58 protein-coding genes and 2 pseudogenes (2 of these 60 only partly in view) are annotated in these 54,037 nt (G+C 68.0%); 34 read left to right on the plus strand and 26 right to left on the minus strand.

The features are described 5' to 3' along the window. The 11 genes and pseudogenes from CD928_RS17620 to CD928_RS17665 form a co-directional block, all read left to right on the plus strand. Nucleotides 1-594: the end of a hypothetical protein gene (locus CD928_RS17620; RefSeq protein WP_095388402.1), read on the plus strand. It extends 1,983 nt beyond the left edge of the window; the window shows 594 of its 2,577 coding nt (coding positions 1,984-2,577); the start codon falls outside the window, past its left edge; its stop codon occupies nt 592-594. Next, nucleotides 594-1,292: a hypothetical protein gene (locus tag CD928_RS17625; RefSeq protein ID WP_095388403.1), complete on the plus strand. Its 699-nt coding sequence runs from the start codon at nt 594-596 to the stop codon at nt 1,290-1,292. The genes CD928_RS17620 and CD928_RS17625 overlap by 1 nt, the downstream gene beginning before the upstream one ends. Continuing rightward, nucleotides 1,276-1,872: a hypothetical protein gene (locus tag CD928_RS17630; protein WP_095388404.1), complete on the plus strand. Its 597-nt coding sequence runs from the start codon at nt 1,276-1,278 to the stop codon at nt 1,870-1,872. Before CD928_RS17625 ends, CD928_RS17630 begins: the two co-directional genes overlap by 17 nt. Beyond that, on the plus strand, nt 1,857-2,369 hold the full coding sequence (locus tag CD928_RS17635; RefSeq protein WP_141237195.1) for a hypothetical protein: 513 nt from the start codon (nt 1,857-1,859) through the stop codon (nt 2,367-2,369). The genes CD928_RS17630 and CD928_RS17635 overlap by 16 nt, the downstream gene beginning before the upstream one ends. Continuing rightward, nucleotides 2,354-2,962 carry a hypothetical protein gene (locus CD928_RS17640; protein WP_095388406.1) on the plus strand — a complete coding sequence of 203 codons (609 nt, stop codon included), beginning with the start codon at nt 2,354-2,356 and terminating at the stop codon, nt 2,960-2,962. Before CD928_RS17635 ends, CD928_RS17640 begins: the two co-directional genes overlap by 16 nt. Continuing rightward, the gene (locus CD928_RS17645; protein WP_095388407.1) at nt 2,962-4,422 is read left to right on the plus strand and encodes a hypothetical protein; all 1,461 of its coding nucleotides are present in this window, start codon (nt 2,962-2,964) and stop codon (nt 4,420-4,422) included. Before CD928_RS17640 ends, CD928_RS17645 begins: the two co-directional genes overlap by 1 nt. Before the next feature lie 14 nt (nt 4,423-4,436). Continuing rightward, nucleotides 4,437-7,019: a hypothetical protein gene (locus tag CD928_RS23470; RefSeq protein WP_176473625.1), complete on the plus strand. Its 2,583-nt coding sequence runs from the start codon at nt 4,437-4,439 to the stop codon at nt 7,017-7,019. 156 nt (nt 7,020-7,175) lie between these two features. Continuing rightward, the gene (locus CD928_RS24055) at nt 7,176-7,343 is read left to right on the plus strand and encodes a Com family DNA-binding transcriptional regulator (RefSeq protein ID WP_095388408.1); all 168 of its coding nucleotides are present in this window, start codon (nt 7,176-7,178) and stop codon (nt 7,341-7,343) included. Nucleotides 7,344-7,347: 4 nt separating this feature from the next. Then, nucleotides 7,348-7,815, plus strand: a pseudogene (locus tag CD928_RS24060) (DNA cytosine methyltransferase); the annotation flags it as partial. A 79-nt stretch (nt 7,816-7,894) separates the two neighbouring features. Next, nucleotides 7,895-8,302: a hypothetical protein gene (locus CD928_RS23890; protein ID WP_255247231.1), complete on the plus strand. Its 408-nt coding sequence runs from the start codon at nt 7,895-7,897 to the stop codon at nt 8,300-8,302. Further along, on the plus strand, nt 8,256-9,470 hold the full coding sequence (locus CD928_RS17665; RefSeq protein ID WP_255247232.1) for a DNA recombination protein RmuC: 1,215 nt from the start codon (nt 8,256-8,258) through the stop codon (nt 9,468-9,470). Before CD928_RS23890 ends, CD928_RS17665 begins: the two co-directional genes overlap by 47 nt. A gap of 33 nt (nt 9,471-9,503) precedes the next feature. Here the strand turns inward: CD928_RS17665 and CD928_RS17670 are convergent, their stop codons facing one another. The 8 genes from CD928_RS17670 to CD928_RS17705 form a co-directional block, all read right to left on the minus strand. Continuing rightward, nucleotides 9,504-10,205 carry an META domain-containing protein gene (locus tag CD928_RS17670; RefSeq protein WP_095388410.1) on the minus strand — a complete coding sequence of 234 codons (702 nt, stop codon included), beginning with the start codon at nt 10,203-10,205 and terminating at the stop codon, nt 9,504-9,506. Nucleotides 10,206-10,384: 179 nt separating this feature from the next. Then, nucleotides 10,385-11,203 (minus strand): RNA methyltransferase, encoded by an 819-nt coding sequence (locus CD928_RS17675; RefSeq protein WP_095388411.1) that lies wholly within the window; start codon nt 11,201-11,203, stop codon nt 10,385-10,387. A 4-nt stretch (nt 11,204-11,207) separates the two neighbouring features. Next, nucleotides 11,208-11,486 (minus strand): HPr family phosphocarrier protein, encoded by a 279-nt coding sequence (locus tag CD928_RS17680; protein ID WP_095388412.1) that lies wholly within the window; start codon nt 11,484-11,486, stop codon nt 11,208-11,210. Further along, the gene (locus tag CD928_RS17685) at nt 11,483-11,911 is read right to left on the minus strand and encodes a PTS sugar transporter subunit IIA (RefSeq protein ID WP_095388413.1); all 429 of its coding nucleotides are present in this window, start codon (nt 11,909-11,911) and stop codon (nt 11,483-11,485) included. The genes CD928_RS17680 and CD928_RS17685 overlap by 4 nt, the downstream gene beginning before the upstream one ends. A gap of 14 nt (nt 11,912-11,925) precedes the next feature. Next, nucleotides 11,926-12,867 (minus strand): RNase adapter RapZ, encoded by a 942-nt coding sequence (gene rapZ / locus CD928_RS17690; protein WP_095388414.1) that lies wholly within the window; start codon nt 12,865-12,867, stop codon nt 11,926-11,928. After that, a complete protein-coding gene (locus CD928_RS17695; RefSeq protein ID WP_095388415.1) occupies nt 12,864-13,310 on the minus strand; it encodes an HPr kinase/phosphorylase in 447 nt (148 codons plus the stop codon). The genes rapZ and CD928_RS17695 overlap by 4 nt, the downstream gene beginning before the upstream one ends. A 46-nt stretch (nt 13,311-13,356) precedes the next feature. Next, on the minus strand, nt 13,357-14,973 hold the full coding sequence (locus tag CD928_RS17700; protein ID WP_095388416.1) for an ATP-binding protein: 1,617 nt from the start codon (nt 14,971-14,973) through the stop codon (nt 13,357-13,359). Continuing rightward, a complete protein-coding gene (locus CD928_RS17705; protein WP_095388417.1) occupies nt 14,939-15,649 on the minus strand; it encodes a response regulator transcription factor in 711 nt (236 codons plus the stop codon). The genes CD928_RS17700 and CD928_RS17705 overlap by 35 nt, the downstream gene beginning before the upstream one ends. 282 nt (nt 15,650-15,931) lie before the next feature. Here CD928_RS17705 and CD928_RS17710 point away from each other — a divergent pair, with 282 nt between their 5' ends. Genes CD928_RS17710 through CD928_RS17720 form a run of 3 tightly spaced genes read left to right on the plus strand, consistent with a single transcriptional unit; the run spans nt 15,932 to nt 18,490 of the window. Beyond that, nucleotides 15,932-17,533 (plus strand): phosphoenolpyruvate carboxykinase, encoded by a 1,602-nt coding sequence (locus tag CD928_RS17710; protein ID WP_095388418.1) that lies wholly within the window; start codon nt 15,932-15,934, stop codon nt 17,531-17,533. A 48-nt stretch (nt 17,534-17,581) separates the two neighbouring features. After that, nucleotides 17,582-18,031 carry a hypothetical protein gene (locus CD928_RS17715; protein WP_095388419.1) on the plus strand — a complete coding sequence of 150 codons (450 nt, stop codon included), beginning with the start codon at nt 17,582-17,584 and terminating at the stop codon, nt 18,029-18,031. A gap of 30 nt (nt 18,032-18,061) precedes the next feature. Then, on the plus strand, nt 18,062-18,490 hold the full coding sequence (locus CD928_RS17720) for a GIY-YIG nuclease family protein (protein ID WP_369679313.1): 429 nt from the start codon (nt 18,062-18,064) through the stop codon (nt 18,488-18,490). A gap of 6 nt (nt 18,491-18,496) precedes the next feature. Here the strand turns inward: CD928_RS17720 and CD928_RS17725 are convergent, their stop codons facing one another. Together CD928_RS17725 and CD928_RS17730 are read right to left on the minus strand one after the other, a co-directional pair. Beyond that, complete coding sequence (locus CD928_RS17725; RefSeq protein WP_095388421.1) at nt 18,497-20,350, minus strand: DUF885 family protein; 1,854 nt, start codon at nt 20,348-20,350, stop codon at nt 18,497-18,499. A 247-nt stretch (nt 20,351-20,597) separates the two neighbouring features. Further along, nucleotides 20,598-20,990 carry a DUF3597 domain-containing protein gene (locus CD928_RS17730; protein ID WP_095388422.1) on the minus strand — a complete coding sequence of 131 codons (393 nt, stop codon included), beginning with the start codon at nt 20,988-20,990 and terminating at the stop codon, nt 20,598-20,600. 171 nt (nt 20,991-21,161) lie between these two features. Here CD928_RS17730 and CD928_RS17735 point away from each other — a divergent pair, with 171 nt between their 5' ends. Continuing rightward, nucleotides 21,162-21,758 (plus strand): DUF937 domain-containing protein, encoded by a 597-nt coding sequence (locus CD928_RS17735; RefSeq protein ID WP_095388423.1) that lies wholly within the window; start codon nt 21,162-21,164, stop codon nt 21,756-21,758. Between the two features lie 147 nt (nt 21,759-21,905). Here the strand turns inward: CD928_RS17735 and CD928_RS17740 are convergent, their stop codons facing one another. The 3 genes from CD928_RS17740 to rplU all read right to left on the minus strand — a co-directional run bounded on the left by CD928_RS17740 (nt 21,906) and on the right by rplU (nt 23,569). After that, nucleotides 21,906-22,520 carry a GNAT family N-acetyltransferase gene (locus CD928_RS17740; RefSeq protein ID WP_095388424.1) on the minus strand — a complete coding sequence of 205 codons (615 nt, stop codon included), beginning with the start codon at nt 22,518-22,520 and terminating at the stop codon, nt 21,906-21,908. A gap of 240 nt (nt 22,521-22,760) precedes the next feature. Further along, nucleotides 22,761-23,030, minus strand: coding sequence for a 50S ribosomal protein L27 (gene rpmA / locus CD928_RS17745; RefSeq protein ID WP_095388425.1), 270 nt, complete (start codon nt 23,028-23,030; stop codon nt 22,761-22,763). Nucleotides 23,031-23,074: 44 nt separating this feature from the next. After that, on the minus strand, nt 23,075-23,569 hold the full coding sequence (gene rplU / locus CD928_RS17750) for a 50S ribosomal protein L21 (RefSeq protein ID WP_095388426.1): 495 nt from the start codon (nt 23,567-23,569) through the stop codon (nt 23,075-23,077). 228 nt (nt 23,570-23,797) lie between these two features. On the opposite strand from rplU, the gene CD928_RS17755 reads away from it, so the two are divergent. Continuing rightward, the gene (locus tag CD928_RS17755) at nt 23,798-24,316 is read left to right on the plus strand and encodes a hypothetical protein (protein ID WP_095388427.1); all 519 of its coding nucleotides are present in this window, start codon (nt 23,798-23,800) and stop codon (nt 24,314-24,316) included. A gap of 138 nt (nt 24,317-24,454) precedes the next feature. Here the strand turns inward: CD928_RS17755 and pspF are convergent, their stop codons facing one another. Continuing rightward, nucleotides 24,455-25,480, minus strand: a complete 1,026-nt coding sequence (gene pspF / locus CD928_RS17760) for a phage shock protein operon transcriptional activator (RefSeq protein WP_095388428.1) — start codon at nt 25,478-25,480, stop codon at nt 24,455-24,457. 177 nt (nt 25,481-25,657) lie between these two features. Here pspF and CD928_RS23475 point away from each other — a divergent pair, with 177 nt between their 5' ends. From CD928_RS23475 to CD928_RS17805, 10 genes are all read left to right on the plus strand, one after another. Next, complete coding sequence (locus tag CD928_RS23475; protein WP_176473626.1) at nt 25,658-25,831, plus strand: hypothetical protein; 174 nt, start codon at nt 25,658-25,660, stop codon at nt 25,829-25,831. Nucleotides 25,832-25,923: 92 nt separating this feature from the next. Continuing rightward, nucleotides 25,924-26,586, plus strand: coding sequence for a phage shock protein PspA (pspA, locus tag CD928_RS17765; RefSeq protein ID WP_095388429.1), 663 nt, complete (start codon nt 25,924-25,926; stop codon nt 26,584-26,586). Nucleotides 26,587-26,598: 12 nt separating this feature from the next. Then, nucleotides 26,599-26,883: an envelope stress response membrane protein PspB gene (pspB, locus tag CD928_RS17770; RefSeq protein ID WP_095388430.1), complete on the plus strand. Its 285-nt coding sequence runs from the start codon at nt 26,599-26,601 to the stop codon at nt 26,881-26,883. 2 nt (nt 26,884-26,885) lie between these two features. Further along, nucleotides 26,886-27,263 (plus strand): envelope stress response membrane protein PspC, encoded by a 378-nt coding sequence (gene pspC / locus CD928_RS17775; RefSeq protein WP_095388431.1) that lies wholly within the window; start codon nt 26,886-26,888, stop codon nt 27,261-27,263. 29 nt (nt 27,264-27,292) lie between these two features. Further along, nucleotides 27,293-27,592 (plus strand): hypothetical protein, encoded by a 300-nt coding sequence (locus CD928_RS17780; RefSeq protein WP_095388432.1) that lies wholly within the window; start codon nt 27,293-27,295, stop codon nt 27,590-27,592. Nucleotides 27,593-27,608: 16 nt separating this feature from the next. Beyond that, entirely contained in the window at nt 27,609-27,926 is a 318-nt protein-coding gene (locus tag CD928_RS17785; RefSeq protein ID WP_095388433.1) for a hypothetical protein, read from the plus strand. A 17-nt stretch (nt 27,927-27,943) separates the two neighbouring features. After that, nucleotides 27,944-28,210, plus strand: a complete 267-nt coding sequence (locus CD928_RS17790) for a hypothetical protein (RefSeq protein WP_095388434.1) — start codon at nt 27,944-27,946, stop codon at nt 28,208-28,210. A gap of 34 nt (nt 28,211-28,244) precedes the next feature. Further along, the gene (locus CD928_RS17795; protein ID WP_095388435.1) at nt 28,245-28,508 is read left to right on the plus strand and encodes a hypothetical protein; all 264 of its coding nucleotides are present in this window, start codon (nt 28,245-28,247) and stop codon (nt 28,506-28,508) included. Between the two features lie 23 nt (nt 28,509-28,531). Beyond that, complete coding sequence (locus CD928_RS17800; protein WP_095388436.1) at nt 28,532-28,786, plus strand: hypothetical protein; 255 nt, start codon at nt 28,532-28,534, stop codon at nt 28,784-28,786. Between the two features lie 154 nt (nt 28,787-28,940). Beyond that, nucleotides 28,941-29,351, plus strand: a complete 411-nt coding sequence (locus CD928_RS17805; protein WP_095388437.1) for a SufE family protein — start codon at nt 28,941-28,943, stop codon at nt 29,349-29,351. Nucleotides 29,352-29,533: 182 nt separating this feature from the next. Here CD928_RS17805 and CD928_RS17810 read toward each other — a convergent pair whose 3' ends face one another. The 6 genes from CD928_RS17810 to CD928_RS17835 all read right to left on the minus strand — a co-directional run bounded on the left by CD928_RS17810 (nt 29,534) and on the right by CD928_RS17835 (nt 38,785). Beyond that, on the minus strand, nt 29,534-32,077 hold the full coding sequence (locus tag CD928_RS17810; RefSeq protein ID WP_095388438.1) for a TonB-dependent receptor: 2,544 nt from the start codon (nt 32,075-32,077) through the stop codon (nt 29,534-29,536). A 328-nt stretch (nt 32,078-32,405) separates the two neighbouring features. Then, nucleotides 32,406-33,674, minus strand: coding sequence for an ATP-dependent Clp protease ATP-binding subunit ClpX (gene clpX / locus CD928_RS17815; RefSeq protein ID WP_095388439.1), 1,269 nt, complete (start codon nt 33,672-33,674; stop codon nt 32,406-32,408). A gap of 170 nt (nt 33,675-33,844) precedes the next feature. Beyond that, complete coding sequence (gene clpP, locus CD928_RS17820; RefSeq protein WP_095388440.1) at nt 33,845-34,495, minus strand: ATP-dependent Clp endopeptidase proteolytic subunit ClpP; 651 nt, start codon at nt 34,493-34,495, stop codon at nt 33,845-33,847. Between the two features lie 695 nt (nt 34,496-35,190). Then, on the minus strand, nt 35,191-35,529 hold the full coding sequence (gene fdxA / locus CD928_RS17825; protein ID WP_095388441.1) for a ferredoxin FdxA: 339 nt from the start codon (nt 35,527-35,529) through the stop codon (nt 35,191-35,193). A gap of 113 nt (nt 35,530-35,642) precedes the next feature. Next, the gene (locus tag CD928_RS17830; protein WP_095388442.1) at nt 35,643-36,002 is read right to left on the minus strand and encodes an RNA-binding S4 domain-containing protein; all 360 of its coding nucleotides are present in this window, start codon (nt 36,000-36,002) and stop codon (nt 35,643-35,645) included. Further along, nucleotides 36,002-38,785, minus strand: coding sequence for a helicase-related protein (locus CD928_RS17835; RefSeq protein ID WP_255247233.1), 2,784 nt, complete (start codon nt 38,783-38,785; stop codon nt 36,002-36,004). The genes CD928_RS17830 and CD928_RS17835 overlap by 1 nt, the downstream gene beginning before the upstream one ends. A gap of 256 nt (nt 38,786-39,041) precedes the next feature. On the opposite strand from CD928_RS17835, the gene CD928_RS17840 reads away from it, so the two are divergent. The 5 genes from CD928_RS17840 (at nt 39,042) to CD928_RS17860 (ending at nt 45,131) form a co-directional block, all read left to right on the plus strand. Continuing rightward, a complete protein-coding gene (locus CD928_RS17840; protein WP_095388671.1) occupies nt 39,042-40,583 on the plus strand; it encodes a M23 family metallopeptidase in 1,542 nt (513 codons plus the stop codon). Nucleotides 40,584-40,796: 213 nt separating this feature from the next. Further along, complete coding sequence (gene hemB, locus CD928_RS17845; RefSeq protein ID WP_095388443.1) at nt 40,797-41,795, plus strand: porphobilinogen synthase; 999 nt, start codon at nt 40,797-40,799, stop codon at nt 41,793-41,795. A 20-nt stretch (nt 41,796-41,815) separates the two neighbouring features. Beyond that, complete coding sequence (locus CD928_RS17850) at nt 41,816-42,334, plus strand: GNAT family N-acetyltransferase (RefSeq protein ID WP_255247234.1); 519 nt, start codon at nt 41,816-41,818, stop codon at nt 42,332-42,334. Beyond that, complete coding sequence (locus tag CD928_RS17855; RefSeq protein WP_095388445.1) at nt 42,331-44,577, plus strand: fused MFS/spermidine synthase; 2,247 nt, start codon at nt 42,331-42,333, stop codon at nt 44,575-44,577. Before CD928_RS17850 ends, CD928_RS17855 begins: the two co-directional genes overlap by 4 nt. Further along, nucleotides 44,574-45,131, plus strand: coding sequence for a gamma carbonic anhydrase family protein (locus CD928_RS17860; RefSeq protein WP_095388446.1), 558 nt, complete (start codon nt 44,574-44,576; stop codon nt 45,129-45,131). The genes CD928_RS17855 and CD928_RS17860 overlap by 4 nt, the downstream gene beginning before the upstream one ends. A gap of 20 nt (nt 45,132-45,151) precedes the next feature. On the opposite strand, the gene CD928_RS17865 is transcribed toward CD928_RS17860, so the two are convergent. The 6 genes from CD928_RS17865 to CD928_RS17890 all read right to left on the minus strand — a co-directional run bounded on the left by CD928_RS17865 (nt 45,152) and on the right by CD928_RS17890 (nt 50,923). Continuing rightward, nucleotides 45,152-45,814, minus strand: coding sequence for an inner membrane-spanning protein YciB (locus tag CD928_RS17865; RefSeq protein ID WP_095388447.1), 663 nt, complete (start codon nt 45,812-45,814; stop codon nt 45,152-45,154). Continuing rightward, nucleotides 45,811-46,737 carry a signal recognition particle-docking protein FtsY gene (gene ftsY, locus CD928_RS17870; RefSeq protein ID WP_095388448.1) on the minus strand — a complete coding sequence of 309 codons (927 nt, stop codon included), beginning with the start codon at nt 46,735-46,737 and terminating at the stop codon, nt 45,811-45,813. Before ftsY ends, CD928_RS17865 begins: the two co-directional genes overlap by 4 nt. After that, nucleotides 46,734-47,966 (minus strand): MiaB/RimO family radical SAM methylthiotransferase, encoded by a 1,233-nt coding sequence (locus tag CD928_RS17875; protein WP_095388449.1) that lies wholly within the window; start codon nt 47,964-47,966, stop codon nt 46,734-46,736. Before CD928_RS17875 ends, ftsY begins: the two co-directional genes overlap by 4 nt. Further along, the gene (gene dapF, locus CD928_RS17880) at nt 47,963-48,769 is read right to left on the minus strand and encodes a diaminopimelate epimerase (protein WP_095388450.1); all 807 of its coding nucleotides are present in this window, start codon (nt 48,767-48,769) and stop codon (nt 47,963-47,965) included. The genes CD928_RS17875 and dapF overlap by 4 nt, the downstream gene beginning before the upstream one ends. 33 nt (nt 48,770-48,802) lie before the next feature. Next, a complete protein-coding gene (locus tag CD928_RS17885; protein ID WP_255247235.1) occupies nt 48,803-49,192 on the minus strand; it encodes an endonuclease domain-containing protein in 390 nt (129 codons plus the stop codon). Between the two features lie 93 nt (nt 49,193-49,285). After that, complete coding sequence (locus CD928_RS17890) at nt 49,286-50,923, minus strand: bifunctional diguanylate cyclase/phosphodiesterase (protein ID WP_095388452.1); 1,638 nt, start codon at nt 50,921-50,923, stop codon at nt 49,286-49,288. A gap of 557 nt (nt 50,924-51,480) precedes the next feature. Between CD928_RS17890 and ffh the strand changes: the two genes are divergently transcribed. The 3 genes and pseudogenes from ffh to rimM all read left to right on the plus strand — a co-directional run. Beyond that, complete coding sequence (gene ffh, locus CD928_RS17895) at nt 51,481-52,938, plus strand: signal recognition particle protein (protein ID WP_095388453.1); 1,458 nt, start codon at nt 51,481-51,483, stop codon at nt 52,936-52,938. Nucleotides 52,939-52,978: 40 nt separating this feature from the next. Further along, nucleotides 52,979-53,494, plus strand: a pseudogene (rpsP, locus tag CD928_RS17900) (30S ribosomal protein S16); the annotation flags it as partial. Between the two features lie 153 nt (nt 53,495-53,647). Then, nucleotides 53,648-54,037, plus strand: partial view of a ribosome maturation factor RimM gene (gene rimM / locus CD928_RS17905; protein WP_095388455.1) — the 5' portion only. Its footprint extends 120 nt past the window's final position; 390 of the gene's 510 nt are visible here — the first part of the coding sequence; it begins with the start codon at nt 53,648-53,650; its stop codon lies off the right edge, out of view.

Genomic DNA, 54,037 nt, shown 5'->3' on the forward strand with positions numbered 1-54,037 from the left:
TATCGCCGCGAGGTGGCCGGCGTCGGCAACAACATCAACGACGAACTGGAAAGCGTCGCCGTCAACGGACTCGACCGGCTGAGCGACGGTCTCACCGATGTCATCATGGGCGCAAAGTCGCTCGGGGACATGTTCAAGCAAGTCGCGAAGCAGATCATCGCCGAGCTGCTGCGCATCGCGATCCAGCAGATGGTGATCATGCCGCTGCTCAATGCACTCGGCGGCGGCGGTGGCGGCGGCTTCGGCGGTGGAGGCGGCGGCGGTGGCGGTCTGCTGTCTTCGGTCTTCGCCGGCATGTTCGCCGATGGCGGACTGATCCCCAACGGCAGCTTTGGCATCGTCGGCGAGGCTGGACCCGAGCCGGTGTTCGCGACGCCGGGCGGGGTGGGCGTCATGCCCAATTCGGCGTTGCGCAAGATGGGCGGCGGGGGCGAGGCCGGGCCGATGTATTTCGACCTGCGCGGCGCGGTGATGACCGCAGATTTGCTGCGCCAGATGAACGCCATGTCGCAGGCGAACGTGCGCAGCGGCCTTGCCGAATATGACCGCGGGGTCGGCGCGCGCGTCCAGGACAATATGGCGAGGCGCGGCTGATGGTCGGGCAGCCCGAAATCTTCGACTGGCCGGCGACCTTGTCGCCGACCGACATTTCGATCCGCGCGCCGAGCAAGACGGTAGGGCTAACGACGAGCGTCAACGAGTCGGTGCAGGCGGTGCCGTCGATCCGCCCGCCGTTCCGCATGACGCTGGAGTTCGAGACGTTGTTCGGTCCCGAGGTCCTCGCGTGGCGGGCGATGATCGCGTCGCTCGAAGGGCGCGCGAACCGGCTGCGCATCCCGCTGTTCGACATGTGGTTCGCGGCGAGGGACCGGCAGATCGCGGCGGGCCTTGCCCCGCATTCGGACGGGACCGGCTTTTCGGACGGCGCGCTCTATGCGACCAGCGATGTCGAGGGAGTGACGGTGACGGGCGTCCAGGGGCAGCGGACCATCACGGCCGACTTTTCCGGCTATGCCGGCGCCGATCTCGACGCGCTGCTCCAGGCGGGCCTCTATTTCGGGCTGCACGATCAACCCTATATCGCGACGGCGGTCGCCTGGGCGGACAGCGTCGCGACGATCCGCTGCTCGCCGACGCTGCGGATCGACTATGTCGACCAGCCCCTGCGGCTGCGCCCGGTGATGATCGCGGGGCTGACCGACGACGAGGGCGGCGAGCTGACCCTGAAGCGCGGGCGCTGGGGCGGGCCGACGCTGGAGCTTGTGGAGAGGTTCGATGGACCTCTTCCCTGAGACGATCGCGACCGCGCTGGGCGGCGGCAAGGTCGAATGCGCGAACCTTGTCCATTTCGATTTCACCACCCAGCCGATGGGGGTGTGGAACGGCGAAGGCGAGCTGCGCACCAACGACGATCGGCGCTGGTCGGGGCTGGGCGGCTGGGGCGGGATGAGCGGCGTCGAGCAAGCGGTCAACGGCGAGGCGCCCGAGGCGGCGTTCACCCTGTCGGGGGTCGATGCCGACGTGCTGCGGCTGTCGCGCGAGGAGTTCGAGCCCGAATGCAAGGGCCGGCTGGTGCGGGTGCTAATCCAGTTCTTCGGCGTCGACGATCCCGCCGATCCGGGAAACCAGCGCCCGCTCGACCTGCCCTATCCGATCTGGGCGGGGCGCATCCTGGCGCCGACTTTCACGATCGACGCCGAGAATGGCGAGCGGTCGGTGACGCTGTCGGCCGAGAGCCTGTTCTCGCTGCGGTCGCGGCCGCGCTACGCCATGTATACCGACCGCGACCAGCAGCGCCGCTTTCCCGGCGACAAGGGGTTCGAGTTCGTCGGGGCGATCGTCAACAAGGTGCTGACATGGCCGGACTATTGAACAGCTTCGATCTGAGCGGCGCCGTGCGGCCGTCCGACCTGGAGCGCATGATGCGCCAGTCGGACGCGCAGGCTGCCGGCATCGATGCCGTCGCGGCCGAGCTGCACCGCTGGGCGGCCGAGCCGTTCGACCTCGCGCTCGCCAATTGCGGGCTGAGCGTGCTGGCCTATGTGGCGCGGGTGAAAGGCCGGCTAGTGCCGATGTGGCTGCGGGCGTTCGGCCGAATCGGCGCGGGGCGGCTGATGCGCAGCGACGCGCTGTTCCAGACGGTCGCCGATCGCGCGCTCGCCGAGATGGGATGCGCGCGAACCCTCGCGCCGCGGCGCGGCGACGTGGCGCTCGTCCGGCTGCCCGGATCGGGGCTGACAGCGTGCATCTGCTCGCGGAGCGCGTCGAGCCGGATGCCGGCGATGTGGGCGGCACGCGGCGACCGCGCGGCGGTGATCGCGGCCGGCGAACTTGTCCAGGCGTGGAGGGTCGCATGCCGCAAGCGCTGATAGGGTTTCTGGTTCAGATCGGGCTGTCGCAACTCGCGGCGACGCTGGTCGCCACGGTGGTGACGATCGGCGCGTCGATGCTGCTCAACGCGCTGTTCGGCCCGTCGCGGCCGAAGCCGAGCGACCAGCAGCAGAATATCCGCGTCGCGGTCGGGTCGCGGAAGCGGCATTACGGCATCGTCTGCACGGGCGGCCAGGAGACGTTTTACGAGAGCCGAAACGGGACGATCGCGAAGGTGGTGACGCTGGGGACCGGCGAAGAGGACCAAATCCTGGAGCATAAGATCAACGACCAGAAGGTCACCGTCGTCGGCGGGACGATCACCGACGCCAAGTTCCGCGGGGCGGTGCACATCTACACGCGGTCGGGGACCGACGATCAGACGGCGATCGCCGAGCTGACGGCGAAATTTCCCGAGTGGACGGCCGACCATCGCCAGCGCGGCTGCGCGCATGCGGCGATCATCGGCGACCCGGTGAAGCAGAAATATTTCGGCGAGGTCTATAACGGCCAAATCCCCCAATACACCCAGACGCGGAAGGCGGCGAAGCTCTACGACCCGCGCAAGGACAGCACGATGGTGATCGGGTAATGGCGGGCGATCCCATCTATGGCGACGGCCCGCACCGGATCGCCGACAAGGCGACGCGCGAGTGGAGCGACAATGCCGGACTGGTGATCGGCGACTATGCCGCGCACCCCGACGGCTATGGCCTCGGCTATGAGAATGTGAACTGGGCGTCGATCGCGCGCGAGGCGGATTTCAGCGACCTGCCGGAGACGACGGTGACCGGCGAGACGATCGCGCGGTGGCGGCTCTGGGGCAGCTACAGCCTCGCCAGCGAGGAGCGGCGGCAGGTGATGGCGGACATGCTGAAGGCGTGCGACGGCCATATCTGGCAGGACGCCGACTGGAAATTCAACCTGATGACGGGGCGCTATGAAGAGCCGACCGTCGTCATCACCGACGACCATATCCTGTCGATGACCGCGAAGCGCGGGCCGAACGCACGGCACGCGGTGAGCGCGGTCAAGATGATCTATACCGAGGCGGCGATCGGATATCGCGAGCAGGAGAGCGCGACGGTCGCCGATCCCGACGCCGAGGACGATCCCAACACCGACCCCCAGTCGATCGAGGTCCTCTTTGCCCCGCATCACAACCAGGCGTCGCGGCTCGGCAAGATCAACCTCGCCCGCCTGGGCGACCGCTGGCACCTGTCGGGGGCGCTCAACCTGTTCGGGCTCAACCTGATCGGCAAGCGCTTTTGCCGGGTGCGGTCGGACCAGCTCGGCATCGACGCGGTGTTCCTGGTCGGGCCGCTGCGGCTGGAGCTGGATCAGCAGCGCGTGCTTCCCCAGGCGCTCGACGAGGTCCGGGCCGAGGATTGGGCGTTCGACGCCGAGCTGGAGGAAGGCGTGCCGCCGCTGGCGCCCGACATGACGCCGAGCGTTCCCACGGTCCCGCCCCCGACCGACCTCGTCCTGTCGGCCGTGCCGATCGCGCTCGGCGAGACGAACGGCGTGGCGATCGGCGCGAGCTGGGCGAGCCCGCGTCCCGACCTGGGCTTTCGGGCACAGTATCGACCCGCGGCGGGCGGCGACTGGGTAACGATGGCGGTCGACGAGGACGAGCTGACGGCGCGCAGCGGCCCGGTGGACAGCGGGGTCGAATATCAGGTGCAGGTGTGGGCCATCACGGTCGGCTATCGCGAGAGCGCGGCCGTCAGCGACACCATCACCCCCGAGGCGACGAACACGCTGGGACCGCCAACCGAGCTGGCGGCCGAGGGCGGCACCGGCGAGGCCGAGATCAGCTTTCGGATGCCGACGCAATCGAGCCTTGCCTATGCGCGCCTTTATGGCAGCGGCACGGACGATTTCGGGACGGCGGTGCAGGTCGGCCCCGATCAGGTCGCCGGTCTGGGCGCGATCGTCACGATCACCGAAACCAGCCTGTCCGCAGGCACCCGATATTATTGGGCCCGCGCCTTCAAGGCGGGGAGCGGCATGTCCGCGCTCGCCGGGTCGGTGTCGGCCGTCATCAGCTGACGAGGAAGACGACAATGGCGACGATCAAGGATGCGTTCGACGCGGCATTCCGCGATTTCACGATGGAGGGGGTCGCATCGAGCGGCTTGCGCGACCCGGTGAAGGCCGAGCTGCGCGCGCTGGGCGCGGTGATCGAGGCGGCGGTCGGCCTGATCGCGGCGGGCATTCCCGCGGTCGCGGCCGAGCCGGTCGGCGCGCCGGGCGTGGGCGAGCCGAGCGTGGTCTTCGTGACCGACGATCCGACGCCGACGAAGAATGGCGTGCGGGTCTATCGCGACGGCGCCTGGGGGCCGTTCACCGAGCTGTATGACGGGCTGTCCACCGTGGTGCAGCCGCTGGTCGACCAAGCCGAGCTTTGGGCCGAGGGCGACGGCGAGCCGGGCGATCCGGGGAGCAAGAGCGCCAAAGGCTGGGCCGAGGAGATCGCCGCGTCGGCGGCGGACATCGCCGGCATGGTCACCAATTTCGTGGAGGCCGACACGCGCAACCTGTTCGACCCCGCCGCGGCGGGCAGCGTTCGCGGGATGGTGATCAACACGGTCTCGGGCGCGATCGGCGGGACGGCGATCTATCAGGGTTATGGCGTGACCGCGCTGAGCCGCCCGCTGACGCCGGGGGGCGAATATACCGCCTATAATTACGACGCGCCGCCCGACTGGGGCTTCCTGACCTTCACGGCCGCGGCGCTGCACGTCTATCAGCCCGACGGCGTCACCTGGGACGGGGGCATTCCGATCGCCGACTGCACCTTCGACGGTGCCGCGCCGCCGAACGGCGGCTTTACCGGCAATCGCCGGATCACCTTCACCTATCCCGCCGATGCGCCGGTCGGCGGCGGCGTCCGCTTCAACTTTCGATCGGGCGAGGCGACCGACGCCGGCTTCGCGGCGGCGATCAAGGGGCTGGTGCTGGTCGAGGGCGCCGCGCCGGTCGGGTTCGTGCCCTATGCCCCCGCGGGTGCGAAACGGTTGGTCGCGGCGGCTGAGCCGGTCGCGCCGATCAACGTTTTCTGGCCCGACGAGTATATCTATGTCCGCACCGCGCGCGCGGGATCGGCCGACAAGGACGAAGTGCAGACGCTACGCGTCGACCCGCCGAGCATCGGCCTCCAGATCAATCGCCCGCTCGGCGTCGACTTTGCCGAGAGCCGGGTGATCGACAAGGACACGCCGCTCGACCAGACCGTCGACCGTTTCGGCTCTCCGGCGCTGTCCTATCGCCAGAGCGCAGGCACCGACGAATGGACGCCGCAGCGGTTCATGGGGAAATATTACAGCTACAACCACGGCGTCATCGGCTATGCGCGGCTGGGGGCGCATGGGAAGACGAATGCCGACATAGGGTCGATCTGGGAGCTGACCGATGGCGTGATCACCCAGCAATGGGTTCTGAGCGGACTGTTCGAGCAATATATCTCCAGCGTCGGCACCGGCCTGACCAAGATGATCCTGATGGTTCCGCGCTATATCGGGACGCCCGCCGACTATGATTTCAACCGCGATCTGGTGAAGACGGCGGCGCCGGCGAAGTTCGTCCACGTCTCTGGCGCCACCGAGACGTCCGATATCGCCTTCACGCTGCCGGCCGTGGGGCAAAACGAGAGCGCCGACATGAAGTGGTGCGACCTGCGGCCGATCATGCGCGACTATGACCGGAACGTCTTCCTCGACGGCGTCGAGCTGGCGAAGGGGCAGGACGCGACGGGCACGGATTTCCGCATCTTCCAGCATTTCGACATTATGAACGCGGCCGAGCAGCAGGACCGGCTGATCGCGCAGGTCGGGACGGCGACAGCGCCCGATTATACCAATGCGGCGATATCGTCGATCGTCGGCGTGACGCAGGTCCATATCTTCAACGCCTTCGGCTTCATCGAGACGATCACGACGATCGAGGCGAAGGAAGCGTTCAAGCTGCGCGTGTTCGACTATCTGAACGGGCAGCAGCAAATCCGCATGGGGCTCAACGCGCTGGCGCCCGACAAGCTGCGCGCCTGGTCGCCGGGGCACGCGACCTATGGCGCCGCGCCGATCATCTCCGACGCGCCCGCCGAGGACTATCTGCTCTACAGCGAATATGCCGACCCCGAGAAGCCGGCGCGCTTCCTGACGCAGCTGCTGACCAGCGGCGCCGGCGTCTACCAGCATGGCTATTATGCGGGGAAGGATTTGGAGGACGATGCGATCCTCGCGCAGTCGAACGCGCTGGGGGTGATCAGCCAGTCGATGAAGACCTACCTCCACATGGTGAACTGCCTGACGCTGGGCGATGCCGTTCCGGTCACCCGCGATGTCGCCCAGGACGCGTGGTTCGAATGGAGCCAGGCGCGCGGGCCCTTCGAATGCTTTGATCAGGCGATCCGCTGCTATGCCTTCCCGACGCACGGCGGGCACGACTATTTCGTTCTCGGCCTAGGCGCCGCGGTCGCCGGGCTGTGGTGCCCGATGCCGCATCCCTCGCTGGTCGGCCGCGCGATCCGCGTGGTCGACGGCGACGGCGGGATCACGCTCGACACGCCCCGGCAGGTCGGGGCGCGCGGCATTCACGTCAGCAGCGCGGCGGGCGGCTGGATCGCCGTCGAACTGATCAGGAATTGATCGCGATCGACCGATATTCGCCGACCCCGAATAAGGGGGAGGCAACGGGCGCTGCAACGCCCGTCACCGCAGGGATAAGGCCCCGCACCTTGCGATGCCGCGGCATCGCTCCGCTCCCCCACCGGCTGGCCGGCTGGGGCTGGATAGGTGCCAAAGATGAAGGAAGAGATACGGTGCGGCGGTTGCCGCGCCCTGTTGTTCAAGTGCGAGACAAATGCCGTCGCGGGCGCTATAGAAATCAAGTGCCGGCGATGCCGGCAAATCAATCAGCTGAGGCCCATGAGCCCGTCTCCGAGCGCCGTTCGAGCCGCCAGCGGAGAATAGCATTGTGGTTGTTTGTTCCCCCGGCCGCGCCGAGCTGCGCGGCCTCTCCCTCTGCGCCGGCTATGCCGGCCTCGATCTCGGGATCGGGATCGCCGAGCCCCGATATCGGACTGTATGTTACGTCGAGCGGGAAGCTCATGCTGCGGCCACTCTCGTGGCGCGGATGGCGGACGCGGCCCTGGATGCAGCACCTGTATGGGACGATCTCAAATCCTTCGACGGCCGACCGTGGCGCGGCCGCGTTCATATCCTCTCTGCCGGCTATCCCTGCCAGCCCTTCAGCCACGCCGGAAAGCGGCGCGGCAAGCGCGACCCTCGCCACCTCTGGCCCGAGGTCGAGCGGCTCATCCGGGAAGTTCAACCGGCGCTCGTCTTCGCGGAGAATGTCGAGGGGCACATCGATCTGGGATTTGCCGAGGTCGCGGCAAGCCTTCGCCGCCTGGGCTTCCACCCAAAAGCGGGCCTGTTCACAGCGCGAGAGGCAGGCGCTCGCCATCGCCGGCGACGGCTATTCATCATGGCCTACGCCGACCGCCTCGGACGCGGGCTATATGCCGGACCTGATGGTGGGCGGGACCATCCGGCCGACAGCGCCCCACTATGTCGCGAAGGGCAGCGCGGGGCAGTTCAGCCTGACCAACGCGACGCGGGCATGGACGCACCTCTGGCAAGCGATGCGGGCGCTGGGGTGGACGCCGGTTTCGATGCCCCGCTCGCCGCACCCGGTCCGGGTGAGCTTCAGCTTTGGCGCCGGGTCATCGATCGGCGACCTGATCTCCAACCCGCAATTCTTCGAGTGGATGATGGGATGGCCGATCGGGTGGACCGCACCCGAGGCGTCGGTAACGGAGTTTTCAGCATGGCTGCGGCGCTCGCGTGGCGCACTCTCAGCACTGATTTCGCCAGGGACGGATGGCACATCTGAGGGGCGGCTTAGCGGCTTCTCAGAGGGTGCTTAGAATCGGCGATGAAGGGGGTTTGGGGGTGTGGCGAGTGCTGCAATCGGTCTTGTCACAGACTGTAAACGCTCTTGTCGCGCTTCAGCTGACCGCCCAGTTCCGCGAGGTCGGGCAGGCGATGCTCGGCGAGGCGCAGAAGGCCTTTCTCGAGCGCGCCGACCAGCGCTTCCGGCAGAGTGAGGAAAGCGCGGGGCAGTCGTTGAAGTCGCTGCTCCAGCCGGTGCACGAGCGGCTCGCCCGATATGAGGAGGCGGTGGGCAAGGTCGAGGCCGAGCGGCGCGACGCCTTCGGCTTGCTCCATGGCCAGATCGCGGCGATGCGCGAGGGCACCGAACGCGTGTCGAGCGAAGCCGCGAAGCTCGTCAACGCGCTGCGCAACGCCCCGAAAGCGCGCGGGCGCTGGGGCGAACAGCAGCTTCGCAACGTGCTCGAAAGCTGCGGGCTCAGCGAACATGCCGATTTCCAGACCGAGGTGAGCGTTGCGGACGGCGACGGCGGGCGGCTGCGCCCCGACGTCGTCGTCAAGGTGCCGGGCGGGCAGAGCCTCGTCATCGACGCCAAAGTGTCGCTCAATGCCTATCAGGACGCGTTCGGCGCGGTCGACGAGGGCGAGAAGGCGGCGCATCTCGCGGCGCACGCCGCGGCGATGAAGGCGCATGTGAACACGCTCGGCGCCAAGGCCTATTGGAACCAGTTCGACGACACGCCCGATTATGTCGTGATGTTCGTCCCCGGCGAGCATTTCCTCGCCGCGGCGCTCGACCATGACGCCGATCTCTGGGACTATGCGTTCGAGCGCAAGGTACTGCTCGCGACCCCGACCAATCTGATCGCGATCGCGCGCACCGTCGCGGCGGTGTGGCGGCAGGAAAAGCTCGCGGGGCAGGCGCGCGAGATCGCAGCGCTCGGCAAGGAGCTCTATGCGCGAATGAGCGTGATGGGCACGCATATCGCGCGGGTGGGGAGGAATCTCGACCAGGCGACCGGCGCCTACAACGCCTTCGTCGGCAGCTTCGAATCGCAGGTGCTGACGCAGGCGAAGCGGTTCGAGGCGCTCGATGTCGAGACCGGCGGCAAGGAGATCCCTACGCTGCCGGTTGCCGAACAGGCCGCCCGCCCGCTCGCCAAGCTCGCGGCGGCACCGAGCGCGGTCAACGACGGGGAATGACCCGTCGCTCCTGTCTTCGCAGGGATGAGGGTCCTAGATCGCCCGTTTCAGCACCGCCGTCTGCCCGCCCGCGCCGGTCAGCACCAGCGTACCGTCGGACGGGAAGTCGAGCCGCACCGGCGCCCGCATCAGCGTGAAGAAGGCGCCTTCCTGCGTCATCCCCGCGCCGGGGCACGCCATTTCGGTCGCCATCAGCGGGTCCGCGCGCAGCGTCCTGCCGTCGCTGGTATAGGTCCCCGAAAAGCGGTTGCAGCCCGCGCTGCCGCTCAGTTTCTTGCCGTCGAAGGCGAGCGAGGTCGGGCGGCCGGCGGCGATGGGGGTTCCGCCGATCGACACGAAGGTCCAGTTCGTCCCCGCGAGCTCCTCGGGCGCGAGGATGCCGCCGCCGCAGCCCTTCACGGTCTTGCCGTCGGCGGTGACGGTCACCGTGTCGCGATAGCGGCGGTCGCTCATCCCGTCGCTGCATTCGGCGTGGGTGACGTCGACGGCGAGTCGCTTGCCGGCATAGCGCTCGCCGTTGAACGATGGCCGCGCGCCGGGGTTCGGTTCCAATATCTTCGTGTCGCCATAGTCGCCGGTATAGTTGAGCAGCCCGGGGGTGATCTCGAGCGTCCAGCCGGGCTCGGTGCCGAGCGCCATATAGGTGGCGGGCTGGGCGCCGGGCGCTTGCGGCGGAATCGCGGTGCAGGCGGCGAGGGCGAAGGGCAGGGTGAGCAGGGGCAGGAAGCGGGTCATGACAGCTATCTCCTTCTTTCGTCATGCTGAACTCGTTTCAGCATCCATGGCCCGACCTCGCCTGCGGCGCTGCGCCGATCGAGAAGACGGGCCATGGACCCTGAAACAAGTTCAGGGTGACGAAATTCTGTGAGCGCGGAGCATAGCTGCGGCTCAGATGTCAGGACGCTGAACCGCGGCTATCGGTTCCGCCGCTGGTTCAGCACCTCATAAGCCATTACCGCGCCTGCGACCGCGGCGTTGAGGCTGTCGGCCTTGCCCATCATCGGCATTTTCACCCGCACGTCGGCGGCGGCGGCATAGGCTTCGGGCAGGCCCTGCGATTCATTGCCGATGAGGATGAAGGTCGGTGCCGCGTAGCGCACCGCCTGATAATCCTTCGTGTCGTCGCCGAGCCAGGTCGCGACCAGCTCGCCCGGCCCTGCGCGCAGCCAGGCGAGGAAATCGTCCCAGCGCGCCTGCACCAGCCGTTGGGTGAAGATCGCCCCCATGCTCGCGCGCACCGCCTCGACCGCATAGGGATCGGTCGATTCGTCGAGGAGAATCAGCCCGCCGGCGCCGACCGCGTCGCCCGTGCGCAGCATCGTGCCGAGATTGCCCGGATCGCGCAGCCGTTCGGCGACGAGCCAGATCGGCGCGGCGGCGCGGTCGAGATCGGCGAGGCGCGTCTCCGGCTCGGCATAGATGCCGACCACCGTCTGCGGATTGTCCTTGCCCGACAATTTGGAAAGGATCGCGGGCGTCGTGTCGACCACCTCGCCGCTGCTCGCCAGCGTCGCCTCGACGAGGGCCTTCGCGAGCGGGTGCGCCGCGGCGCCCTCATCGGCGAGGAACAGCCATTGCGGCAGTATCCCCGCCTCGCGCGCTTCGGTCGCGATGCGCAGCCCTTCGGCGAGGAACAGCCCCTCGGCGCGGCGGTGGCGCTTCTCGCGCAGCAGCCGCATCCGCTTGACCAGCGGATTGGAGAGGCTTTCGATTCTCGAGCGGCGACCCGCCATGGGATCAATCCTCGCCGAAGCTGTCCTTGACCAGTCCGACGAGCTTGAGCAGCGCGGCGTCGGCGCCGTCGCCCTTCGTGTGGATGGTGATCGAATCGCCCTTCGCCGCGCCGAGCATCATCAGCCCCATGATCGAGGTGCCGTTGACGCGGTTGCCGCCCTTTTCGACCTCGACCATCACGCTCTCGGGCAGGCGACTGACGAAAGTGACGAATTTGGCGCTGGCGCGCGCGTGAAGACCGCGCTGGTTGGTGATTTCGACGGTCTCCGACAATTCGCTCAAAGGCCCACTCCCAGCATTTCCGACGCCACCGATATATATTTCTGGCCCGCCTCGCGCGCCGCGATCACCGCCGGGCGCAACTCCATCGTCTTGCGCGCACTTTCGAGCCGGATCAACATCGGCAGGTTGACGCCCGCGATCACCTCGGTCCGCCCGGCTTCGAGCAGGCTGATCGCGAGGTTGGAGGGGGTGCCGCCGAACAGGTCGGTCAGCATGATGACGCCGCGCCCTTCGTCGACCGCGCGAATCGCCTCGGCGATTTCGCGGCGGCGCATCTCCATATTGTCGTTGGGGCCGATGCACACGGTCGCCACCGCGCGCTGCGGGCCGACGACATGCTCCATCGCGGTGACCATTTCCTCGGCGAGTCGGCCGTGCGTCACGAGAACCATTCCGATGAGCGGCAATGCTTTATCGCTAGGCATGCAGTCGGGGACCCTTATGCTTTGCCGCCGGATGCGGGCGGGGGCTTGCCCTCAAGCCCATCTTGCGGGGCCGAGTCAAGGTTGCGATGGATGACATTGGGGGCGTGGCCCGCAATGCGCAGCGCCTGGGCGACGCGCTCGGCGACGTGCACCGACCGGTGCCGCCCGCCGGTGCAGCCGAACGCGATGGTGACATAGCTTTTGCCCTCGGCGCGGTAGCGCGGCAGCAGGGTGAGCAGCAGCGCCTCGATCTGCGCCACCGTCATCTCATAGGCGGGGTCGGCGGCGATATAGGCGGACACGTCGGCATCGAGCCCGGTGCCCGGGCGCAGCTTCGCGTCCCAGTGCGGATTGCGCAGATAGCGCATGTCGAACACCAGGTCGGCGTTGCGCGGCAGCCCGCGCGCGAAGCCGAAGCTCATCACGGTCAGCGACGGCACATCGTCGCCGACGTCGGCGAAGCGCTGGCGGATTTCCTGCTGCAAGTCGTTGCTGCTGTAATTGGTCGTGTCGACGACATGCTCGGCCCAGCGGCGCAGCGATTCCATCATCTCGCGCTCGCGCGCGATGCCGTCGGCGGCGGGGCGATCCTCGGCGAGCGGATGCCGTCGCCGCGTTTCGGAAAAGCGGCGTTCGAGTTCGGCCCCGGCACAGTCGAGGAACAGCGTCTGGATGTCGCGTCCGCCCGCCTCGCGCAATTCCTTGATCCGCTTGACGAGCCGCGACGGCTTGAAGCCGCGGCTGCGGCTGTCGATACCGACCGCGATCGGGCGAGCCGCCTCGCTCGGCTTGACGGGGGCCTCGATCAGCGGCTCGAGCAGCGACAGCGGCAGATTGTCGACGACCTCCCACCCCAGATCCTCGAGCACCTTGAGCACGGTCGACTTGCCCGCGCCCGACAGGCCGGTGATGAGGAGCAGGCGCGGTTCGGCGGCGGCCGGCATCGAATCGCTCATGCCGCGGCCTCCAGCCTGTCGAGCGCGAGCAATATCTTGACGGGCGCCGAGGCCTCGAACGCCGACAGCGTCACCGCGGGAAGCGTCTGTCCCGCCACGGTCTCGACCTGGTTCGCGGGGGGCATGCGCTCGTAGCGCTCGGCCAGTCGCACCGCGAGCGCGATCGGCACCGGCGCGGTCCACGGCTGTTCGACGATGCCGATGCCGCGCACCTCCATCTTGCCGGCGAGTTCGGCGGGCGGGCGGCACCACAGTCGGCCGCGCTCGGACCAGACGTCGCAGCGGTCGTCGGCGACCAGCCGCGCGCCGCGGTCGATCAGCCGCAGCGCCAGATCGGACTTGCCGCGCCCCGACGGGCCGAGCAGCAAAATCCCCCGGCTGCCGGCGGCGACGCAGCTTGCGTGGATATTGGCGACGGGAAGAGAGGACCGGCTCGGAAGCATGCGGCGAGGCTTACCGGCGCGCGCGCGGCGCCGCAAGGCGGATGGGCTATGCTGTCCCGCCTTCTTCCGCCGCGGGAAGGGTGATCAGCAGGCTGGCGCCGGGCTTGCCGTCGTCGCGGTCGTCCGCCGCGATCGTGCCGCCATGCCCCTCGACGATGGTGCGCGCGATCGCGAGGCCGAGCCCACTGTGGCGTCCGAAAGCCTCGCCATCGGGGCGCTCGCTGTGAAAGCGGCGGAAAATCGCCTCGCGCTGCGCGGGTTCGATCCCCGGCCCGTCGTCGTCGACGCCGATATGCACTTCCTGTCCCAGCCGCGTCGCGCGCACGCAGACGAGGCCGCCCTCGGGCGAGAAGCTGATCGCATTGTCGATGATATTGTCGATCGCGCGCTCGAGCCGGTGGCCGTCGCCCATCACCGTCGCGACGCCCTTGCGCGGGCGGGCGAAGGCGATGCGCGGCTGCGGGCCGCCGCCCTGTTCGGCGCGCGCCGCGCGCGACGCGAGCATCGATTCGATCATCAGCCCGATGTCGATCGGCTCGAACAGGGTACGCGACAATTGCGCGTCGATGCGGCTCGCGTCGCTGATGTCGCTGACCAGCCGGTCGAGCCGCCGCACGTCCTCGTCGGCGATGGCCAGCAACTGGGCGCGCTGTTCGTCGGTCCTGACCCGGCCGAGCCCCTCGATCGCCGAGCGCACCGAGGCGATCGGATTCTTGAGCTCGTGCGTCACGTCGGCGGCGAAATGCTCGCCGGCGTCGATGCGCTCGCGCAGCGCCTGCGTCATGTCGCTGAGCGCGCGCGCGAGGGTGCCGATCTCGTCGCGGCGGCTCGGCAGGCGCGGGACGACCACCTCGCGCGCGCGGCCGAGGCGGACGCGCACCGCGGCGCGCGCGAGGCGGCGCAGCGGGCGGACGATGGTGCGCGCGAGGAAGAGCGAAAGCAGCACCGACGCGATCAGCACCATCGCGAGGACGACCGCGAGGCGGAAGCGTTCGGCGCGCACCGTCCGCGTGATGTCGCGGGCGTTGATCGTCATCAGCATCACTTCGGGGGTTTCGAGGTCGACCACCCGCGTCGCGCTGAGCAGCGGGGTGCGCTCGGGCGCGTAGCGGAAGCGGCTCGTGCCCTCGCCGCTGCGCTGCGTCTCGACGACCTCGGGCCAGGCGCCGCCGCGATCGATCGCGGGCTCCTCGAACTCGGGATAGGCGGGCGCGCCGACGATCCAGTCGATGCCGCGGTCCATTGCGCGCGCCGCATCGCGCTTCCACGGCTGCAGATCGGGATCGCGCAGCGTGTAGGTCGGCGGGCCGTGCGCGAAGCTGTCGTCGAGCTTGTGCCCGTCGGGGGCATAGAAGCGCAGCCGCGACTCGGTCGCGCGGGCGAATTCGCCGATCAGCCGCTCGCGCTGGTCGGGCCGCGCCGATTCGAGCGCGCTGTCGAGCATCGCGAGCTGATCCTCCATCACCCCGATCCGCGTGTCGATCAGCCGGGTGCGATAGGTGTCGAGATAGAAGAAGCCGCCGGCAAGAAGCGCGACCGCGAGGATATTGACCACCAGGATGCGCGTCGTCAGCGACCAGCGCGCCGACCAGACGAGCGGCAGGTCCTCGGCCGCGGCGGCGCGGTTGTCAGCCCTCGTCAGCAAAGCGGTATCCGGCGCCATAGAGGGTCGCGATCGCGTCGAAGTCGGGGTCGACCTCGCGGAACTTGCGGCGCAGGCGCTTGATGTGGCTGTCGATCGTGCGGTCGTCGATATAGACATCGTCCTGATAGGCCGCGTCCATCAGCTGGTTGCGGCTGCGCACGATGCCGGGGCGGCTGGCGAGGGTTTCGAGGATCAGGAATTCGGTGACGGTCAGCGTCACGTCCTGGCCGTCCCAGGCGACCTTGTGCCGCGCCGGGTCCATCGTCAGCCGCCCGCGCGTGATCGGCTCGGCGACGGGCTCGTCCTCCTCGCTCGGCGCGTTCCTGTTGAGCTCGACGCGGCGCAGGATCGCGCGGATGCGCGCGATGACCAAGCGCTGCGAGAAAGGCTTGGCGATATAGTCGTCGGCGCCCATCGCGAGCCCCAGCGCTTCGTCGATCTCGTCGTCCTTGCTGGTCAGGAAGATGACGGGGAGCTGGCTCTTCTCGCGCAGCCGGCGGAGCAGTTCGAGCCCGTCCATCCGCGGCATCTTGATGTCGAAGACCGCGAGGTCGGGCGGATTGTCGATCAGCGGCTTCAGCGCCGCCTCGCCGTCCGAATAGACGCGCGTGACGAAGCCTTCGGCCTGCAGCGCGATCGACAGGGATTGCAGGATGTTGCGGTCGTCGTCGACCAGCGCGATGGTTGCCGTCATGCTCTTTCCGTAGGGGCGGGACCCGGTGCCGGATTAGCCGATCCCGCACCCACCGACAACAGCGCCGGCATGTCACCGGTTCCCTTACGGCGCACCCGTCGCGCGTCCGCCACGAGTCCCGCTTTAATCTTTGACCTCATCGGCCATCGCCGCTAACGCGACCGGGAATTTTCGGAATCGGCGTCATCGTCGGCACCCATTCAAGATGCGGGCCTGCCCTTTTGCTCGGCGGGTATTGCATAGGTATGCAAGGGTCCGGCGGCAAAGGGAAAGGCCAGGACAATGACCAAGGTGGTGATCGGTAGCGAGACCGTGGAAACGCGGGCGGACGTGGCCGAAAACTGGGGCACGGCGCAGCTCGTCGAGGAAGCGGTGCGCCACGGTGAAGGCCTGCTCGCCAAGGACGGCCCGCTCGTCGTCGCGACCGGCAAGCACACCGGGCGCAGCGCGAAGGACAAGTTCATCGTCCAGGACGGCGAGACTGCCGACACCATCTGGTGGGGCAAGACCAACGTCCCAATGACGCCCGCGCACTTCGCCGCGCTGAAGGCCGATTTCTTCGCGCATCTCGCCTCGCGCGACCGCCTCTATCGCCAGCAGCTCTTCGGCGGCTCGCAGCCCGAGCATCGCGTCGGCGTCCAGGTCGTCACCGAACTCGCGTGGCACAGCCAGTTCATCCGCACCCTGCTCTGCCGTCCGACCACGGCCGAACTCGCGGCGTTCGACAGCGAATATACGATCGTCGACCTGCCGAGCTTCCGCGCCGACCCCGCGAAGCACGGCACGCGCAGCGAGACGGTGGTCGCGGTCAACTTCGCCGAGAAGCTCGTGCTGATCGGCGGTACCGCCTATGCCGGCGAGATGAAGAAGTCGGTGTTCGGCATCCTCAACTATCTGCTCCCCGTCGATGGCGTGATGCCGATGCACTGCTCGGCGAACATCGGGCCAGAGGGCGACACCGCGGTCTTCTTCGGCCTGTCGGGCACCGGCAAGACGACGCTGTCGGCCGACGCCTCGCGGACGCTGATCGGCGACGACGAGCATGGCTGGTCGGACACCGCGGTCTTCAACTTCGAGGGCGGCTGCTACGCCAAGATGATCCGCCTGTCGGAAGAGGCCGAGCCCGAAATCTATGCGACCACCCGCCGCTTCGGCACGGTGCTCGAAAATGTCGTGATCGACCCCGCGACGCGCGCGCTGGATCTCGACGACAACAGCCTCGCCGAGAACACCCGCGGCGCCTACCCGATCGACTTCATCCCGAACGCGTCGGAGGCGAACATGGGGCCGGTGCCGCGCACGGTGATCATGCTGACCGCCGACGCCTTCGGCGTGCTGCCTCCGATCGCCAAGCTGACCCCCGACCAGGCGATGTATCATTTCCTGTCGGGCTATACCGCGAAGGTCGCGGGGACCGAGATCGGCGTGACCGAGCCCGAGGCGACCTTCTCGACCTGCTTCGGCGCCCCCTTCATGCCGCGCCACCCGTCGGTCTATGGCAATCTTTTGAAGGAACGCATCGCGAAGGGCGGCGTCCAGTGCTGGCTCGTCAACACCGGCTGGACCGGCGGCATGGCGACGATGGACGGCATCAAGCGCATGCCGATCAAGGCGACCCGCGCGCTGCTCAATGCGGCCCTCGACGGCAGCCTGAACGATGCCGAGTTCCGCAAGGATCCCAATTTCGGCTTCCTCGTTCCGGTCGCGGTGCCGGGGGTCGACGCCGCGCTGCTCGACCCGCGCGAGGCGTGGGCCGACAAGGCGGCCTATGACCGCACCGCCGAGGCGCTGGTGCAGCAATTCATCGACAATTTCGCGCAATTCGCGGACCATGTCGATGAAGGCGTCCGCCAGGCCGCTCCGCAGGCGGCCGTCGCAGCCTGATCCCGCCCGGTTCCTCCGGGTGGCCCGTCACCCGGAAGGAACCGGACGATGACCACCGATTTTTCGCCGCGCCTGTTCGAGCGCGATTCCGACATCCGCGCGCTCGGCGAGGGTCTGCTCGCCTGCGCGCTGCCGCGCGAGGCGTGGACGCACGAGGCGCATCTCGCCGCCTGCCTGTGGCTGCTGACCGAGCGCCCGGACATCGATATCGATGCCGAGATCGCCGGGCTGATCCGCCGTTTCAACGAGAGCGTCGGCGGAGTGAACGACGACCGGAACGGCTATCACGACAGCATCACCCGCGCCTATGTCGCGGGGGTGCGGTTGTTCCTGTCCGAGGCAACCGAAACCGGGCTGGCCGCGCGCGTCAACGCGCTGCTGCTGTCGCCGATGGGAGCGCGCGACTGGCCGCTGCGCTTCTACAGCCGCGAGCTGCTGTTCTCGGTCGCGGCGCGGCGCGGGTATGTCGAACCCGATCTTTTCCCGCTGCCGTTGTGAAGAAAAGGCGGGTCCCCGATCAAGTCGGGGATGACGGAGATTTGGAGCGAAAACGGTTCTATCTCCGTCACCCCGGGCTTGACCCGGGGCCTGCCTTGCCTTTGTCTCCCTCGAATGGAGCGCCAACCTTGCGTCTACATCCTCGCCCGATCATCGCATGGGACGCTTTACACAGGCGTGACGTCGAACCTCCTCCGGCGCATCCATCAACACCGTGAAGGCGTCTTCGACGGCCACACGAAGCGTTACGAAATCAAACGCCTCGTCTGGTTCGAGCGACATGAGACGATGGATTCCGCGATCCTGCGCGAGAAGCAGGTCAAACGCTGGCTGCGCGAATGGAAATATGACCTGATCAATGCGCAGAATCCGACATGGCGCGATCTTGCCGAGGATTTCGGCTTCGACCCGTTGCCATTGGGACAAAGAAAGGCGGGCCCCGGGTCAAGCCCGGGGTGACGTTGGTCAGGCGTTCCCGCCTGCGATATATTCGTCGACATTCTTCGCGAGCACGTCGAGCGGGACGTTGCCGCCTTCGACCACCACATTGTCGAAATCGCGCAGGTCGTATTTCGCCCCCAGCGCCGCCTGCGCGCGGCCGCGCTGGCGGACGATCTCGCTGTGGCCGACCTTGTAGCCGCACGCCTGGCCCGCCCAGCTGCAATAGCGGTCGACCTCGCTGGACACTTCGAGCGGGTTCGACCCGTTGCGTTCGACGAAGAAGCGGACGCCTTCCTCGCGCGTCCAGCGCTTCGCATGGAGCCCGGTGTCGACGACGAGGCGGCAGGCGCGGAACGCCAGCGACTGGAGATAGCCGAGCCGCCCGACCTCGAAATCGTCGTAGAGGCCGAGCTCGTCGGCGAGCTGCTCGGCATAGAGCGCCCAGCCCTCCGAATAGGCGTTGAAGGCGAGCATCGAGCGGATCAGCGGCATCTGGTTCGCATATTCGCCCTGCCAGACATGCCCCGGAATCGCCTCGTGCATCGCGAGGTCGGGGAGCGAATATTTGCTGTGGAGGTCGGTGGTGCGCAGGTTGATCCAGAATTTGCCGGGAATGCTGCCGTCGATCGACCCGGCGCCGCCATAGGCCGCGGGCGCGCCGGGTTCCTCGGCCAGAGGGAGCCGCTTCACCTCGACATTGCCCTTCACCAGCGTGCGGAAGGCGCGCGGCAATTCGGCGCGGATTTTGCCGAGCCAGGTCTGGATATAGGTCTTGATCTCCTCGCGCCCCTTGTCGCCTTCGGGGAATTTGTAGCGCGGGTCCTGCGCGAGCGCGTTCATCCGCGCGCCGACCGGGCCCTCGCTGTAACCGAGCTTCTTGAGGATCGGGTCCATCCGCCCGTGAAGCTCGGCGAGCTGGTCGAGCCCCATCTGGTGGACCTCGTCGGGGGTCATGCGGGTGGTGGTCGAGGCGCGCAGCCCCCAGGCATACCATTGGTCGCCGCCGGGCCGCGCCCATAGCCCTGCGTCCATCGTCGCTTTCGGCCGCTGTGCGCGCATTTCGGCGATCTGGCGTTCGAGCGCTGGGACGACCGCGCCCTTGACGATCCGCTCGGCGCGCGGCCCCCAGTCGCCGGCGATGGTCTGTTTGACCGTGCGCTGGACGAGGCTGTCGACCAGCCCGCCGCCTGCGCGCGCGTCGGCAAGGCTCGCGTCCATCTGCTTCAGGGCGGCGTCGATCAGGAAGGCGGGGGCGATCAGCCCCTGCGCGCCCGCCGCCTTCAGCCGCTCGGTCTCGCCGTCGAGTGCGGCGGGATAGGCGTTGAGGCGCGCGAGGTAAGCCTCGGCATCGGCGGCACTCCGCACCGGATGATCGCTGTCGAGAAATCGCGGCACGTCGAGATAGGCGCCGACATTCTGGATCACGACATAGGGCGTGTTGCGCCAGCCGCCGACCGCGACGTCGCCATAGGGAAGCGCGAAGCCCTCGAGCGCGACGCTGTAGGCGCTGTCGACCACCGCGAGGCTGGTGCGCGCCTGATGATCGAGCCCGCTGGTGTCGGCGGTGCGCACCCGCGCGAGGTCGGCTTTCAGGGTCGCGGCGAGCGCGGCCACCCCGGCGGGCGAGCGGTCGGACAATTGCCCGCGCATCCTGGCGCGCTCGCCGGTGTCGATGCCGAGCGCGGTCGCGCCTTCGGGGCCGTGAGCGAGGAGATTGTCGGCGATCGAGGACAGCAGCGCCGATGCAGGGGGTGCGGCGGGCGCGGCTTCCGCCGCGGCAGCGGGGACGCGAGCGGCAATGGCGAGGCCCGCGGTGCCGGTGCCCAGCGCAGCGAGCGTCTGGCGGCGGCTGACGGGGGTGGAAAATCTGTCGGACATGCGGCGGCTCCCTCGCGACCCTGGTTTCGGTTGAAACCGGTTCTGGAGGGTGGGCGCGCAGCGGTCAATGGTAGCAAAGCCCCTCCCCGTCAGGAGTGCCAGGTAAACCGTCCGGGGGACGGTTTACCTGGCACTGGGTTGGGGCGGGGTCTCGAAACGTTGCGCAAGGCCGATGGACCCCACCCGCTGCGACTAGGGAGCAAAGCTCCCAAGTCTCGCTGCCCTCCCCTGAAGGGGAGGATTGATCCTAGTCCGTCAGGTCGGCCGGCACCTTGCCGCCGTTGGCCGCGAGCTCGCGCATCACCGCCTTGTGCAGCCAGATGTTCATCTCGGCGCTGCCGTTGAGTTCGCCGGTATAGCCGAGCTCCTGCGCCAGTTCCTTGCGGTTCTGGAGGCTGGGGTCGATTTCGAGCAGCTTCATCAGGTCGACGATCGACGTGCGCCAGTTGAGCGGCTGGGTCGCATAGGCGTTCTGCGCGGTCAGGATAGCCTCGACATCGACCTCGCTGATCGCGGCCGGCGCGGCGGGGACGGGCTGCGGCGCGGCCGGGGCGGCAGTCGTCGCGGGGGCGGCGGCGGGCTCGGCGGCCGCGGCCTTCTTGCCGAAAATCGCATCCTTGATCTTGCCGAAAATGCTCATGATTGGGACTCCCACTTTCTTCGTGCGGCCGGTTCGGAACATGCATGGCCGCAGACTGCATCGTGGCGCCGGGGGATGACAGGAGAATGAACGGACTCGTCCTCCCCCCGCGCGCTGCTATAACAACCCGCATCGGCGCATTTCGATCCGCGCCATCAGACGGAGGCATCCATGAATCTGACCGACATTCTCCAGCAGGCCGGCGGCATCGAATCGATGGCGAAGGAATTGGGCGTTTCGCCTGGCGTCGCGCAGCAGGGCGCCGACGCGCTGCTCCCCGCGATCCTCGGCGGATTCAAGAAGCAGGCGCAGGGCGGGGGGCTCGAAGGACTCGGCGGTCTGATCGGCCAGCTCGGCGGTGGCGGGCTGCTCGACTCGGTGCTCGGATCACAGCCGACCCCGGTCGGGCAGGGCAATGAGGTGCTCGGCCAGATCTTCGGCTCGAAGGACGTCAGCCGCACCGTCGCGGGCGATGCGGCGGCGAAGACCGGCCTCGACGCCGGGCTGCTCAAGCAGATGCTGCCGATGCTCGCGATGATGGTCGCGGGCTATATGGCGAAGCAGGGCGGTGAGGGCGGCGGCGGCGGGCTGGGCGGCCTCGGCGGCATCCTCGGCAATGTGCTCGGCGGCGCGGTCGGCGGCGGTACCGCGCCTTCGGCCGGCGGGCTCGCGGGCAGCCTGGGCGGCCTCGGCAAGCTCATCGACATGGACGGCGACGGCAACCCGCTCGACGATATCCTCGGCATGGCGGGGAAGCTGCGGGGGTAACCCCCGTTAGGCCCTCCCCTTCAGGGGAGGGCAGCGAAACTTGGCGGCGTGCCGCCTGGTTGCAGCGGGTGGGGTCCATCGGCCTTGCGCAAAGGTTCGAGACCCCACCCCAACCCCTCCCCTGAAGGGGAGGGGCTTATCGATCGATCACGCGGCCTGCAGTCGCCATTCGTCGCGAAGGGTGTCGGGCCATCGCGCGGCGCCGAGCATGGCGACGGGCCCTTCGTCGCCGTCGCCATCATTGCCCGGCGCCGCGATATCGCGGGCATATTCGACCGTCGGCGCGGCCCGGCCGCGGCCGAGGCTGCCGCGCAGCGGACGCCGCCCGGTCGGCCGGAAGCCGAGCTTGCGCAGCACCGCGCCCGAGGCCGGATTGTCGGCGAAATGCGAGGCGACCAGCCGGCCGATGCCGAGCGTGCGGGCAAGGTCGATCATGTGCCGCCCCGCCTCGGTCGCATAGCCGAGCCCCCAGAAAGGCCGCGCGACCCAATAGCCGAGCTCGACCTCGCCGCTCTCCGTCTGGTCCATCCCGACGCCGCCGATCAGGCGCGGCGCGCTCGCGGTGCGCTGGATCATCAGGAAGCGGCTCGGGTGGCCCTCGGTCCAGGTCGACAGAAAGGCGCGGGCGTCGTCCTCGCGATAGGGCCAGGGCGCGCGCGACAGGTTGCGCACGATCGCTTCGTCGCCGATCGCGCGCGCAAGTGCGGAGGCGTCTTCGTGCCAGCCGGGCCGCAGCAAGAGTCTTTCGGTACGCGCAAACATTTTCGTCACTCCCATTTGCCGGTCGCCGTGGCGCCAGATGGTGACGCTTTGACGACAGTCGATATGCGAGGGAGATGATCGGCCCCATTTTCGCGCCCGAAGCCGAAGCGGCGGATTTCGGGCAAGAAAAAAGGGAGTCCGGGGGCGACCCGTCTCCCTCTTTTCGAACCTGGTTTCCGCGCTGGGCGGAAAGGGCGGCTCCGGGTCGTCCCTGGTGGACGACCTCGGTAAAGTCGTCCCTTATTCGGCGGCGTCTGCCATACAGTCGACCGACACATATTTGCGGCCAAGCTTGCCGTCGTGGAATCGGACGCGGCCGTCGGCGGTGGCGAACAGCGTGTGGTCCTTGCCCATGCCGACATTGACGCCCGGATAGACGCGGGTGCCGCGCTGGCGCACGATAATGTTGCCGCCGATCACGTCCTGACCGCCGAACTTCTTCACGCCAAGGCGGCGGCCGGCTGAGTCGCGACCGTTGCGCGAAGAACCGCCTGCTTTCTTATGTGCCATGACTGATGCTCCTTAATCTCTTGGGCCGAGCCGCGGGTTCGCGCTCAGGCGTCCTTCTTGGGGGCCGCCTTCTTGGCAGCGGGCTTCTTGGCGGGCGCGGCCTTCTCGGCAGCGGCTTCCTTCTTCGGAGCGGCCGCCTTCTTGGGCGCGGCTTCCTTCGCGGGCGCAGCCTTGGCCTCGGTCGCCGGGGCGGCCTCTTCCTTCTTGGGGGCTGCTTCCTTCTTCGGCGCCGCCTTCTTGGCGTCGCCGACGGCGAGGATGCGCAGCAGCGTCAGCGACTGGCGGTGACCGTTGCGGCGGCGATAATTGTGCCGGCGGCGCTTCTTGAAGACGATGACCTTTTCGCCGCGCGTCTGGGCGATGATCTCGGCCGAAACGGCCAGACCCTTGGCGTCCTTCATCTCGCCGCCGTCGCCGGCCAGCAGGACGTCGCCCAGCGACACGGTGTCGCCTGCTTCACCCTCGATCTTCTCGACGGCGATCTTGTCTCCAGCGGCGACGCGATACTGCTTGCCGCCCGTGCGCACGATTGCGAACATGGTCTTCCATCCAATCAGAAACTAAAACACCCGCGCTGCCAGTCACCCGCCGAAGCAGGCGATTTTTCCGGCATGCGGGAAAGTCAGCGCCACTAGCGAGCCGGGGCGGTGCTGTCAACCGCATATTTCCGCGTTTTTCGGGGTTTCGGCCGCCCCTTGCCGGCCGGCGCGCGTCCTTCCCCCGATTCGGCTTGCCGCCCGGCGCCGCGGCCCATATCAGGAGCGGCGATGACGCGCATCTCCCATCTTCTCCCCGCGGCGATCGCGGCCTCGCTGTCGCTGTCGGCCTGCGCCGCCGCTCAGGAAAGCCATGCCCCCTCGCTCGCCAAGCGCCCGGTCGAGGGGCGATTCGACGTCGCGCCGCCCGCAGTCGTCGTGACGCCGCCGGGGCCGCTGCCGACCGACCTCGCGGGGCGGCTCGCGCGCTGGGAATCGGACGCGGTCCAGGCGCAGCAGGCGTTCGCCGCCGAGCGCAACATCACCGCGCCGCTCGTGGCGTCGGCCGCCGGCTCGGCGGTGTCGAGCGAGCCATGGGTGGTCGCGCAGCAGGCGATCTCGCGGCTGATCGCGACGCGCGCGCCGCTCACCGGCGCGCTCGCCGACATCGACCGCCTCTATGTCGACCGCAGCATCGAGGAGGCGATCGACGGCCTGCCCGACATCTATGCGCTGCGCGACCGGCTCAGCGAAATGGTATCGGCGCAGGACGCGGTGATCGGCGCGCTCGAGGCGCAGCTGCCGGAATAGGGCTGATCTACCTGAATCGTCACCCTGAACTTGTTTCAGGGTCCATGGCCGGACCTCTCGATAAGCGCGGCGCTTGAAGCGGAGTGCGGGCCATGGATGCTGAAACAAGTTCAGCATGACGAGGGAACAAGAGGTAGCCTACTGGTTCAACCCGTGCTTCTTCAGCGCGTGGCGGATTTGATCATAGCTGAGCCCGAGCGCTTCGGCCGCGACCTTCTGGTTGTAGCGGCAGCGCGCCATCGTATCGGCCAATATCTGCCGCTCATAGCCGTCGACCGCGGCGCGCAGGTCGCTGACCGGGCCGGAAGGCGGCGCGGCGGGGCCGGACGAGGATTCGGGTACGGCGACGGGCGTCGCGCCGTCTTTCGCCGCGGGCCGATGAACCGGCTGCCACGGGCTCGCGAAGGGATCGAAGCTCAGCGCGTCGACCGGCCTTTCGGGGTCGGGCCAGCGATAGATGGCGCGCTCGATCACGTTCCTGAGCTCGCGGACATTGCCCGGCCAGTCGTGGCCCTCCATCTGCGCGAGCGCGCGCGGGCCGAAACCGGGCCATTCCTCCCAGCCGAGCACCGCCGCCATGCGCTGGCCGAAATATGTGGCGAGCACCTCGATATCGCCTTCGCGCGCGCGCAGGGGGGGGAGGGTGATGACCTCGAACGACAGCCGGTCGAGCAGGTCGGCGCGAAAGCGGTTCTCCTCGACCAGTGCGGGGAGATGCTCGTTGGTCGCCGCAACGATCCGCACGTCGACGCGGATCGGGCGCGACGATCCGACGCGCGTCACCTCGCCATATTCGACCGCGCGCAACAGGCGCTCCTGCGCGCCCATCGACATGGTCGCGAGCTCGTCGAGGAACAGCGTCCCGCCGTCGGCCTCCTCGAAGCGTCCGGCGCGGCTGCGCGTCGCGCCGGTGAAGGCGCCCGCCTCGTGCCCGAACAGCTCCGATTCGATCAGCGTCTCGGGCATCGCGGCGCAGTTCATGATCAGATAGGGCTTGTCCCAGCGCGCCGACAGGCGGTGGAGGCGCTCGGCGATCAGTTCCTTGCCGGTGCCGCGCTCGCCGATCACCAGCACCGGCCGGTCGAGCGCCGCGGCCTGGCTCGCGCGTTCGACCGCGTCCTGAAAGGTCGCCGACTGGCCGATGAACTGCGTTTCGCGCTCCATTCCCAATCATTGGCGATATTTCCCGCTGATTGGCAAGTTAAATCCGCGTCGAACCCAAGTCCAGTGTGAATCCCGCGCGCTTTTCCGCCACATGGGCCAATTGGCACACCCCCTGCATAGAGGAAAGGGAACCGGCACCAATCGGGCCGGAGCAGCAAGAACAGGGAAGGTTGACCCATGAAAACGATGTTTGCCCAGGCCGCCACTTTCGCGCTCAGCGCGGCGGGAGCGCTGGCCATCCTCATCGGCGTGATCGACCAGCCCCAGATCGCCGTCAGCGCCGCCGGACACCCCGTCGGCGTGCTGGCGGTGACCGCTGCATCATCCCCGGCGGTCAGTCCCTTGGCCTGACCGGCTCTGGTGCCGGGGCACTCTCCCCCCTTGCCCCGCCCCGGCACCAGCATTCATTCAAGGTCTCAAAAGTTTCGACAGGAGTTAGTAGCATGGGTATTTTTTCACGGACCCGCGACATCATCGCCGCCAACGTCACCGATCTGCTCGACCGCGCGGAGGATCCCGAAAAGATGATCCGCCAGATCATCTTCGAGATGAACGAGACGCTGGTCGAGGTCCGCGCGTCGGCCGCCCGCACCATCGCGGACCAGAAGGAAATGCGCCGCCACATCGCCAAGCTGGAAGGGCTGCAGGACAGCTGGAAGGAAAAGGCCGAACTCGCGCTGTCGAAGGATCGCGAAGACCTCGCCACCGCGGCGCTGGTCGAGAAGCAGAAGGCCGGCGACATGGCCGAGCGGCTGAAGAGCGAGATTGCGGTTCTCGACGATGCGCTGAAGGGCTATGAAGCCGATATCGCCAAGCTGCAGAAGAAGCTCAGCGAAGCGCGGGCGCGCCAGTCGAGCGTCGTCAACCGCCTCGAAAGCGCCGAGAATCGCTACAAGCTGCGCGAGATGACCAACGGCGACCGCGTCGAGGATGCCTTCTCGCGCTTCGAGATCCTCGAACGCCGCGTCGACGAGGCCGAAGGCCGTGCCGACGCGCTGGGCCTGGGCTATAAAAAGTCGCTCGACGAGGAAATCGCCGAACTGCAGGCCGCCGACAAGGTTGCCGACGAGCTCGCCGCGCTGAAGGCCGCGCAGGGCAAGAAATAAGGAGCCGGACCGATGGATTTCGACTTCGTCATCCCGGTGCTCGTCGTTGGCATTCTCTTCCTCGGTCTTCCCTGGCTGATCCTCCACTATGTCACCAAGTGGAAACAGGCCAAGACGCTGACCGGAGAGGATGAGCAGCTGCTCGACGAACTTTACGATACGGCTCGAAGGCTCGAGAATCGTCTTCATACCGTGGAACGCATCATCAGCGCCGACCATCCCGACTTCCGCCCCGCGGTACGCAGCGATGAGGACCTGGCGCAACTCGAGAACAACAGCATGAGCCGGAGGAACTGAAGATGTCTGCCAGCCGCACCAAATTCTATCTCGACAAGCAGAACGCCAAATGGCTCGGCGTCTGCTCGGGTCTGGCGGATTATATGGGGATCGACGTCCTCTGGATCCGCGTGGGCATGGTCCTCGGCACGTTGATGGGCTCGGGCTTTCCGCTTCTCGCCTATATCGTGATCGGGATCATGGGAACGCCCAAGCCTTTCGCGCTCTATGGCTCGAACGAGGAGGCGCGATTCTGGCAGGGCGTGCGCTCGAACCCCAGCGCCTCGGCGCGCGACATCCGCTCGCGCTTCCGCGACATCGACCGCCGCATCGCCGACATCGAGCAATATTACACCAGCCACAACCGCCGCCTCGCCGATGAGATCGACGCGCTGCGCTGAGCGGAAAACGGGCAACAGGGAGACAAGATATGAGCATCGGCGGCCCCGCCTTCGTCCTCGCGATCATCGCCATGTCGATGGTCGGATGGATGGTGACGACCTGGATGCGCGCCAAGCACGGCTATCCGGTCGAGAATGAATGGGGCGGCACGGTTCATCGAACCGCCCCCGACGCTGATCGAAAAATCGCGCTGCTCGAAGGCGACAATGCCAAGCTGGCCGACAAGATCACACGGCTCGAAGACCGGATTTCGGTGCTCGAGCGGATCGCGACCGACGCGAACGGTGGGGCGGCCCAGCTCGCCGACCAGATCGACCGGCTGCGCTGAGAGGAAAGAGAAGATCATGAATCTCGATATTTTATATGCCCTGGCCCCCGTCGCCGCGATCATCGGCGTCAGCGCGGTCGGCGGCTGGGTGCTGACGACCTGGATGCGGATCAAGAACGGCTACCCGCTCGACGGCGCCTGGGGCCAGGCGATCTATCCCAAGACCAGCGACGAGACGATCGAACGCGTCAAGCTGATCAGCCAGGAAAACGCCCAGCTTCGCGCCGAGCTCGGTTCGGTCAAGGATCGCCTCGCGGTGATCGAGCGCATCGTCACCGACGAGAGCCACCGGGTGGCGAGCGAGATCGAGGCGCTGCGGCGCCCGGCGAACTGAACGAAAGGAGCGCGCCCGTGGACAGCTGGGTTCAATTCTTCCTCATCGTCGTCGGTCTGCCCGTCGTGCTCGGCATCGGCAGCGACATGTTCCGCCGCCATCTGAAATTCAAGGAACGGCAACTGACCGCGATGTCGCACGAAACGGCGGAAAAGGCCGCGCAATATGCGGCGCAGACCGAACGGCTGGAGGAACGCGTCCGCGTCCTCGAACGCATCGTCACCGACAAGGGCGTCGATGTCGCCGACGAAATCGAAAAGCTGCGCGACGCGCCGCTCAACTGAACAACGACAAGAATCAGGCGAAAGGATCCTTCCCATGAACCCCTTTGAAATGGTCATCGGCATCGTCCTCATCGTGACGATCGGGAGCATCATCCGCGCGAAATACGGCGTGCGGCGCGACCATCGCGGCGGCGAGTATTTCGTGGCCCAGGACAATGCCGAGACCAAGGCGTTGCAGGCCGAGATTCGCGCGCTCAAGGAGCGCATCCAGGTTCTCGAACGCATCGCCACCGACCACAACCGCGCCGCCAGCCTCGACGAAGAGATCGAGAAGCTGCGCGACCGGTCCCTCCCGTAACGCGACGAAGAAGGAGCCGACCCATGGCCGCCATAACGTCCGAGATTAGCACCCATCTGATCACCGCCGCGATCGCGCTCAGCGCCCTGACCATCATCAGCCTGGTCGCGCTGCGCGGCTGGCGCGACTGGATCCAGCTCAAGCGCGAGGAACTCGCGGCGGGCCATACCCCCGCGCAGGATGCGACCGTGCCGCACGCCGGATCGCGGATCGAGATCGCCGATCTGAAGGAACGGCTGCGCAAGCTGGAAGCGATCGCCGCGGGGGTGGATCTCTAAACCCGTCGCCCCCGCGAAGGCGGGGGCCGCAGGCCGCCTTGCGCGGCGACGTCGGAATAAGCCCGACAGCGGCCCCCGCCTTCGCGGGGGCGACGATGGAAGGAGGCGACGCTATCCCTTCCCACCACCCCTCAAATCTGCCACTGCCGCGCCCATGCGCAGCCTCTCCGACATCTTCGACGAATATGACTTCCTCGACGGCGACGATCGCTATCGCCTGCTGATCGAACTCGGGCGTGAGCTGGAGCCGATGCCCAATGCGCTCAAAACCGACGCGACGCTGGTGCGCGGCTGCTCGGCGAGCGTCTGGGTCTATCCGGTGCCGCGGGGCGACGACCGCCTCCACTTCCTCGCCGACAGCAACGCCGCGATCACCAAGGGCATCGTCGCACTCGTCCTCGCCGCGGTGCAGGATCAGCCCGCGTCCGATGTCGCCGGCATGGATATCGCCGCCGCGCTCGCTCCCTTCGACCTGACGCGCCAGCTCTCGTCGAACCGCACCCAGGGCGTCCCCAACATGATCGCGCTGGTCCAGGACACGGCGCGCAGGATCGCTGCAGGCTGAGCATGGTTTCGCGGTGGGAGCATCGCTGGTGACGGCTTTCCGGTTTTTTTTTTGGCACTTTGTGATCCCCGGCTTTCACCGGGGATCACGTAGGATAGGATTGCAATCGGTCGAAAACTGCCAACAGAAAAGGGCGCGGGAGTTGCCTCCCGCGCCCTGATCTTTTCCGGCGATGCCGCGGCTTAGAAGCCGACGATGATCGAACCGATGAAGGTGCGCGGCGCACCGATCTGCACGAAGGGCGCCGAATTGGTCGCCAGCTGTCCGTCGAAACCGCCGACATAGAGCTTGTCGAACAGGTTGGAGACGTTGAACTGGAAGTAGGTCTTGTCGCCAAGGCCCGCCCATTCGAGGCCGACGCGCGCGTCGAGGTCGACCAGCGTATAGGCCGGCGTCTTGGCGCCATAGACATCCACGCCGCCGATGGTCAGCGGCAGATTCTGGTCGTTCACGTAACGCGGGCCGGTCCGCTTGACCTGCGCACCGAGCTGGATCGGACCGAGGTCGCCCTGCACGCGGGCGCCGAAGGTATAGACCGGCGCACCCGATTCACGCTTGCCGGCGGTCGGCGCATAGATCGGGTCGCCGTTGCCGTCGATGCCGTTCAGCACGTCGTCCTTGATCTTCGACTTCAGATACGAACCGAAGGCATAGATCGAGAACTCGGGGATCGGACGATAGGAGATGCTGCCGTCGATGCCATATTTGTCGACGCGGCCGAGGTTGCGATAGACGTTGCGCTCGGTCTCGGGGTCGAACGACGAGGCGAGACGATCGTTGAAGATCGTGTACCACAGCCCGACCTGCGCCTGCACCTGGCTGCTGCTGTAGCGCAGGCCCGCGTCGAAGTTGTCGGTCGTTTCCGGGGCCGGGTTGGCCGATTCCGTGTCCGCCGGGAAGTAGAAGGCATTGTAGAGGTTGTCGGTGCCCGGGACCTGCACGCCCTTCGAATAGTTGGCGAAGATGCTGAGCGCGTCGGTCAGGTCATAGGTCAGGCCGACGTTCGGCGTGAACTTGTTATACTTGCGCACGCGGCGCTGCGGGCCCTGCGTATCGAAGGTCACGCCCGCGACCGTCTGGGTCGGGTTGGCCGCCAACCAGGCTTCCAGGCCGGCGGTGTTGGTGCCGAAGCATTCGACGAAGCCCGTCACGCTCGAGGTGGCGCAATTGTTGGTCAGGTCGCGCTTGAACATCTTGTACGCGCCGCCGACCTCGATGGTCAGCGCGCCGAACTCGCCGCGATACTGGCCGCCGAACATGTTCAGCATGGCGATCGACTTGCGGTCGCGCTTCTGCAGGACATGGCCGTCGACGTCGGCCAGCGGGTCGTTGACCGGGAAGACGTCGATCGGCGAACCGTCGAGCTTCAGGAAGCCCGTCTGGCCGGTCTGGCGGTGGCTGGCGCGATCGTAGCTGTAGAAGATGCGGAAGGTGTTGCTCTCGTCGAACTCGTAGCGCAGGCCGGCGATCACGCCGATGCGGTCGGTCTGCGTCTGGCTGGGCGCGAGCACGCGGACGGTGTCGAGGATGTCGCCGTCACCGTTGAGATCGCGGCCATAATAGGGCGAGCCCGAGATATAGCCGGTCTGCAGCGAGACGCCTGCGCCCGGATCGACGTCGCGGAAGCCTTCGTTGCCGGTCGCCGTGCCGCCGCCGTTCGCCTTCACATATTGATAGCTCGGGTCGATCGTCAGCACGAGGCCGTCCGACAGGGTGAAGCGCGAGTTGACGCGGATGTTGCCGGTGTTCGACGGGTTGAAGCGTTCGTCGAAGGTCGAGCCGCAGCTGTTGGCCGTGTCGCGGACGCCGGGGGTCGCCACGGTGTTGATCTGGCAGCGCGCGATCCCATAGTCGCGTTCGTCCTTGGTCTGCGGGAAGCCGCTCGGGACGTCGCGGTCGTTGCGCAGGCCGACCGAACCGAAGAAGTTGTTGCGGTTCTGGTTATAGTGGCCCGAGATCGCGACGAAGTCGCCATTGTCGCCGATCGGCTGATACAGCTTGGCGTTATACTGCTGCTTGTTGATCTGGCCCTTGTGCGACGGGACGCCCGGCAGGTCGACGTTGCCGAACACCGTGTCGTTGGTCGCGCTGCTGGCCGAGAAGAAGGCGCGCGTGCCCCAGGGGGTGAAGACGCCGGTGTCGACCATGCCGAAGACGCGGAAGAAGTCGAAGTCGCCGGCCGAGCCGACCAGCTTGACGCCGAATTCCTCGCCCGGGTTGCGGGTGCGGTAGTTGACCGTCGAGCCCGAAGCCGCGGCGGTCGGGCTGTCGACGTCGGTCGAGCCGAGGTTGACGTTGACCTGCTCGATCAGCTCGGGGTCGAGCTGCTGGTTCGAATAAAGCGCATAGTTGCCCGAGTCGTTGAGCGGGATGCCGTCGAACGTCTGGTTGATGCGGGTGTTGTCGAAGCCGCGGATCGACATCTTGCCGCCGGCCGAGCCGAAGGGGTCGTTGTTCTGGAAGCTGACGCCGGGGAGCTGGTTGATGATGTCGTTGACGGTCTGGCCCGGCGCCTGGTGCGCGATGAATTCCTGGGTCAGGACGGCCTTCGCCTTGGTCGTGTCGGGCGCGATGACGCCGCCGACGCCCTGGTTCGAGCGCGAACCGGTGACGACGATTTCATTGTCGAAATCCTGCGAACCCGTCGACTGGGCAAAGGCAGGCGTGGAAAGCAGCGCGACCGGAATCAGCGCGACGCTGGCGGCAAGCGTGTGACGAAATTTCATGACAGGATGTCCCCTTGGTGGTTGGCTGTCGGCCGTAGCGTGCAACAGGCACGCGATAACCTGGCCGGGCCCCTGACGCCCCTCTATGGCATGATTGTGACAGTGCAACCCCGCAGCCGCCCTCAGCTGCGAAGGGGGTCGCGGAAAACCAAGGTTTTTCTGTTACAACAGAAACTTGCCCATCGCGGTTCGAGGGCTTTTTTTCGGTAACTGTTGCTGCAATGCAACATCGTCCGGCGACGACTCGGACAGCGCGGCGCGGCGCGTCCATTCGGTGCCCGGGCGAAGACGCGCCGCCGGCACCGGGCGCGCCGGTGCCCGCTGCAGGTCAGGCGGCGTCGCCCGCTTCCTTCGCCTTGTCGGCATAGACGCGAACCGGCTGCTTGCGGCCCTCGACGACATCCTTGTCGACGACGATCTCGACCACGTCGGTCAGGTCGGGCAGGTCGAACATGGTGTCGAGCAGGATCGCCTCGACGATCGAGCGCAGCCCGCGCGCGCCGGTCTTGCGTTCGATCGCCTTCTTGGCGACCGCGACAAGCGCATCGTCGGTGAAGGTCAGCGCGACCTCCTCGAGGTCGAACAGCTTCCTGTACTGCTTGACCAGCGCATTCTTGGGCTCGCCCAAAATCTTGACCAGCGCGTCGACATCGAGGTCCTCGAGCGTCGCGATGACGGGGAGGCGGCCGACGAATTCGGGGATCAGGCCGAACTTGAGGAGATCCTCGGGCTCGATCTGCTTCAGCACCTCGCCGGCGCGGCGCTCGTCGGGGCCGGCAACATGCGCGCCGAAGCCGATCGACTTGCCCTGCAGGCGGTCGCCGATGATCTTTTCGAGGCCGGCGAAGGCGCCGCCCGCGATGAAGAGGATGTTCGTCGTGTCGACCTGCAGGAATTCCTGTTGCGGATGCTTGCGCCCGCCCTGCGGCGGGACGCTCGCGGTCGTGCCTTCCATCAGCTTCAGCAGCGCCTGCTGCACGCCCTCGCCCGACACGTCGCGGGTGATCGAGGGATTTTCGGCCTTGCGGCTGATCTTGTCGATCTCGTCGATATAGACGATGCCGCGCTGCGCCTTTTCGACATTGTAGTCGGAGGATTGCAGCAGCTTGAGGATGATGTTCTCGACATCCTCGCCGACATAGCCCGCCTCGGTCAGCGTCGTCGCGTCGGCCATGGTGAAGGGCACGTCGAGGAAGCGCGCGAGCGTCTGCGCGAGCAGCGTCTTGCCGCTGCCGGTCGGGCCGACGAGCAGGATGTTCGACTTCGCCAGCTCGACATCGTCGCCGCGGCCGCTGTTCGCGAGGCGCTTGTAATGATTGTGCACCGCGACAGACAACACGCGCTTCGCGGTGTTCTGGCCGATCACATAGGCGTCGAGATGCTGGCAGATCTCCAGCGGCGTCGGCACCGCGCCGTCCTTGCGCGCGGCGACCCCGCCCTTGATCTCTTCGCGGATGATGTCGTTGCAGAGCTCGACGCATTCGTCGCAGATGAACACGGTCGGCCCGGCAATCAGCTTGCGGACTTCGTGCTGCGACTTGCCGCAGAAGGAGCAGTAGAGTGTGCTCTTGCTGTCCGAGCCGCTCAATTTCGTCATAAATCTTCCTTTGGCCGGCGCCAGAAAGGGCACCGCCGCCTATATCCTAGCCCCCGTCCACCCAATTACAATATGGCAATTGGGTGACACGGAGACAATGTTTCGCCTAGCGCCAAGGCGTGGGGCAGACGTCAAGAAACGCGGTTACCGCGATCTTGCCGCGCCCGCGTTCAGGGCGTCGGGCCTTCGCCCTTCTCGCCCGCCGCCTCGGCGTCGGGCATGCCCGGGCGGCGGTCGAACACCTGGTCGACGATGCCGAATTCCTTGGCTTCGTCGGCCTCGAGGAAGGTGTCGCGGTCCATCGCCTTCTCGATCTCTTTCAGCGACTTGCCGGTATATTTGACATAGAGGTCGTTCATCCGCTTGCGGATGCGCAGGATTTCCTTGGCCTGGATCTCGATGTCCGACGCCATGCCGCGCGCACCGCCCGACGGCTGGTGCACCATCACGCGCGCGTTCGACAGCGCGACGCGCATGCCGGGCTCGCCCGCGGCGAGGAGGAAGCTGCCCATCGACGCCGCCTGGCCGATGCACACCGTGCCGACGCGCGGGCGGATATATTGCATCGTGTCGTGGATCGCCATGCCCGCCGTGACGACCCCGCCCGGCGAGTTGATGTACATATAAATGTCCTTCTTCGGGTTTTCCGATTCGAGGAACAGAAGCTGGGCGACGATCAGCGAGGCCATCTGGTCCTCGACCTCGCCGGTGACGAAGACGATCCGTTCGCGCAGCAGGCGGGAGAAGATGTCGAAGCTGCGTTCGCCGCGGCTCGTCTGTTCGACGACGACGGGAACAAGGGCGGCGAGCGGGTCGATCATGCGGATTTCGTCCTTATTTATCCGGGTCGCCGCGCCGAGGACCGGCCGGCTGCCCCACCGCGTTCTACATCGGCGGCAAGGCGACGGGTTTCAAGGGGGCAAATCGGCCCGAATGGTTCAAGAGGCGGATCGTTGACCTTCGCTTCCGGGCAGGGGGCGATGAAGGGGACGACCCGCGACATTTTTTTCAAAGTTCGGGAAAGTTCACGGCGCGTCTTATCGCGGCCTGGGTCCGGGATCCGGTGGCCAACGGCGGCGCGGCAATTCCAAAGTTCAGGAAAGTTCAGCCTATTGCATTCCCCCGATGTCGGCCTCGCGGTGCGCTGAATGCTCCGAGTACGCCTCGCCATGGCCGCCCCAGTAAGCTGGGCCGCTCCACCGACTGAAACAGTCGGGTGAAGGCTGGCACAGCCGGATAATGTAGGAAAGACCTATTTGAAGGCGATGTCTGCTATGGGGTGGATTTGAGCCATTCCCCTCCCTTTTAGGGAGGGGTTAGGGGTGGGTGCGCGAGCGGAGCGAGCCCGCGAAAGAACGCCGCCTTCGGCGGCTACCCACCCCCAGCCCCTCCCTAGAAGGGAGGGGAGAAGGTATGGCCGCTACCGGTCGTTAGCGGCCCTTGCGAACCATCGCCCGGGCCAAAAGAAAAGGGCGGGAGTGACCCCGCCCCGATCGCCCGTCGCCGGTTCCGCGACTCAGTCGCCCTCGCCGGGTTCGGCCGAGAAGAATTTCTCATATTTCCCTTCGACGCCCTTATATTCGTCGGCGTCGGCGGGGCTGTCCTTCTTGGTCGTGATGTTCGGCCATTCGGCGCTGAACTTGTTGTTCACCTCGAGCCATTTCTCGAGGCCGCTCTCGGTGTCGGGCAGGATCGCTTCGGCCGGGCATTCGGGTTCGCAGACGCCGCAGTCGATGCACTCGTTCGGGTTGATGACGAGCATATTCTCGCCCTCATAGAAACAGTCGACCGGACAGACCTCGACGCAGTCCATATATTTGCAGCGGATGCAGGCGTCGGTGACGACATAGGTCATGGGTAACGGCTCCCTTATCGCGGCGCATCGGCGCCGTTCGACTGTACTGATTCCCCGCCTCTATGCCGCGCGGCGGCGGCGCGTCAACGCTTTCGGGCAGTTGCGAATCACTCTCACTCCATAGGCTCCGCGGCGCCATCATGGGCGACAGCTTTTCCTTCGCCGCTGATAGCCGCGTTGGGGGCGGCCGGCGGGTCGGGGGCCAGCCGCCGGTAATGCGCCTGCGCCTCGCTTGCCGGGCCGCGGCGGCCGGGGAGCGACAGGAGGCGCAGCACCTCGATCCGTTCGCCGATGGGGAGGACGAGCGTCTGTCCCGCGTGCACCGCGCACGAGGCGCGGGTGACCCGCCGCCCGTCGAGGCGGATATGCCCCGCGGCGATCAGCGCCTGGGCGAGGCTGCGCGAGCGCGCGAAGCGCAGATACCACAGCAGCTTGTCGAGCCGGATGCTCCCTGCCGCGCCGGGGCTCGCCATCAATCCTCCCGCGCGCCCGCGAGCAGGTCGGCGAGCCCGGCGAAGGGGCTGTGCGGTGAAGGACCGCGGCGCGTGGGGCGGTCCGGCCGCGCCGGACGGGGCGCGGCGGACGGAGGCTTGCCGTTCTTGCCTTTCTTCGGCCTCGGCGGCTTCGCGGCGCGGGGCGGCTGGGCGTTCTGCGGGCCAGGGCGGGGCTCGGCGCCCTTGCGGTGGTGCCGGGGGCCGCGCCGCTTCTCGCCACTGCGGCGGCCGAGCCAGCGCCAGCGCTCGAACGCCGGATCGCCGACGCTGCGGAAGCCGAAGCTGCCGAGCAGCGCGCGGCGCGCCTCGGCATCGAGGCCGAGCGAGGTGGCGAGCGCGGGGTCGATCGCAAAGCCGGGTGGCGGCGCGGCCTGCGCCTCGTCCCCGTCGTGCGCCTCGGCGTCGTCGTGCGGCTCGCCGCCCGCGATCGGCGTGGTCGGCGGCGCGACCGCCTGCATCCGCGCCGCATGCGCCTGGCGCGCGAGCTTTTCGGCCATGTCGATGCGCAGCCAGCCGGTGGCGCAGCGGCGAAAGCCCGCGATGCGCAGCCCCTCGGGACTGCCCTGCTTCTGCAGGACCGCGCCGTGCGGCGGCAGCGCGGGCATCGCGCCGCCCTGCTGCGCGGCGATGAGCGCGGCGCGCCAGCGCACCGCCTCGGGCTTCAACAGCTGCGGGTGGAAGATGTCGAGCGAGCCGATGGTCAGGCCGAGCTTGCGAAGCTGCGGCCGCTCCTCGGCGCTCATCGCCGCGAGCTGCTCATCGACGGCGGCGCGCTCGATGAGGCCGCTACCGTCGGCCATCGCCGCGAGCAGCGCGCGGACGCGCGGCGGGGTGAACAGGTCGCCCGCCGCCGCGCCCATCGCCGCGAGCGGCGCGGCGTGGCGCGCGAGCTGCTCGGCGACGAACGCCTGCAGCCGCTCGGCGATCGCCTGCACCTGCGGCGGTTCGAGCCGGCGCAGCGCGGGTTCGAGCAGGACCGCGGGCTGGACGAGCGTGGTGCCCTTGGCGAGCGTCGCGACGATATGACCATGCCAGGCGAGCCGCGGCGGTGCGCCCGCCTCGCCGACCAGCGACAGCGCGCCGCCGTCGCCCTCGGCGAGCGCGGTGGCGCGCCGCGCGAGTTCGGCGCGCAGATGCTTCTCGGCGGCGGCGAGCAACAGCCGGTGGTCGCTCGCCCGCGCCTGTGCATCGACCTTGAACTGGAATCCGGTGAGCGTCCCGATCGGTTCGCCGTCGACCGCGACCGTGCCATCGGCGCCGACCGCGACGGGCAGCGCGGCGTGACGCTGCCCCGCGTCGCGGATCAGCAGCGCGAGCCGGCGGTCGACAAAGCGCTGCGCGAGCGCCGCGTGCAGCGCGTCGGAGAGGCGCGCCTCGAGGTCCTGCGTCCGCGCCGTCCAGCCCGCGGCGTCGGCGATCCAGTCGCCGCGCTGCGCGATGAAGCAGAGGGTGCGCACCGCCGCGATCCGGCTCGCGAGCTGGTCGATGTCGCCCTCGACGTCGTCGAGCCGCGCCAGCCGCCGCGCGAACCAGTCGGGGTCGATCATCCCGTCGCCGCTCGTCCGCCATTGCCACAGCTTCAGCACCGTGCGGCTGTGATGCTCGGCGCCCAGCTGCTCGAAGTCGGGCAGGCCGCACGCATCCCACAGCCGTTCGACCGCGACGGCGTCGGTCGCGCGCGCCAGCACCTCCATGTCGCCCGCGAGATGTTTCAGCACCGCGAGGTCGACCGCCTCGGGCGCGGCGCGCAGCGCCGCATGGGCGGGCGGGCGGCCGAGATCGCCGATCAGCCGGTCGAGCGAGTCGAAGCGCGGGCTCGGCTCGCGCCAGAACAGGCTGGCGAGCGGCGGGAAATGATGCCCCTCGATCGCCGCGATTTCTTCGGGCGCCATCCCGCCCTGCGGCAGGCCGATGGTGCCGAAGCTGCCGTCCTGCTGGTGCCGCCCGGCGCGGCCCGCGATCTGCGCCATCTCGGCGATGGTCAGCCGGCGGAGGCGGCGCCCGTCGAACTTCTGGAGGCTCGCGAAGGCAACATGCTGGACGTCGAGGTTGAGCCCCATGCCGATCGCGTCGGTGGCGACCAGATAGTCGACCTCGCCCGCCTCGAACATCGCGACCTGCGCGTTGCGGGTGCGCGGACTGAGCGCCCCCATCACCACCGCGGCGCCGCCCGCGAAGCGGCGCAGCATCTCGGCGATCGCATAGACCTCGTCGGCCGAGAAGGCGACGATCGCCGATCGCTTGGGCAGGCGCGACAGCTTCATCGGCCCGGCGTAGCTCAGCGTCGAAAAGCGCGGCCGGGTGACGATTTCGGCCTCTGGCACCAGGGCGCGGACGAGGCCGGTGATGCTCGCCGACCCCAGGATCATCGTCTCCTCGCGTCCGCGCGCGCGCAGCATCCGGTCGGTGAAGACATGGCCGCGCTCGGGGTCGGCGCCGAGCTGCGCCTCGTCGATGCCGACGAAGGCGACGTCGCGCCCGACCGGCAGCGCTTCCATCGTCCCGAGCAGATAGCGCGCGTCCGGCGGCATGATTCGCTCTTCGCCGGTGACCAGCGCGACCTGGTTCGCGCCCTTGATCCGGGCGACCCGGTCATAGACCTCGCGCGCGAGCAGGCGCAGCGGAAAGCCCATCATGCCGCTGGCATGGGCGGTCAGGCGCTCGACCGCCAAATGGGTTTTGCCGGTGTTGGTGGGGCCAAGGACGGCCTTGACCGGATGGGACGAGGGAGATGGCATATTCTTGTGGCGCGATGCTGGCATGGGCGGCCTTGCGGTGCAACCGCCGATCGTCGAGCGGCGGCGATTTCGGCGTGTTCGGCCGTCCGCGCCGCCGGGGCGCGAGTCACCCCGCGCGCGCCACGGCTCGCCGCAGCACCCAGCGGCGAAACCCGCGTTAAATTGACTTTAACGGCCTTTGTTTACACAAAACGCGACGGAGACACATCGGCGCGATCGCAAAATGGGCGCGCCGAGCGGGGGTTGCATCTTGTACCAGCGCCACGAACCCATCGCGGGGATGACCGGCAATGCGGCCGCGCTGGCGATGTCGCAGGCGATTCCCCTGCAACGGGGGCAGGCCGCCGCCGAGCCGTCGCTGACGTGGCGCGAACGCCTCGCCCAGCTCGACCTCGTTCCCGACCTCGGCGCCGACATCGGCTCGGGCGAATGGTGGCGCGGCCTCGCGACGCTGGCGTTGCTGTGCGGCGCGGCGATCTCGACCTTCCCCGGCGTCCAGCCGCTCGGCGTCGGCGGCGCGCCCGCGCTCGACACCGCCGATTTCAACGAAGCGCGCGCGCAGATGATCGTGCCGCTCGCGCTCGGCGCCGACACCGGCCGCCACATGGCGGCGACCGACGCGGTGCGCCCGCTCGCCCAGACCCCCGAACGGCCGCAGATCGAACTCACCGCCACGCTGGGGAGCGGCGACAGCTTCGCGCGCCTGCTCGAACGCTCGGGCGTCGGCAGCACCGAGGCGCAGGCGCTCGCGAGCCAGGTCGCGGCCGCCGTCCCGCTCGCCGATATCGCGCCGGGCACGCGCATCGACCTGATCCTCGGCCGCCGCGCGGCGCGCACCATGCCGCGCCCGGTCGAGGCGCTCGCGATGCGCGCGCGCTTCGACTTGAGGATCGAGATGGAGCGAGTGGGCGATCGCGTGGTGATGCGCCGCATCCCGATCGCGGTCGACGCGACGCCGCTGCGCATCCGCGGCCGGGTCGGCGACAGCCTCTACCGCTCGGCACGCGCCGCCGGGGCGCCGCCCGAGGCGATCCAGTCCTATCTCCGCGTGATCAGCCGGCAGACGCCGGTCTCCGCGATTCGCGCCTCCGACGAATATGATATCATCGTCGAGCATCGCCGCGCCGAGACGGGCGAGAGCGAGACCGGCAAGCTGCTCTATGCCGGGCTGATCCGCGGCGGCAAGCCGAAGCTGTCGATGCTCGAATGGACCAAGGACGGCCGCGCGCAATGGTTCGAGGCGTCGGGCGTCGGGCAGCAGCGCGGCGGCATGGTGCGCCCGACCAACGGCCGCGTCACGTCGACCTTCGGCATGCGCCGCCACCCGATCCTCGGTTATCGCCGCATGCACAGCGGCATCGATTTCGGCGGCGGCTACGGCGCGCCCATCTACGCCGTCAGCGACGGCGTGGTCACCGTCGCGGGCCGCACCGGCGGCTTCGGCAATTATGTGAAGCTCAACCACGGCGGCGGTCTCGGCACCGGCTATGGCCATATGAGCCGCATCGCGGTGCGCGCGGGCCAGCATGTCCGCCGCGGCCAGGTGATCGGCTATATCGGCACCACCGGCCTGTCGACCGGCCCGCATCTCCACTACGAGCTCTATCGCAACGGCCATGCGGTGAACCCGGCGTCGGTGAGCTTCGTCACCAAGGCGCAGCTCGAGGGCAAGGAACTCGCCGATTTCCGCGCCCGCATCCGCCAGCTCACCGCAGTCGCGCCCGGCGCCGCGCTGGCGCCGATCGCCCCGAAGCAGGTCGAAGGGCCAAAGCTCGGCAGCCTCGCCGACGTCGCGTCGAAAAGGGTGGGGGACGGCATCTAGCTGCCTCCCTCCCGCAAGCGGGAGGGATAGCGAGACTTGCGAGCTTGCTCGCTGGTCGCAGCAGGGTGGGCCATACGCTCGGTCTGCTTTGCCCACCCCGCTGCGGCTAGCCGGTAAACCGGCAAGCCTCGCTGCCCCTCCCGCAAGCGGGAGGGGTGGTCTGGCCACCAATATCCCTTTCCCCCGCCGTCAAAGCGCGGCTATGCACGCGCCATGACTCACGCCGCTTTCCCCGACCTTCGCCTCCGCCGCACCCGCCGCACCGGCTGGAGCCGCGCGATGGTGCGCGAAACGCGGCTTTCGCCCGCGAACCTCATCTGGCCGCTGTTCGTGTGCGCGGGCGAGGGGACCGAGGAACCGGTCGCGAGCCTGCCCGGCGTGTCGCGCTGGTCGGTCGACCTGCTCGTCGAACGCGCGAAGGATGCGGTCGCGGCGGGCATCCCCTGCCTTGCGCTCTTTCCCTATACCGAAGCCGATCGCCGCAGCGAGGACGGCGTCGAGGCGCTCAACCCCGACAATCTGATGTGCCGCGCGACCGCGGCGATCAAGGAGGCGCTTGGCGACGCCATCGGCGTGCTCACCGACGTCGCGCTCGACCCCTATACCAGCCACGGGCAGGACGGGCTGCTCGACGAGGGCGGCTATGTGGTCAACGACGAAACGGTCGAGGTGCTCGTCGGGCAAGCGCTGAATCAGGCGCGCGCGGGCGCCGACATCATCGCGCCCAGCGACATGATGGACGGCCGCGTCGGTGCGATCCGCGCCGCGCTCGAGGCCGAGGGCTTCGGCCATGTCCAGATCATGAGCTACGCCGCCAAATATGCCTCGGCCTTCTATGGCCCGTTCCGCGACGCGGTCGGCTCGCGCGGGCTTTTGAAGGGCGACAAGAAGACCTATCAGATGGACCCCGCGAACGCCGAGGAGGCACTGCGCGAGGTGGCGCAGGATTTGGCCGAGGGCGCCGACAGCGTGATGGTCAAGCCGGGCCTGCCCTATCTCGACATCGTCCGGCTGGTGAAGGATCATTTCGCGGTCCCCGTCTACGCCTATCAGGTGTCGGGCGAATATGCGATGATCGAGGCCGCGGTGGCCGCCGGTGCGGGCGAGCGCGACGCGCTCGTCCTCGAAACCCTGCTCGCCTTCCGCCGCGCGGGCGCGTCGGGGGTGCTCAGCTATCACGCGCTCCACGCGGCGCGTCTGCTCGGCGCATGATCGAGACCGAGCGGCTCCGCATGCGTAGCTGGCGCGACGAAGATGTCACGCCCTTCCAGCGGATATGCAGCGACCCCGAGGTCATGGCGACGCTCGGTCCCCCGCTAGATATCAACGCAACCGCAGCGCGGATCGAATGGATGCAGGCGCACGAGGCCGAATACGGCCACTGCTTCTGGGCACTGGAGCGCCGCGACGACGCCCGTCTGATCGGTTGGTGCGGCGTGATCCGCGGCGACATGGAGCCCGTCGCGAACAAGGTCGAGATCGGCTGGCGGCTCGCCCGAGACTGCTGGGGCGCCGGTTTCGCAAGCGAAGCCGCGCGGGGCGCAGTCGCGTGGAGCTTCGCCCATCTTCCCGACGATGCGATCTGGGCAATCACCTGGCAGGGCAACACTCGCAGCCGTGCGGTGATGGAGCGGCTCGACATGCGGTATCGCGAGGATCTCGATTTCGATCATCCGAAACTTGCCGAAAGCGACCCGTTACGGCCGCACGTCACCTATGCGCTGTCACGCTCGGCATGGGGGGCCGCATGACCGCGACCCCGCGCCGCTGGCTGTTCGTGCTGACGATCCTCGTCGGCAGCTTCCTGCTCTTCCTCGTCCAGCCGATGGTCGCGCGCATGGTGCTGCCGCGGCTCGGCGGCGCGCCGATGGTGTGGAACAGCGCGATGCTCGTCTATCAGGCGTTGCTGCTCGGCGGTTACGCCTATGCGCATTGGCTCGGGCGCTTCGCGGTGCGGCGGCAGGCGGCGATCCATGTCGCGCTGCTGCTCGCCGCGGCGCTGTGGCTGCCGATCGGCATCGCGCAGATCGCGCCGCCCGCGCCGGGGCAGGAGGCGCTGTGGGTGCCGCTGCTGCTCACCGCGTCGATCGGCCCGGTCTTCTTCGTCGTCGCGGCGCAGGCGCCACTGATGCAGCGCTGGTTCGCCGCCGACAGCCGCGCCGGCGACCCCTATATCCTCTATGCCGCATCGAATCTCGGCAGCTTCGCGGGGCTGATCAGCTATCCGGCGCTGGTCGAGCCGACGCTCCCGCTCGCGGCGCAAAGTCTCGGCTGGGCGGGGGGCTATGCGCTGCTCTTCCTGCTCGTCGTCGCGAGCGCCGCCGCGCGCTGGCGCGGCGCGGTGGAAGCCCCGCACGGCGCCCCGGCAGCGGCGGGCGAGCCGCGCCCGGCGCTCGGGCGCCAGATCCACTGGCTGCTGATCGCCGCGGTACCGTCGGGGCTGATGCTGTCGACGACGACGCACCTCACCACCGACATCGTCGCGATGCCGCTGCTCTGGGTGCTGCCGCTCGGCCTCTATCTCTTGAGCTTCGTCATCGCCTTCTCGAATCTCGACGGGCTCAAGCAGACCTTCGCGACGATCGCCCCCGCGGTGCTCCTGATCGCGGGCGGCCAGGCGCTGCTCAGCACCGGCGGCGGGACGATGCTCGTCGCGCTGATCAGCCTCGTCATGCTGTTCGTCGTCTCGACCGCGCTGCACGGCTATCTGCATCATCTGCGCCCCGCGCCGCAGCATCTGACGCTCTTCTACCTGATCATGTCGGCGGGCGGGGTGCTCGGCGGCGCCTTCGCGGCGCTCGCCGCGCCGCTCCTTTTCAACTGGGTCTACGAACATCCGGTGCTGGTGCTCGCCGCCGCCGCGCTATTGCCGCTCCCCGCGCTGCTGCCGTGGGACCAGTGGCTGAAGGTCGCGCGGCCGGTTCCCTATGTCGCCGCGATGATATTGCTCGCAGCCTTCGCCTGCTGGCACCTCGCGTCGGATTGGGACGGCACCTTCGACGGGACCAACGCGCTGTGGGCCGGGGCGATCGTCGCGGTCGGGCTGCTCGTGATCGCGTGGCGCTGGGCCTATATTCCGGTGATGATCCTGCTGATGCTCGGCGTCGGCGGCATCGACACGCTCGAAAAGGGCGAGCATGGCATGCGCGTGCGCAGCTATTTCGGCGTCTACACCGTCACCGACGATCCCGCGCACCAGCAGCGCCGCCTCGCGCACGGCACGACGCTGCACGGGCTGCAGCGCACCGACGCCGCGCACCGGCTCGATCCGACGACCTATTACGGCCACCAATCGGGGGTCGGGCTGACTCTCGACGCGGCCGACCGGCTCGCCGGGCCGAACGCGTCGGTCGGCATCGTCGGACTCGGCGCCGGGACATTGTCCTGCTATCGCCAGCCCGGACAGCGCTGGACGATCTTCGAGATCGACCCGGCAATGGTCGACATTGCCCGCGACCCCGGCAAATTCACCTTCCTCTCACGCTGCGCGGGCGACACGCCGATCGTGATCGGCGACGCGCGGCTCGAAATCGCCAAACAGCCGCCGGGGCGCTTCGACATCCTCGTGATCGACGCCTTTTCGTCCGACGCGATCCCGCTTCACCTGCTGACCAAGGAAGCGGTCGGCATCTACGCCCGCGCGCTGAAGCCCGACGGCATCCTGCTCATCCATATCTCGAACCGCTTCTTCGACCTCGAACCCGTGCTCGCGGCGGAGGCGAAGGCGCGGGGCTGGTCGGCGGCGATCCGCATGGACCCGTCGGGGCAGGATGATGAATTCAGCGCGCTCACCGGGTCGAACTGGGTCGCGCTGACCGCTACGAGCGACCGGATGCGCCAGTTGACGGGCGGGCTCAGGCCGCGCGACAAGGCGCAGGAGGACGGCGCCTGGGTGCCGCTCGAGGAGCGGCCGCATTTCGACCGCTGGACCGACGATTATGCCTCGACGCTGCCGGTCCTGCTCTGGAACCACCTCATCGGAGGCCGCGAATGACCCGCACCGACATTTCGATCATCAGCGTGAACGGCAAGACGCCCCGGATCGACCCGAGCGCCTTCATCGCGCCGGGCTGCCGCATCATCGGCGACGTCGAGATCGGGCCCGACGTCAGCATCTGGTACAATTGCGTGCTGCGCGCCGACGTCAGCCACATCCGCGTCGGCGCGCGCAGCAACATCCAGGACGGCAGCATCGTCCATTGCGACGGCCCGATGCCGCACCGCCCCGAAGGCTATCCGACGATCATCGGCGAGGATGTGCTGGTCGGCCATCTCGCGATGGTGCACGGCTGCACCCTTGCCGACCGCGCGTTCGTCGGCCTCAAGGCGACGGTGATGAACGGCTGCCGCGTCGGCAGCGACGCGATGCTCGCGGCGGGCGCGCTGCTGACCGAGCACAAGGAAATCCCCCCGCGCGAGCTATGGGCGGGCGCCCCGGCGCGCCGCGTGCGCGAGATCGACGACGCGCAGGCCGCGGGAATGCAGGCGGGGGTGGCGCATTATGTGCTGAACGGGCGGATGCACAAGGCGGCGGTGGAGGGGGATTAGACGGGAGAATTTGGTCGGGCTCAGCCTTCGGCTTCCTCCGCCACCGCCAGCCCGTTCCTCATCATCACCGGCAACTGGGTCAGCGTGAAGAGGAAGGAGAGGGCGGTGACGCCCCAGACCTTGATCGTGAGCCAGAGGTCGAAGCTCATCCGCCCCGCCTGGATCAGCTCGTACATCACATGGTTGGCGACGCCGAGCGCCGCGAAGAACAGGCCCCAGTTGCGCGACAGCGCCAGCCAGCCCGTCTCGGTCAGCCCGTCGAGCGCCGATTGCAGCAGATATTTGAGCATCGGCTTCTTGAGCGCCCAGCCGCCGAGCAGAAGGATCGCGAAGGCGGCGTAGATGATCGTCGGCTTCATCACGATGAAGCGCTCGTCGTGGAACCAGACCGTTAGCGCGCCAAAGCCGAGGACGAGGATTCCCGACATCCACAGCATCGGCGAAATCTTGCCGAGCTTCCACTTCGACACCGCCATCGCGATGACGATCGCGACCATGAAGGCGAGCGTGCCCTTGATCGCGCCCGCCGTCGCCGCGAAGGCGCCGGTGCCGCCCGAGGTGAATTTATAGGTCAAGAAGAAGACGAGCAGCGGCCCGAAATCGATCGCGAAATTGAGCCAGCCATGCTTGGCGGGTGGCGGCGCGGGAACGGCCTCGGGGCCGCCGGGGAGGACGTCGCTCATCTTATGTTTCCTGCAATGATGCCCGCGATCTCGTCGGCGTCGAAGGGGCGAAGGTCGTCGATCGTCTCGCCGATGCCGATGGCGTGGATCGGCAGGCCGTGCCGCTCGGCCGCGGCGACGAGGACGCCGCCGCGCGCGGTGCCGTCGAGCTTGGTCATGACGAGGCCGGTGACCCCCGCGACCTCGCGGAACACGTCGATCTGCGACAGCGCGTTCTGCCCCGTCGTCGCGTCGAGGACGAGCACGACGTCGTGCGGCGCGGCGGGGTTGAGGCGGCCGAGCACGCGCTTGATCTTGGCGAGCTCGTCCATCAGTTCGCGCTTGTTCTGGAGGCGGCCGGCGGTGTCGACGATCAGCACGTCGATGCCGGTCGCGGTCGCCTGCTTGACCGCGTCGAAGACGATGCCCGCCGCGTCGCCGCCCTCGGGCCCCGCCATGATCGGCACGCCGAGCCGCTCGGCCCAGACCTTCAATTGCCCGATCGCGGCGGCGCGGAAGGTGTCGCCCGCGACGAGCATCACGCCATAATCCTGTTCCTGGAACAGGTGTGCGAGCTTGGCGATCGTCGTCGTCTTGCCCGATCCGTTGACGCCGATCACCAATATGACCTGCGGGCGCGGAAAAGCGTCGACCTCCAGCGGTTCGGCGACGGGGCGCAGCACCGCCGCGATCTCGTCGGCGACGATCTTCCGGAGCTCCTCGGTGCCGCCCGCGACCGCGTCGCGCCGAGCGGCGAGCCGTTCGCGGATGCGCCCCGCCATGCCGGGGCCGAGATCGGCGGTGATCAGCGCGTCCTCGATCCGGTCGAGATCCTCGTCGTCGAGCCGCGCCTTGCCGGTCAGCCCCGCGAGATTCTCGCCCAGCCGCTCCGACGTGCGCTTGAGGCCGCCGAACAGCCGCTCGCTCCAGCTCGCGCCGCTCATGCCGCAATCCTTTCGGCGATCATCCGCTCGCCGTCGCGCGCGATAAGGCGCACCCGCACGACGCTTCCGGGCGCGGCGGAGGCGGCCAGCGTCAACGCGGCGAAATTCTCGCCATGTCCGGTCAGTCCGTCGCGTTCGACCAGCACCGACGCGGCGCCGCCCGCCTGCGCGTCCAGCCACGCATGGCGCCGCCGCGCATTGGCCGTGCGCAGGGTCGCCGCGCGCTCGCGCGCCACGCTGCGGCCGACCTGCGGCATCCGCGCGGCGGGGGTCCCGGCGCGCGGGCTATAGGGAAAGATATGGCCAAAGACGATGTCGGCATCGTCGATCAGGGCCAGGCTGTTGGCGAACATCGTGTCATCCTCGGTCGGAAATCCGGCGATCAGGTCGGCGCCGATCGCGATGGCGGGACGCGCGGCCTTGAGCCGTTCGACCAGCCGCACCGCGTCGGCGCGGCGGTGGCGGCGCTTCATCCGCGTCAGCACCATGTCGTCGCCCGCCTGCAGCGACAGATGGACGTGCGGCATCACCCGCGCTTCCTCCGTCAACAGCGCGAACAGCGCGTCGTCGACCCGGTCGGGGTCGAGCGACGAGAGGCGGAGGCGCTCGACGGGCAGCGCCAGCAGCGCCTCGACCAGCGCGGCGAGACTGGTGCCGCTGTCGTCGCCATAGCTGGCGAGATCGACCCCGGTCAGCACGATTTCGCGCTGCCCGCGGTCCAGCGCGCTGCGCGCGGCGGCGAGCACGGCGTCGACGGTGGCCGAGCGCGCGGCGCCGCGCGCAAGCACCGTGGCGCAGAAGGTGCAATCATGCGAACAGCCGGTCTGCACGCCGAGGAAGGCGCGGGCGTGGTCGGCGCCGGAAAGGGCGGGGGTGTAGGCACCCTTCGACGGGCTCGGGGCGAACGGTTCGGGGAGAGATGCTTCGTAGCTTTCCGTCGCACCCTTGGCATCATTCGACACCACCCGCGCGCCCATGTCGGCAAAGCGCTGCGCCTCCAGTTCCGCCGCGCATCCGGTCACCACGACGTCCGCGCCCGGCCGCTCGCGCAGCGCGCGGCGCACCGCCTGTCGCGCCTGCCGCACCGCTTCATCGGTCACCGCGCAGCTGTTGAAGACGATCGTATCGGCCGCGCCCGCGCGCAGCGCCGCCGCGCGCACGGCCTCGCCCTCGGCGATGTTGAGCCGGCACCCGAAATTGACGACCTCGACGCCCGCGGCAGCGCTCATCCGAAGCGCGCCCAGTCGGTTTCGCCCTCGAACACGCGCGTCGCCGCGCCGCTCATCACGATCGGCTCGCCCTCGGCCCAGCGGATGACGAGGTCGCCGCCGGGCAGCGAGATGGTGACCGGAGACTGGACCAGTCCCGCGCGGATTGCCGCGACCGCGGTCGCGCAGGCGCCGGTGCCGCACGCCTGGGTCAGCCCGACCCCGCGCTCCCACACGCGCAATTGCAGCTGGTTCTCGCCATCGAGGCTCGCGACATTGACGTTGACGCGTTCGGGGAACAGCGGGTCGGTCTCGATCCGCGGTCCGAGGTCGGCGAGCGCGACGGCGTCGGCCTCGGGCACGAAGAAGACGATATGCGGATTGCCGACGTTGACCGCGGCGCCATGTTCGAGTTCGTCCCACGCGACGGGCATGTCGCGCGTGTCCATCGGCATCGCGAGCGGAATCTGCTCCCATTCGAACGCGGGTTCGCCCAGCGTCACCTCGGCGCCGCCGTCGGCCGGCGTGACGCGCAGCATGCCGCCCAGCGTCTCGATCACCGCGGGCTGGCCGATCAGCGTCGCGACGCAGCGCGTCGCATTGCCGCACGCCTCGACCTCGCCGCCGTCGGCGTTGAAGATACGCATCTTCACATCGGCATTCTCGGAGGGTTCGAGCAGGATCAGCTGGTCGCAGCCGATGCCGTGGCGCCGGTCGGCGATCGCATGCGCGCGCGCCGCCGTCATCTCGACGCCATGCTCGCGTGCGTCGATAACGACGAAGTCGTTGCCGAGGCCGTGCATCTTGGTGAAGCGATCCGCCATGTTCGCGCATGTAAGGGCGCGCAGGCGGGAAGTCTAGCGAGGCAGGCGCGGCCTCCTCACTCTCCCCTCCCTGGAAGGGAGGGGTTGGGGGTGGGTGCCGCCGAGGCACTCGGCGGCCTGCGCGAGCAGAAATTCGGCTGCGCCCTCGGGGTTGGTAATGACCTCCGAATTCCAGAGGCGGACGACGCGCCAGCCCATGCTTTCCAAATAGGCGGTCCGTTTCGCGTCATAGGTTTTCTGGTCGAGATGCTGGCTACCGTCCAGTTCGACTGCCAGCTTCGCCTCGCGGCAAGCAAGATCGACGATATAGGTCCCAACGACAAGTTGCCGGGTGAACGCAGGTCGATAGCGGGATAGCAAGCGCCACAGCTTTCGTTCCGCCGGTGTCGAATCGCGCCGCATTTGACGGGCACGTTCGGTCATTTCCGGCGGGACGCGTTTCATGGCCAATAGGTAGAACGGCGAGCTGCGCTCGCCAACCCACCCCCGGCCCCTCCCTTGCAGGGAGGGGAGGGCTTAGGCCGTCTTGCGCAGCGGCGTATCGTGCGCTGGATCAGCTTCCATTGGCACCACCGGCGTCCGCAGCAGCCCGCGCTCGGCGAGCATCGCGGCGGTGTCGCCGGCCGACATCGCGCGGCCATAGTGCCAGCCCTGACCCTTGGCGCAGCCGAGCCGCGTCAGCTCGGCCGCGGTCGCGGCATCCTCGACGCCTTCGGCGGTGATCGGCATGCCCAGGCTCTCGCCCAGCCGGACGATCGCGACGACGATCGCCTGCGCGTCGGCGCTGCCGCGCATCGCGGCGACGAAGCTCTTGTCGATCTTGATCCGGTCGAACGGCAGCGCGCGCAGGTGCGACAGCGAGCTGTAGCCGGTGCCGAAGTCGTCGAGCGCGAGCGAAACCCCCTGATTCTTGAGGCTGGTGACGATCGAGCGGACGAGCGGCAGATTCTCGAACAGCGAGCTTTCGGTGATCTCGACCTCTAGCTGGCTCGCGGGAAAGCCCGTTTCGACGAGCAGCTTGGTCAGCTTCTGGCTGAACCACGGATCCTTCAATTGCTGCGGCGAGATGTTGACCGCCAGCGCGATCGACGGGTCCCAGCCCTTGGCGATCTCCATCGCGTGGCGGATGACCTGCAGCGACAGCTCGCCGATTAGCCCGCTGTCCTCGGCGACCGGGATGAAGCGTTCGGGTGGGATCATGCCATGCTCGGGCGAATCCCAGCGCATCAGCATCTCGAATCCCATCAGCCGGCCGCTGGCGATGTCGACCTGCGGCTCGAAATGCGGAACGAATTCGCCGCGCGGCATGCCGGCGCGGATGCCGGTTTCGATCTGGTTGCGGACCTGCACCGCCATTTCCATGCCGGGTTCGAACCAGATATGGCGGTTTCGGCCCTTTTCCTTGCAATGATACATGGCGATGTCGGCCTGGCGCACCAGCGTTTCCATCGCCGCGTCGCCGCCGGCCGCGAGCGCGATACCCAGCGAGCTGCCGATGCGGATCTGCTGGCCTTCATAGGCGACGGGCTCCTCGAGCGCGACGACCAGCGCCGCGGCGAGCGCGTCGATATCGGGCCGCGCCGCGGGTTCGAAGACGAGCATCGCGACGAATTCGTCGCCGCCGAGCCGCGCCTTGGTCGCGCTCGGCGGCAGGATCGCGGTGATCCGCTCCGCGGCGACCTGCAGCACGCGGTCGCCCGCGACATGGCCGTGGATGTCGTTGACGGTCTTGAAATGGTCGAGGTCGAGCAGCAGCAGCGCGACATGGCGCTTTTCAGCGGCCGCCGCGGCGATCAGCGACGGACCGGCGGCGAGCAGCGCGCGGCGGTTGAGATAGCCGGTGAGCGGATCGGTGTCGGCGAGGTAGCGCGCCCGCTTCTCGGCGAGCGTGCGCTCGTGAATCTCGCGGTTGAGGTCGTCGTAACGGCGCCAGCCGAACAGGATCAGCGCGATATTGAGGATCAGCGTCGCCGCGAGCACCTGATCGGTGCCGCCGCCGACGCCGCCGAGCGCGCGCACCACCGACTGCATCACATTGCTGCCGGTGCCGACGAACAGCAGGATGGCGGCGACGACGATGCCGCCCGCGACGATGTCGCGCTTCGCCCCCTCGCTGCGATCCCATTCTTTCGGCACGGCCGTTCCGGCTGTCATAGACATGTCCCCACAGTCGGGCCTCTTTGCACCCGAAGCGGTGAAATTTGCGTTAAGTGACGAAAGGCTCGGCGATCGGCGGGAAGGTAGGGAATAAAGGGGATTCGCGCAGAGGGCGCAGAGATCGCAGAGAGAAAGGAAAGGATTCACGCGGAGACGCGGAGGCGCGGAGAGGCAGTACGGGCCGACAGGCCCGCTTTCCGATCGGTGTCGCGTCATGGTGTGGCGACGGATGAAGAGAGCCGCTTCGCGGTCATCGCAATCTCTCCGCGCCTCCGCGTCTCCGCGTGAGCCAGATTCTCTGCGATCTCTGCGTCCTCTGCGCGAATCCTTCTTTCTGCTCCGGCCCCCAGGCCGACCCACTGCCGCCGCCTGTCCGGCGCGCGCTTGCCTTTTGCGCCATTCTTGCGTAGAGGCGCCCCGTTCGGCCGCATCTTGCGGGCGGGCATATCGACATCCGCGACGGGAAAGTCTGTCCACGGATAGCCGCTGGTTGGCGAGGTTTCGCTCACCGGCGTCTTTTGCGTTGCGGTGTCGAAGGAAGGATTTTGGGCCACATGTTCGACAGTCTGAGCAATCGGCTTGGCGATGTATTCGGGAAGCTCCGCGGCCGCGGCGCGCTGACCGAGGCCGATGTGCGCGCCGCGATGCGCGAGGTGCGAATCGCCCTGCTCGAGGCCGACGTCGCGCTGCCCGTCGTGCGCAGCTTCGTCGATCAGGTCACCGAGCTCGCGGTCGGCCAGAATGTCCTGCGTTCGGTCACCCCGGGGCAGCAGGTGGTCAAGATCGTCAGCGACGCGCTGACCGAAATGCTCGGCTCCGAAACCGCCGATCTCGACCTCAATGTCACCCCGCCGGCGGTGATCATGATGGTCGGCCTGCAGGGCTCGGGCAAGACCACCACCACCGCGAAGATCGCGAAGCGGCTGAAGGACAAGGAGCGCAAGAAGGTGCTGATGGCGTCGCTCGACGTCAACCGCCCCGCCGCGCAGGAACAGCTCGCCGTCCTCGGTACCCAGATCGACGTCGCGACCTTGCCGATCGTCGCGGGTCAGCAGCCGGTCGAGATCGCGAACCGCGCGCTGCAGGCGGCGAAGCTCCAGGGCTATGACGTCCTCATGCTCGACACCGCGGGCCGGCTCCACGTCGACCAGCAGCTGATGGACGAGATGCAGGCGGTGTCGCGCGCCGCCAATCCGGCCGAAACCCTGCTTGTCGTCGACAGCCTGACCGGCCAGGACGCGGTGCAGGTCGCGCAGCGCTTCACCGATCAGGTGCCGCTCACCGGCGTCGTCCTGACCCGCATGGACGGCGACGCGCGCGGCGGCGCCGCGCTGTCGATGCGCGCGGTCACCGGCAAGCCGATCAAGTTCGCGGGCACGGGCGAGAAGCTCGACGGGCTCGAACTCTTCCAGCCCTCGCGCATCGCGGGCCGCATCCTCGGCATGGGCGACGTCGTCAGCCTCGTCGAACGCGCCGCCGAGACGATCCAGGCCGAAGAGGCCGAGGCGATGGCGAAGAAGATGGCGAAGGGTCAGTTCGACCTCGACGATCTTCGCACGCAATTGAACCAGATGCGTCGCATGGGCGGCATCGGCGCGCTCGCCGGGATAATCCCGGGGCTCAAGAAGGCGCAGGCGGCGATGGCGACCAGCGGCGCCGACGACAAGATGCTGATTCACTTCGACGCGATCATGGGGTCGATGACCCCCAAGGAGCGCGCGAAGCCCGACCTGATCAACGCCAAGCGCAAGATCCGCATCGCCAACGGCTCGGGGACCAGCGTGCAGCAGGTGAACAAGGTGCTCAAGATGCACCAGGAAATGTCCACCGCGATGAAGCGCATCCGCAAGATGGGCGGGCTCAAGGGGCTCGGCGCGCTGTTCGGCAAGGGCGGCGGCATTCCCGGCATGGGTGGGGGCGGCATGGGCGGCGGCGGCCCTGCCGGCCTTCCCGGCCTCGGCGGCGGGGCGATCCCGCCCGAGCTCGCCAATCTGATGAATAAAAAGAAGTAATTTCGGCTAACCTTAATATTTGAAGTAAAAGGAAAATATCATGGCTACCTCCATTCGCCTTTCGCGCGGCGGCTCGAAAAAGCGCCCCTATTACAAGATCGTCGTCGCCGATTCGCGCAGCCCGCGCGACGGCCGCTTCATCGAGCGTATCGGCAGCTACAACCCGCTGCTCGGCAAGGACAATCCGGAGCGCGTGAAGCTCGACGGCGAGCGCGCCGCGCACTGGCTCTCGGTCGGCGCGCAGCCGAGCGATCGCGTCGCCCGCTTCCTCGACGCCGCCGGCATCAAGGAACGCGCCGCGCGCAACAACCCCAACAAGGGCGTCCCGGGCGAGAAGGCCAAGGAACGCGCCGAGGAAAAGGCGCAGAAGCTGGTCGACGCTGAAGAGGCGGCCGCCGCCGCTGCCGCCGCTCCGGCTGAAGAAGCGCCCGCCGAGGAGGCCGCCGCTCCCGAAGCCGCCGAGTCCGACGCGACCGGTTCGGTGAAGAGCGAGGAAACCGCCGAAGCCGTCGCCGACGCGGTGGCCGACGAAGTCCCCGCCGAAGCGACCGCCGAAGACGCGGCCGCGATCGCCGAGGAAGTCGCCGAAGGCGGCCCCGTCGCCGAGGAAGCTCCGGCCGCCGAAGAAGCGCCTGCCGCTGAAGAAGCGCCCGCCGCCGAAGAGGCCCCTGCCGAAGAAGCCGGCGAAGAAAAGGCCGAAGGCTAAGCCTTGGCGCGCGCCGACCGCCCCGTCACCCTCGCCGCCATCGCCGGCGCGCATGGGGTGCGGGGCGAGGTGCGCCTCAAATTATTCGGCGAAGGCGCGGATGCCCTCCGCGCCTTTTCCGTTTTCGACGCAGGCGCCCGCAAGCTGACGCTGAAATCGGTGCGCCCCGCGAACCAGGGCGCGGTGGCGACCTTCGCCGAAGTGAACGACCGCGGTGCGGCCGAGGCGCTGCGCGGGACCGTCCTGACCGTTCCGCGGTCGGCTTTGCCGCCGCTCGGCCCCGGCGAATATTATCATCACGACCTGATCGGCCTCGCCTGCACCTCGACCGAAGGCGAGGCGCTGGGCACCGTCGTCGCGGTCGAGAATTTCGGCGCCGGCGACATTCTCGAG

It is taken from the genome of Sphingopyxis sp. GW247-27LB (genome assembly GCF_002277025.1).
Lineage (GTDB): Bacteria > Pseudomonadota > Alphaproteobacteria > Sphingomonadales > Sphingomonadaceae > Sphingopyxis.

Coding starts and splice junctions, on each gene's coding strand:
- CD928_RS17625 (WP_095388403.1), top strand. CDS start 594: ATGGTCGGGCAGCCCGAAATCTTCGACTGGCCGGCGACCTTGTCGCCG.
- CD928_RS17630 (WP_095388404.1), top strand. CDS start 1,276: ATGGACCTCTTCCCTGAGACGATCGCGACCGCGCTGGGCGGCGGCAAG.
- CD928_RS17635 (WP_141237195.1), top strand. CDS start 1,857: ATGGCCGGACTATTGAACAGCTTCGATCTGAGCGGCGCCGTGCGGCCG.
- CD928_RS17640 (WP_095388406.1), top strand. CDS start 2,354: ATGCCGCAAGCGCTGATAGGGTTTCTGGTTCAGATCGGGCTGTCGCAA.
- CD928_RS17645 (WP_095388407.1), top strand. CDS start 2,962: ATGGCGGGCGATCCCATCTATGGCGACGGCCCGCACCGGATCGCCGAC.
- CD928_RS23470 (WP_176473625.1), top strand. CDS start 4,437: ATGGCGACGATCAAGGATGCGTTCGACGCGGCATTCCGCGATTTCACG.
- CD928_RS24055 (WP_095388408.1), top strand. CDS start 7,176: ATGAAGGAAGAGATACGGTGCGGCGGTTGCCGCGCCCTGTTGTTCAAG.
- CD928_RS23890 (WP_255247231.1), top strand. CDS start 7,895: ATGCCGGACCTGATGGTGGGCGGGACCATCCGGCCGACAGCGCCCCAC.
- CD928_RS17665 (WP_255247232.1), top strand. CDS start 8,256: ATGGCACATCTGAGGGGCGGCTTAGCGGCTTCTCAGAGGGTGCTTAGA.
- CD928_RS17670 (WP_095388410.1), bottom strand. CDS start 10,205: ATGACCCGCTTCCTGCCCCTGCTCACCCTGCCCTTCGCCCTCGCCGCC.
- CD928_RS17675 (WP_095388411.1), bottom strand. CDS start 11,203: ATGGCGGGTCGCCGCTCGAGAATCGAAAGCCTCTCCAATCCGCTGGTC.
- CD928_RS17685 (WP_095388413.1), bottom strand. CDS start 11,911: ATGCCTAGCGATAAAGCATTGCCGCTCATCGGAATGGTTCTCGTGACG.
- rapZ (WP_095388414.1), bottom strand. CDS start 12,867: ATGAGCGATTCGATGCCGGCCGCCGCCGAACCGCGCCTGCTCCTCATC.
- CD928_RS17695 (WP_095388415.1), bottom strand. CDS start 13,310: ATGCTTCCGAGCCGGTCCTCTCTTCCCGTCGCCAATATCCACGCAAGC.
- CD928_RS17700 (WP_095388416.1), bottom strand. CDS start 14,973: ATGGCGCCGGATACCGCTTTGCTGACGAGGGCTGACAACCGCGCCGCC.
- CD928_RS17705 (WP_095388417.1), bottom strand. CDS start 15,649: ATGACGGCAACCATCGCGCTGGTCGACGACGACCGCAACATCCTGCAA.
- CD928_RS17710 (WP_095388418.1), top strand. CDS start 15,932: ATGACCAAGGTGGTGATCGGTAGCGAGACCGTGGAAACGCGGGCGGAC.
- CD928_RS17715 (WP_095388419.1), top strand. CDS start 17,582: ATGACCACCGATTTTTCGCCGCGCCTGTTCGAGCGCGATTCCGACATC.
- CD928_RS17720 (WP_369679313.1), top strand. CDS start 18,062: ATGACGGAGATTTGGAGCGAAAACGGTTCTATCTCCGTCACCCCGGGC.
- CD928_RS17725 (WP_095388421.1), bottom strand. CDS start 20,350: ATGTCCGACAGATTTTCCACCCCCGTCAGCCGCCGCCAGACGCTCGCT.
- CD928_RS17730 (WP_095388422.1), bottom strand. CDS start 20,990: ATGAGCATTTTCGGCAAGATCAAGGATGCGATTTTCGGCAAGAAGGCC.
- CD928_RS17735 (WP_095388423.1), top strand. CDS start 21,162: ATGAATCTGACCGACATTCTCCAGCAGGCCGGCGGCATCGAATCGATG.
- CD928_RS17740 (WP_095388424.1), bottom strand. CDS start 22,520: ATGTTTGCGCGTACCGAAAGACTCTTGCTGCGGCCCGGCTGGCACGAA.
- rpmA (WP_095388425.1), bottom strand. CDS start 23,030: ATGGCACATAAGAAAGCAGGCGGTTCTTCGCGCAACGGTCGCGACTCA.
- rplU (WP_095388426.1), bottom strand. CDS start 23,569: ATGTTCGCAATCGTGCGCACGGGCGGCAAGCAGTATCGCGTCGCCGCT.
- CD928_RS17755 (WP_095388427.1), top strand. CDS start 23,798: ATGACGCGCATCTCCCATCTTCTCCCCGCGGCGATCGCGGCCTCGCTG.
- pspF (WP_095388428.1), bottom strand. CDS start 25,480: ATGGAGCGCGAAACGCAGTTCATCGGCCAGTCGGCGACCTTTCAGGAC.
- CD928_RS23475 (WP_176473626.1), top strand. CDS start 25,658: ATGAAAACGATGTTTGCCCAGGCCGCCACTTTCGCGCTCAGCGCGGCG.
- pspA (WP_095388429.1), top strand. CDS start 25,924: ATGGGTATTTTTTCACGGACCCGCGACATCATCGCCGCCAACGTCACC.
- pspB (WP_095388430.1), top strand. CDS start 26,599: ATGGATTTCGACTTCGTCATCCCGGTGCTCGTCGTTGGCATTCTCTTC.
- pspC (WP_095388431.1), top strand. CDS start 26,886: ATGTCTGCCAGCCGCACCAAATTCTATCTCGACAAGCAGAACGCCAAA.
- CD928_RS17780 (WP_095388432.1), top strand. CDS start 27,293: ATGAGCATCGGCGGCCCCGCCTTCGTCCTCGCGATCATCGCCATGTCG.
- CD928_RS17785 (WP_095388433.1), top strand. CDS start 27,609: ATGAATCTCGATATTTTATATGCCCTGGCCCCCGTCGCCGCGATCATC.
- CD928_RS17795 (WP_095388435.1), top strand. CDS start 28,245: ATGAACCCCTTTGAAATGGTCATCGGCATCGTCCTCATCGTGACGATC.
- CD928_RS17800 (WP_095388436.1), top strand. CDS start 28,532: ATGGCCGCCATAACGTCCGAGATTAGCACCCATCTGATCACCGCCGCG.
- CD928_RS17805 (WP_095388437.1), top strand. CDS start 28,941: ATGCGCAGCCTCTCCGACATCTTCGACGAATATGACTTCCTCGACGGC.
- CD928_RS17810 (WP_095388438.1), bottom strand. CDS start 32,077: ATGAAATTTCGTCACACGCTTGCCGCCAGCGTCGCGCTGATTCCGGTC.
- clpX (WP_095388439.1), bottom strand. CDS start 33,674: ATGACGAAATTGAGCGGCTCGGACAGCAAGAGCACACTCTACTGCTCC.
- clpP (WP_095388440.1), bottom strand. CDS start 34,495: ATGATCGACCCGCTCGCCGCCCTTGTTCCCGTCGTCGTCGAACAGACG.
- fdxA (WP_095388441.1), bottom strand. CDS start 35,529: ATGACCTATGTCGTCACCGACGCCTGCATCCGCTGCAAATATATGGAC.
- CD928_RS17830 (WP_095388442.1), bottom strand. CDS start 36,002: ATGGCGAGCCCCGGCGCGGCAGGGAGCATCCGGCTCGACAAGCTGCTG.
- CD928_RS17835 (WP_255247233.1), bottom strand. CDS start 38,785: ATGCCAGCATCGCGCCACAAGAATATGCCATCTCCCTCGTCCCATCCG.
- CD928_RS17840 (WP_095388671.1), top strand. CDS start 39,042: ATGACCGGCAATGCGGCCGCGCTGGCGATGTCGCAGGCGATTCCCCTG.
- hemB (WP_095388443.1), top strand. CDS start 40,797: ATGACTCACGCCGCTTTCCCCGACCTTCGCCTCCGCCGCACCCGCCGC.
- CD928_RS17850 (WP_255247234.1), top strand. CDS start 41,816: ATGCGTAGCTGGCGCGACGAAGATGTCACGCCCTTCCAGCGGATATGC.
- CD928_RS17855 (WP_095388445.1), top strand. CDS start 42,331: ATGACCGCGACCCCGCGCCGCTGGCTGTTCGTGCTGACGATCCTCGTC.
- CD928_RS17860 (WP_095388446.1), top strand. CDS start 44,574: ATGACCCGCACCGACATTTCGATCATCAGCGTGAACGGCAAGACGCCC.
- CD928_RS17865 (WP_095388447.1), bottom strand. CDS start 45,814: ATGAGCGACGTCCTCCCCGGCGGCCCCGAGGCCGTTCCCGCGCCGCCA.
- ftsY (WP_095388448.1), bottom strand. CDS start 46,737: ATGAGCGGCGCGAGCTGGAGCGAGCGGCTGTTCGGCGGCCTCAAGCGC.
- CD928_RS17875 (WP_095388449.1), bottom strand. CDS start 47,966: ATGAGCGCTGCCGCGGGCGTCGAGGTCGTCAATTTCGGGTGCCGGCTC.
- dapF (WP_095388450.1), bottom strand. CDS start 48,769: ATGGCGGATCGCTTCACCAAGATGCACGGCCTCGGCAACGACTTCGTC.
- CD928_RS17885 (WP_255247235.1), bottom strand. CDS start 49,192: ATGACCGAACGTGCCCGTCAAATGCGGCGCGATTCGACACCGGCGGAA.
- CD928_RS17890 (WP_095388452.1), bottom strand. CDS start 50,923: ATGACAGCCGGAACGGCCGTGCCGAAAGAATGGGATCGCAGCGAGGGG.
- ffh (WP_095388453.1), top strand. CDS start 51,481: ATGTTCGACAGTCTGAGCAATCGGCTTGGCGATGTATTCGGGAAGCTC.